Below are 56,900 nucleotides of genomic sequence, written 5' to 3' on the forward strand. Positions count from 1 at the left end.
GGCGAGGGCCAGTCCGCCCGCCGGCTCCCCCTGGGCCGTCGCCCAGGCCGCGTAACAGGCGGCCGACCGGGCCGCCCGTACCGCCACATGCACATCGGCCAGCCGGTGCTTGACGGCCTGGAACGACCCGATCGGCCGCCCGAACTGCTCCCGCTGCTTCACGTACTCCACCGTCCGCTCCAGCGCCCGGTCCGCGGCCCCCACGGCCTCGCCCGCGAGCACCGCGGCCACAGAGTCGCCGAGTGCGGCGAGGGCGGGCCGGATGTCGGTGTCCTCGTCGCCCACCGGTTCCGCGGCCACGTGGCGCAGTTGGACCCTGGCCTGGGGGCGGGTCGGGTCGAGGGTGGTGCGCCGGGTCCGTACGACCCCGTCGGCGTCCCCCGCCACCAGGAAGAGCAGGACGCGCGAGCGGGCGTACCCGCCGGCGTGCGCCGGGACCAGCAGCAGTCCGGCGCTGTGCCCGTCCAGCACCTGGTCGGCCTCTCCGTACAGCTGCCACCGGTCCCCCCTGGGCCGCGCCTGGACGCCGCCGGCCCGTCCGCCGCCGGCCCAGTCGCCGCCGCCAGGACCGGTGAGCGCGAGGGCGGTGCCGAGCCGGGTGCCGGGGACGGCGAGGGCGGCGGTGAGGCTGCCGTCGGCGATCCTCGGGAGCAGCTCGGCGCGTTGGGCGTCGGTGCCGAGGGCGAGCAGCAGCGGGGCGGCGAGGACGGCGGTGGCGAGGAAGGGAGAGGGGGCGAGGGCGCGCCCCAACTCCTCTGCGGCCAGCGCGACTTCCGTGACGGAGCAGCCGGCGCCGCCGTACTCCTCGGGCAGGGCGAGTCCGGGCAGGCCGAGTTGTTCGCCGAGGGCGGTCCACAGGGCGGGGTCGTGCCCCTCCGGCCTGTCGACGGCGGCCCGTACGTCCTGCGTCCCACATCGCTTGTGGAGCAGTTCACGCAGGGCGCGCCGGATCTCGTCCTGCTCGTCGGTGAAGCGGGCGTCCATGACCGGACCTCCTGACGATCTGACGGCCCGTCATGCTAGGGGCAGTGGATGCAGATGCACAGGGGCGGAGTGGAGCGGATCTGATGTACCGTCAGATTCATGACCGGACCCCGCAAGGTCGCCGTGGTCGGCGTGGCCCTGTCCGACTGCGGCCGCGTGGACGACGCCACCGCCTACGCCCTGCACGCCCAGGCGGCCCGCCGCGCACTGGCCGACGCGGGCCTCGGCCGGGAGGTGGTCGACGGCTTCGCCTCCGCGGGCCTGGGCACCCTGGCCCCGGTGGAGGTGGCCGAGTACCTGGGCCTGCGCCCCACCTGGGCGGACTCCACCTCGGTCGGCGGCTCCACCTGGGAGGTCATGGCGGCGCACGCGGCGGACGCGATCGCGGCGGGCCACGCCAACGCGGTCCTGCTGGTGTACGGCTCGACGGCCCGCGCCGACATCAAGGCGGGCCGCAGGACCGGCAATCTGTCCTTCGGCGCCGGGGGGCCGCTCCAGTTCGAGGTCCCCTACGGCCACACGCTCATCGCCAAGTACGCGATGGCGGCCCGCCGGCACATGATCGAACACGGCACGACGATCGAGCAGTTGGCCGAGGTGGCGGTCCAGGCACGGGCGAACGCGGCGCTGAACCCGGAGGCGATGTTCCGCACCCCGGTCACGGTCGACGAGGTCCTGTCCGGCCCCATGATCGCCGACCCCTTCACCAAACTGCACTGCTGCATCCGCTCCGACGGCGGCGCGGCGGTGCTGCTGGCGGCCGAGGAGTACGTACGGGACTGCCGTACCGCGCCGGTGTGGGTCCTCGGCACGGGTGAGTGCGTCTCGCACGCGACCATGTCGGAGTGGGCGGACTTCACGGTGTCCCCGGCGGCGGTGAGCGGCGACCTCGCCTTCCGGCGGGCGGGCGTACGGCCCTCGGAGGTGGACTTCGCCGAGATCTACGACGCCTTCACCTACATGACGCTGGTGACCCTGGAGGACCTCGGCTTCTGCGCGAAGGGCGAGGGCGGGGCGTTCGTGGAGAAGGGGCGGCTGCGGGTCGAGGGCGGTGAGCTTCCGGTGAACACGGACGGGGGCGGGCTGTCGGCCCAACACCCCGGGATGCGGGGGCTGTTCCTACTTGTGGAGGCGGTACGGCAGCTGCGCGGCGAGGCCGGTGACCGGCAGGTGCGCCGGGCGGACGGGGGGCTGCCGAAGCTGGGGGTGGCGTCGGGGACGGGGGGCTGGTTCTGCTCGTCGGGGACGGTGGTGCTGGGGCGGGGGTGACACGGGGGGCGGGTGCTGGGGCGGGGGGACACCGGGGGCGGGTGCAGGGGTGGGGGACGCGGGCCGGGGAAGGACGGCGGCGACCTTTTCGGCCGCGGCGACCTTTCGAGCCGCGCAAGCTTTCGGGCCGCGCCAACCTTTCGGGCCGCGCAACCTTTCAAACCGCGGCAACCTTTCCGGCCGTGGCGGCGACCGCGTACCGGAAGCTTCGACGTTCGGGACGAGACGTTCGAAGGACGTGCACCGCCGAACCGCGTAAGGATCGCCTGTGGCCTCCTCCTCACATCGCCGTCGCCCGCGCCGGGACCAGGACTTCGAGTGGCGCCCGGTCCGCGGCCCCCTCCTCGCGGTGGCCGCCGTGGCCGCCGTCGCCCTGGTCGTGACCCTGGTCGTCGCCTTCCGCCCCGGCGACTCGGCCGGCGCCGGGCAGGGGGCCGCGGACCGGGCGGTGTCCGCGGCCTCGGCCACGGCCTCCTCGGAAGCCGAGGCGAGCGCTACGGCGACGGAGACGGCATCGGCGACGCCCTCGAAGGGATCGTCGGCGTCGTCGAAGCCCACGGCGGGCGCACGGACCACGCCGACGGCGTCCGCGGCTCCTTCCGCCACCCCGGCCCGGCGCGCGGCGGCCGGCACCGCCCGCACCCCGTCCACCACCACGGCCCCCGCGGCCGGCCGGATCCGCCCCGGCGCCTCCTACCAGGGGGTCGCCACCTCCTACGACGTCGGCAACGGCGACGGCGCCTGCTCGTTCGGCCCGACCGACGACGTCATGACCGCGGCGATGAACACCGCGGACTACGAGACGGCGAAGGCGTGCGGGGCGTATGTCTCGGTCCGCGCGGCGAGCGGCACGTCCCTCACCGTCCGCATCACCAACGAGTGCCCGGCGCCCTGTGCGGTCGGCCAACTAGACCTGAGCCAGCAGGCGTTCGCGAAGCTCGCGCCGCTCTCGGCGGGCCGGATCGCGATCACCTGGAGCCTGCTGAGCCCGGCCACCTCGGACACGGTGTCGATCCGCTACAAGACCGGTTCCACCCAGTACTGGTGCGGCATCCAGGCGATCGGCCACCGCAACCCGCTGGCCCGCCTGGAGGTCCGCACCGGCGGCGGCTGGCTCGCGCTGACCCGCACCGAGTACAACTACTTCCTCTCCGAACAGGGCACCGGCTGCGGCGGCGAGCTCCGCCTCACCGACATCTACGGCGAACAACTCACCGTGCCCGCGCTCCCGGTACGCCCGGACACGGTCCAGCGGACCGGGGTCCAGTTCGCCCGGCACTGAGGGGCGTCTCAGCCGCGCACCGGCACGATGCGATGGCCGCGGCGGCGGCCGGGGGCGTGGACGAGGGTGACGCCGACGTGGTTGCGGGCGATCACCCAGGCGACGGGGGCGACGACCAGGGTCACGGCGGCCGCGGCCACGCTGATCGGGAGGAGCAGGGGCGGCGACTGCCCGGCCGGAAGGGTCCGGCCGCCCTCGTGGACGGCGTAGGCCAGCGAGGCGGCGAACAGGGCCAGCCCGAGCAGAAAGACCGTGCCCCAGGTCAGGCGGATGCGCCGGGTGCGGGCGTGGTCGCGGACCTCGGCGACGAGCGCGGCCGAGCAGACCGGGCACTCCAACTCGACGCGGTCCCGGCCTTCGGCGGGCCGGACCAGCCGGAAGTCACGCGCGGCCCAGGTGACGGTCCGCGTCGTGGGCCGCCCGGCGTCGCCGAGTAGGTGGCGTACGGCCACTCGCACGGTCCTGGGTCCCCTCATACCGGACAGTGTGGGGCCGGGGCACAGGTGTTCGCAGGGATTTGCCCGGAGGTGCCCCGAAGTCCGGCACCCGGGCACCTCCGGGCACGCCGGGCCGCCGTACGACGTCCTGATGGCGCGGCCACGCGGGGTCCCCGAGTGATACTCGGCACATGGCAGCAACGGATCTTCACACGCTCCTGAAGTCGCTCCGGGTCTGGTCCCCCGAGACCACGGAGCTACGGCCGTTCGACCCGGCGTCGGCACCCGATGCCCCGCTCCCCCTGTTCACCACGTGGTTCGCGGAGGCGGTGGCGGCCGGGCAGCCGGAGCCGCACACCGTGTCGCTGGCCACGACGGACGAGGCGGGCCGGGCGGACGTACGGATCGTGATGCTGCACGGCGCCGACCCGGACGGCTGGTCCTTCGCGTCACACCTGACCAGCCGCAAGGGGCATCAGCTGAACGCCCGCCCGTACGCGGCGCTGGCCTTCTACTGGCCGGTGCTGGGCCGCCAGGTCCGGCTCCGCGGGCCGGTCACCGCGGCCCCGTGGGAGGAGGGCCAGGCGGACCTGCACGCCCGCTCGACGGGCGCCCTGGCGGCGGCGCTCACCGGCAGGCAGAGCGGGATCCTGTCCTCGCTCGAGGAGCTGCGGGAGGAGTCGGAGGCGGCCTGGGAACGGGCCCGCGCCGACCCGAGGACCCCCTCCCCCACCTGGACCCTCTACCGGCTGCGCCCGGAGGAGGCCGAGTTCTTCCAGGGCGACCCGGAACGACGGCATGTCCGGCTCCGGTACGTCGGGGAGGAGGACGGGACTTGGCGGCAGCAACTGCTGTGGCCGTGAACGGGCGCCACGGCGACACCCACCGGCCGTGAACGGGCGCCACGGCGACGCCCACCGGTCGTGCGCGGCGGTCCCCTCTACTCCCGATCCTCGAAGTCGTACGCCGCCCAGTCGGCCACCTGCCGGTAGCCGATGCGCTGGTAGAGCGCGTTGCTCGTCGGGTTCGCCAGGTCCGTGAAGAGGAGGACCTCGCCGACGCCCCGGGCCAGGGCCGCCCGGCTGACCTCCGTCGTCACCGCGCCGGCGTAGCCGCGGCCGCGCAGCTCGCGCGGGGTGTAGACGGGCGCGACCCGGGCCTGCCCGGCGACCGTCGGGGTCACACCGGCCATGGACACCGGGGTGCCGTCGGGGGTCTCCCAGAGCGTGACGCCGCCGTAGGAGAGCCGGAAGTCGGCCCAGTCCTCGGCGTCCCGACCGCCCGGCAGGCCCGCGTCGGCGACGAATCCGCAGTACCAGCGGATCAGCAGCTCCCGGTCCGCCGGCCCGGCCACCCTCGCCCGGCCCTCCGGCACCGGGGCGGGGACCGTCAACTCGTCCAGCCGGTAGAGCCGTTCGAGGTCCTGGAGCTTCCCGGGCGTCCCGGTCCGCCGTTCCCAGGCCGCCACGAACGCCTCCGCCGTGGCGCGTTCGGCGGCGAACCCGGAGACCGGGTGGCCGAGGTCGAGGAGCCGGGAAGCCAGCGCCTCGGCCTCCCCGGCCGTGAGGCGGGTGGTGCGCAGGGCGTACGGCGGGGTGTGCAGCAGGGCCGCGCCCACGCTGCCGTCGCTCCGGGTCAGGTGGCCGAGGAGCGGGGGCCGGTCGCCATACGCCGACGGGCCGCTGTGCCGCAGCTGCTGGGTCACCGTCAGATGGACGGTGTGCAGGTCCGGACGGGAGCCGAGGAAGTCCTGGGCGTGGCCGAGGAATTCGTCCACGTCGGAGGTGAAGTGCCAGTCGGACGCGTCGAATGCGCTGGGCGCGTCGGATGCATCGGATGCATCGGATTCGCCGGACGCGTCGGATGCGGGGGACGTGGGGGACGTGGGGGAAGCTTCGGATTCGGGTGTCTCAGGGGCCATGCTCGATGGTGGCGGCCGGCCGCCACCCCTCGCACGTGAATTAATCCACTGACGGGTCCGGGTCCGAGGCGAGGCGGGCGTGCAGGTGGGCGTCCCGGAACGCGCTCGGCCGGCCCGCCTCGAACATCGCGCCCCGCAGCGTCCCCTCGTACGGGAAACCGCATGTCTGCGCTATCCGGCAGGACGCCTCGTGGCCGAGGGCGTGCCCGAGCTCCAGGCGGTAGAGGCCCAGCTCGGTGAAGGTCCAGCGGGCGGCCAGGGCCAGGGCGTGGGTGGCGACCCGGCGGCCCCGTGCCTCGGGGAGCACCCAGTAGCCGACCCGGGCGCATCGGGACACCCGGTCGATCATGTTGATGCCGATGTGCCCGAGGGTCGTACCGCTCTTCGCGTCCGCGATCCGGAACGGCGCGCAGCCCCCGGCGGCCGCCTGCTCGCGCTGCCTCAGCAGGGCGGCACGGGCCCCTGCGAGGTCGATGTCCGGCTGGAGCGGGGTGTTCCAGCGGAGGAAGTCCAGGTCGGTACGGCCGCACAGCCAGGCCTCGGCGTGGGCCCGCGAGTCCGGGTTCCAGTGGTCGAGGCGCAGGCCGTGACCGTGCGGGGCGACGTCGGGGCGGCGGGCGGCGGGCTGTTCGTCGATCTGGGCCATGGGGTCATTGAAGCCTCTGTGCCGGGTGATGGCCCAGCCCGTTTCGGCACGCCCCTTGTTCTGACGGCCCCCCGCGCTGGCCCCTCCCTGCCCAGGCCCCTCCCTGCCCAGGCCCCTCCCTGCCCAGGCCGCTCCCAGCCCAGGCCTCCCTTTTCAGCGCGCCGCGGGCCGGAACACCGGCACGCCCTCCCGGAAGGCGACCGCCAGCTCCAGTCCGGCGCACGGCTCGGGCGTGTCCACCAGCTCGGTCATCATGCGCGGTCCCTCCGCCAGGTCGACCACGGCGGCGACGTACGGGACGCGGTCGCCGAAGGGCGGGAGGTCGTTGCGGTGCACGACGGACCAGGTGTAGAGGTTCGCGCGGCCGGACGCGGGCTCCCAGGTGACGTCCTCGCTCCAGCAGTGCGGGCAGAACTCCCGGGGGTAGTGGTGGGCCCGGCCGCAGGAGGCGCAGCGGCGGAGCAGGAGCCTGCCCTCGGCCGCCGCCTCCCAGTAGGGGCGGGTGAAGGCGTCCGGTTCGGGGAGGTCGTACCGCCGCGTGGCCGGGCGGGCCCGGTCGGCGGTCGGCGCGGTCGGTGCACTCGTCGCATCCATGAATCTGACGTTATGTCAGGCCGGTGCGGGAGCCCAGAGGGCGATGGGAAAAAGCTGTGCGCTTCCCGTAGGACTGTGGGTCCGCCATGAATCCCGGCGGATTGTTGACGATTTTGTCGGCGCCAAATTACGTTCGCAGGCGCAAGGTCAAGGAGCCCGCACACGAGAGGCAGCAAGGTGAAGCACAGGGCAGTGAAGCGCAGGACCGTGGTCATGGGCATCGGCGCCACGGCCGGTGTCGCAGCAGTCGGCGGCATCGCCCTCAGCGCACAGGCGTCGAGCGACTCCTCGTCGGGCTCCTCGGGCTCCCTGAAGTTCGACCCGGACGCGTACACGAAGCTGACGACGACCGTCACGGACACGGCCGGCGACGACCACTCGGTGACGTACCACTTCTGGAAGGCGATCACCTACGTCGCCAACCCCGTGGACGAGACCTACCAGTCGCTCGTCGTCAGCGCCCCGGTCGAGATCGACGGCGAGACGGTCGACCCGACGAACGCGCCGATCCTGTTCGCCAACTCGGTCGGCGGGTACCTGCCCTCCTCCGTGGCGGACGCCACCGGTGTCGGCGCCGGCGGCATGAGCGCCGGCGGCGGTGCCCCCGGCGGTGCGCCCACCGGCAGCGCCGCGCCCAGCGCCTCGGCCTCCACCACCTCCAACGCGAACGGCAACACCAACGCCACCGGCGGCGCCACCGCCTCCAACCAGCTGCTGGCCCTGGCCGCCGGCTATGTGGTGGTCGAGCCCGGCGCCCGCGGCCGTACCCTCAAGAACGCCGACGGCGCGTACTACGGCACCGCCCCCGCCGCGATCGTCGACCTCAAGGCGGCCGTGCGGTACGTGAAGGCCAACCGCGGCCTCATCCCCGGCGACGTCGACCGGATCGTGTCGGCCGGCACCAGTGCGGGCGGCGCCCTGTCCTCGCTGCTCGGCGCCTCCGGCGACAGCCCCATCTACGACAGGTACCTCAAGGAGATCGGCGCGGCCGACGCCTCGGACGCGATCTTCGCGACCGGCACCTGGTGCCCGATCACCGACCTGGAGCACGCCGACGGCGGCTACGAGTGGAACTGGGGCTCCAACGTCACCCAGTCCACCGGCAAGGTCGTCGACCAGACCGTGTCGAAGGACCTGCGGGCGCAGTTCGCCGAGTACCAGGCGAGCCTGAAGCTGCGCGGTCTGGACGGCTTCGGCCCGCTGACCGCCCGCAACTACGACGCGTACCTGGTCAAGCAGTACCTGGAACCGTCCGCCACCACCTACCTCGCCGCCCTGTCGGACTCGGACCGCGAGACCTATCTGGCCGCCAACACCTTCATCACCTGGTCCGGCGGCAAGGCCACCTTCGGCTGGGACGACTACCTCACCCACGTCGGCGCCCGCAAGAAGACCACCCCCGCCTTCGACGCCTTCGACCTGTCCGCCGGCGAGAACAATGAGTTCGGAGCGGGTACGACCGAAAGCCGCCACTTCACGGCCTACGGCGCGAAGAATGACTCCACCGGTCTCAGCAGCAAGCGGGTCGCGAGCGACGTCCCCGAGAAGCTGAACCTGATGAACCCGATGTACCACCTGGTGGAGAAGGTCAACGAGAAGCGCTCGAAGCACTGGTGGATCCGCCTCGGCACCAATGACACCGACACCTCGCACGTCATCTCCGCGAACCTGGCGGCCCGCCTGGACAACCTCGGCGACGACGTGAACCACCTCTACTACTGGGACCAGGGCCACGGCGCCAACACCGACCCGGGCGACTTCATCACCTGGATCGCCGAGGTGACGGGCTTCGGCAAGGGCAAGGGAAACAGCGGCGACGACGGCACCAGCAAGAAGGGCGAGCGGGACTGAGAAACCGCCGCGGAAGTAAGAACCTCTCACAATCGAGATAGGCCCCTCACGACCGCGATAGCTTCCCCGAACGCGGTGTTCTTTTCCCGTCTGTCTAAGGACACCGCCCACCCGCGCCGTCGGGCTCCCGCGCACCGGAGCCCGGCGGCGCGGGCCTTTTCGCGCACCTTCTCTTCGGTTTCCGTTCAGATGAAGTGGGCTACGTCACAAGTCCCACCCACTTCTCCTACGGGTGTGATCAATCCGCAACCAATTCCGGTCTTGACCGAGACCCATCAACGTGACGCGTGATTACGCTCCCGCCCATGGCCGTGTTTCCCCCCACCGTCTCGCCCGTCTACGTCATCGGCGCCGGCCCCGGAGGGCTAGCCGCCGCGTACGCGCTGCGAGCCCGGGGCATCCGCGCCGTCGTCCTGGAGAAGTCCGACGACGTCGGCTCCTCCTGGCGCCACCACTACGACCGCCTGCGTCTGCACACCACCCGCCGTCTCTCCGCGCTGCCCGGGCTGCCCATGCCGCGCCGCTTCGGCCGCTGGGTCTCCCGCGACGACGTGGTGCGCTATCTGGAGAAGTACGCCGAGCACCACGAACTGGAGATCGTCACCGGCGTCGAGGTCTCCCGGGTGGAGCGCTCGTCCGACGGCGACGGCTGGCTGCTGCACGCCTCCGGCGGCCGGGAGCTGACCGGCTCCGCGGTGGTGGTCGCCACCGGCTTCAACCACACCCCGCGCATCCCGGGCTGGCCCGGCCTGGCCTCCTACGGCGGCCGGTTCCTGCACGCCGGCGAGTACCGGAACGCCGCGCCCTTCGCCGGGCAGGACGTCCTCGTCGTCGGCGCCGGCAACACCGGCGCCGAGATCGCCGTCGACCTGGTGGCGGGCGGCGCCTCCCGGGTACGGCTCGCCGTCCGCACGGTCCCGCACGTCGTGCGCCGTTCCACCGCCGGCTGGGCCGCCCAGTACAACTCGATCCTGGTACGACGCCTCCCGGTGTCCCTCGTCGACCGGCTGGCCCGCACGATGGCCAAGGTCAGCGTGCCGGACCTGGCCGCCCAGGGCCTGCCCCGCCCCGACACCGGCCTTTACAGCCGGGTCAGGCAGGGTGCCATCCCGATCCTGGACGTCGGCCTCGTCGACGCGGTGCGGGAGGGGAAGGTGGAGATCGTGGCCGCCGTCGACGGTTTCGAGGACGGCAAGGTCACCCTCGCCGACGGCACCCTCGTCTCCCCCGACACGGTGATCGCCGCGACCGGATACGTGCGCGCGCTGGAGGACCTGGTCGGCCACCTCGACGTCCTCGACGACCGCGGCCACCCGGTCACCCACGGCCCCCGCACCCCGAAGAACGCCCCCGGCCTCTACTTCACCGGCTACACCAACCCCATCAGCGGCATGTTCCGGGAGATGGCGATCGACGCGGAGAAGATCGCGAAGGCGGTCGCCAAGCGCCGACGGACGGCGTAGGCCGCCGTCCCGGCAGGCTGCGCCGACCGCCTCGGGGACAAGCCCGGGGACAAGCCCGGGGACAAGCTCGGGGACGAGGCCGAATCTCCCCCCTCCGGCACGCCGCGGCGCTGGGACAATGAGGGTTTCTAGGGTCGCGGATCCGTGGGGCGGGGCGGTGCTGTGCGGCCGGGCGAGCGGGTGCCGCAGGACGTGCCGGGCACCCCCGCCGGCGGTGACGGGAGAGGCCAGGAGCGCTTTCGGTCTCAACTTTGCGTGCAGACCAGTTCCTGACGCAGCGTCAGTTCAGTAATCTGACACAGCGTCAGTTAATTGGGCTGTCACACAGGAGCGGGCGGAACGATGCTTGGATCAACCCACGGCACCCTCACCACCGACTCCCGCCGGGCCCGGGTCATCGCCTGCGGTGAGCAGCGACCCGGGCCCGCCGTCCACGGCCGGACGGCCGACGCGGACGAGCAGGACGTCAGCGGACGGCCGCTGTACGCGGACGTACCGGATCTGGACAGGTTCTTCCGGCCCGAGTCCGTCGCCGTGATCGGCGCCTCGGACGCCGAGGGGCGGCCCAACACCGGTATCACCCGGCAGATCCTCGACTGGGCCGAGCGGGTCGGGGCCCGGGTGCACCCGGTGCATCCGGGCCGGCCGTCGGTCTTCGGCATCGCCTGCGCTCCTTCCGTCGCCGACCTGCCCGAGCAGGTCGACCTCGCCGTACTCCTGGTCGCCGACCCCCTTCCGGTGCTCGAGGAACTGGCCGAGGCCAAGGTGCGGTTCGCCGTCGCCTTCGCCTCCGGGTTCGCCGAGACCGGCGAGGAGGGGGCCGCGGCCCAGGTCCGGCTCGCGGCCGCCGTACGCCGCTCCGGGCTGCGGCTGCTCGGCCCGAACACCAACCTGAACGCCTTCGAGCGCTTCCGGGACGACCTGGACGGACCGGCGATCGCGCTGATCACCCAGTCGGGTCACCAGGGGCGGCCCGTGTTCGCCGCCCAGGAACTCGGCATCCGCCTCTCGCACTGGGCGCCCACCGGCAACGAGGCCGACCTGGAGACCGCCGACTTCATCTCCTACTTCGCCGAGCGCCCTGAGGTCGGCGCCATCGCCTGCTATGTCGAGGGCCTCAAGGACGGCCGCGCCTTCCTGCTGGCCGCCGACCGCGCGGCCCGCCGCCAGGTGCCGGTGGTCGCCGTGAAGGTCGGCCGCACCGAGGCCGGCGCCCGCACCGCCGCCTCCCACACCGGCAAGCTGACCGGCGCGGACGACGTGATCGACGCGGCGCTGCGCCAGTACGGGGTGATCCGTGTCGACGGCCTCGACGAACTCCAGGACACCGCCGCCCTGCTGGCCCGGGCCCGGCCGCCGCGCGCCGACGGGGTGGTCGTCTGTTCGATCTCGGGCGGCACGGGTGCGCACGTCGCCGACCTGGCGTCCGGCCTGGGGCTGAAGCTGCCGGTGCTGTCCGAGGCACGGCAGGCCGAGCTGCACCAGTGGATACCGGAGTATCTGAGCGTGGCCAACCCGGTCGACAACGGCGGTCATCCGGTGGGCGACTGGCGCGGCCGGAAGATCATCGACGCGATCCTCGCCGACCCCGAGGTCGGGGTGCTGATCTGCCCGATCACCGGCCCCTTCCCGCCGCTCAGCGACCGGCTCGTGCGGGATCTGGTCGACGCGGCCGAGGCGACCGACAAGCTGGTGTGCGTGGTGTGGGGTTCGCCGGTGGGCACCGAACCCGCCTACCGCGAGGTCCTGCTGGGCTCCTCCCGGGTGGCCACCTTCCGCACGGTCGGCAACTGCCTCACCGCCGTCCGCGCCTACCTCGACCACCACCGCTTCGTCCGCGCCTACCACTCCCCCTTCGACGAGGCTCCGCGCACGCCCTCGCCCTCCTTCCGCAAGGCGCTCGCGCTGATGCGGCCGGGGCAGCAGCTGAGCGAGCACGCGGCGAAGCAGCTGCTGCGCGCGTACGGCATACGGGTGCCGCGCGAGCAGTTGGTGACCAGCGCGGCCGCCGCCGTGCGTGCGGCGGGCCTGGTCGGGTACCCGGTGGTGATGAAGGCGTCCGGCGCGCAGATCGCCCACAAGACCGAGCTGGGCCTGGTGAAGATCGGGCTGACCTCGGCCAGCCAGGTCCGGGACGCCTACCGGGAGCTGACCGACATCGCCCGCTACGAGGGCGTCACCCTCGACGGTGTGCTGGTCTGCCAGATGGTCGAGCGGGGCGTGGAGATGGTGGTCGGGGTCACGCACGACGCCCTGTTCGGCCCGACGGTGACCGTGGGGCTGGGCGGGGTCCTGGTCGAGGTCCTGCACGACGCCGCCGTACGCGTGCCGCCGTTCGGCGAGGAGCAGGCCCGGGGCATGCTCGCCGAACTGCGCGGGCGGGCCCTGCTGGACGGGGTCCGGGGGCGGCCGCCGGCCGACGTCGAAGCGCTCGTCGAGGTGGTCCTGCGCGTCCAGCGGATGGCCCTGGAACTCGGCGACCAGCTCGCCGAACTCGACATCAACCCCCTGATGGTGCTGCCCGAGGGGCAGGGCGCGGTGGCGCTCGACGCGCTGGCGGTGTGCCGCTGAGATGAACATGTCCCATTCCCCCCGTGAGCCCGCAAAGACCGAAGAGCCGGAAATTCCTGTTGAGTCATTGGTACTGCACGCCACTGACAACCAGGTCGCGCAGATCACCCTCAACCGCCCCGAGGCACTCAACGCCATCACCCCTGACCAGCGAGAACGCATCATCCACCTGCTTTCCGCGGCATCCGCGGACCCCGCGGTACGGGCCGTGGTGGTCACCGGAACCGGCCGGGGTTTCTGCGCGGGCGCCGACCTCCGCGGCGGCACCACGGCCGAACGCCTCCCCGGCGACGTGGCCCGCACCATCCGGCTCGGCGCCCAGCGTCTCGTCGCCGCCGTCCTCGACTGCGAGAAGCCGGTGATCGCGGCGGTCAACGGCACCGCCGCCGGCCTCGGCGCCCATCTCGCGTTCGCCTGCGACCTGGTCCTGGCCGCCGAATCCGCCCGTTTCATCGAGGTGTTCGTCCGCCGCGCCCTGGTCCCCGACGGCGGCGGCGCCTATCTCCTCCCCCGTCTGCTCGGCCCGCACCGCGCCAAGGAGCTGATGTTCTTCGGCGACGCCCTCTCCGCGCCGGAGGCCGAACGACTGGGCCTGGTCAACCGGGTCGTACCGGACGAGGAGTTGGCCAAGACGGCACGGGACTGGGCCGTCCGGCTCGCCACCGGCCCGACGCGCACCCTCGCCCTGACGAAGCAGCTGGTCAACGCGTCCCTGGACGGCGACCGGGCAGCCGCCTTCGCGGCCGAGTCCGCCGCCCAGGAGATCAACATGACGACGCGGGACGCCCAGGAGGGCCTGCGGGCCTTCGTGGAGCGCAGAAGCCCGGAGTTCCGGGGACGGTGAGGCCGGCCGCCGTACCGCCCGAAGAACGTCGGCAGCCCGGCCGCCGGCGCGGCCGCCGCGTTCGGATCACCGGCCGAACGGACCGGCCGCCGGTCACCGAACCGGTCACGAAGCCGTGCGCCGCGCAGGTCACGTGCCTCTCCCATCCATGGGCGCGGCGCAGGAAGCAGTCGTAAGGCATCCGGCACCGACCTTCCCATCTGACGTGCCGTCAGCTTCAATGAAGGGATGATGGGACACGCAGGGGCGGCCGCGGCCGCTGTCCGCTACCTCAGGTCGGCCCCCTCACCGGGGCCCGTGGAGGCGTTGCCGCGCCCGGAGTTGCGGTGTGTACGCGCGGACGAGCGGGCGCCGGTCGACCCGACGGAGTTCCGGCGGGTACTGGGGAACTTCGCGACCGGAGTGACCGTTGTCACCTCACCGGCCGCCGAAGGTGAACCGTCCCCCGCGGGTTTCGCCTGCCAGTCCTTCTCCTCCCTCTCCCTCGACCCGCCGCTGATCTGCTTCATGGTCGGCCGTACGTCGGCCACCTGGCCGCGTATCGCCCGCGCGGGCGTCTTCTGCGTCAACGTCCTCGGCGCGGGCCAGGGCGAGCTGTGCCGCGCCTTCGCGGTGAGCGGCGCGGACAAGTTCGCGGGCGTCGCGTACGACACCGCCCCGGTGTCCGGCGCACCCCGCCTGACCGGCGCCGCCGCCTGGATCGACTGCGCGATCCACGCCGTCCACACAGGGGGCGACCACCTGATCGTGGTGGGCCGGGTGAACGCGCTGGGCACGGCCGGCGATCCGGAGCAGGCGCCGCTGCTGTTCCACCGCGGACGGTTCACCGGGCTCGGAGCGGACGGCCAGAGGCCTCTCTAGACGGCCAGGGCGGGTACCACATCTCGCTAGACGGCCAGGGCGGGTACCTCGGCCGCCGGCCGGCGCCGGATCACCAGGGCCATCAGGGCCGCCGCCGCGCACAGGGCACCGGAGGCGTACCAGACCATGTCGTACGTGCCGAAGACGTCGCGGGCGACACCGCCGAGGTAGGCGACGAGGGCCGCGCCGATCTGGTGGGAGGCGAGGACCCAGCCGAAGACGATGGCGCTGTCCTCGCCGTAGTGCTCCCGGCACAGGGCCAGGGTGGGCGGGACGGTGGCGACCCAGTCGAGGCCGTAGAAGACGATGAAGAAGATCATCGGCGGGTGGATGGCGGGGCCCAGCAGCATCGGCAGGAAGAGGAGGGAGAGGCCGCGCAGGGCGTAGTAGACGGTGAGCAGCCGGCGGGGTTCGAAGCGGTCGGTGAACCAGCCGGAGGCGATCGTGCCGACGACGTCGAAGACGCCGATGACCGCGAGCAGCGAGGCCGCCGTGGTGACCGGCAGGCCGTGGTCGTGGGCGGCGGGCACGAAGTGGGTCTGGACCAGGCCGTTGGTGGAGGCGCCGCAGATCGCGAAGGTGCCGGCGAGCAGCCAGAAGGGCCCGGTGCGGACGGCGGAGAGCAGCACCCCGACCGTCCGGCGCGCGGCTCCGGTGACCGGCGCCGGCTTCGGTACGAAGTCCGCCGCGCCGTACGGCTTCAGGCCCACGTCGGCCGGGTGGTCGCGCAGCAGCAGCCAGACGAAGGGGACGACCGCGAGGGCGGCGAGGGCGACGGTGACGGCGGCCGGGCGCCAGTCGTACCGCTCGACCATCCAGGACAGCAGCGGCAGGAAGATCAGCTGGCCGGAGGCCGAGCCGGCGGTGAGGATGCCGCTGACCAGGCCGCGCCGCGTGCTGAACCAGCGGTTGGTGACCGTGGCGGCGAAGGCGAGGGCCATCGAGCCGGAGCCGAGGCCGACCAGCAGGCCCCAGCACAGCACCAGTTGCCAGGCCGCCGTCATCCACACGGTCAGGCCCGAGCCGACCGCGATCACGGTCAGGGCCACGGCCACCACCCGGCGGATGCCGAAACGATCCATCAGCGCGGCCGCGAACGGCGCGGTGAGCCCGTACAGCGCGAGGTTGACGGAGACGGCCGCGCCGATCGTGCCGCGCGACCAGCCGAACTCCTGGTGCAGGGGGTCGATGAGCAGGCCGGGCAAGGAGCGGAAGGCCGCCGCGCCGACGATCGTGACGAAGGTGACGGCGGCGACGAACCAGGCACGGTGGATGCGCGGGGAGCGGGTCGGCCTCGAGTCCTCGACGACGGGTGCGGCTTCGCTTGTCTGGGTCACGCCATAAAGCTTCGGCCGAGCGGACCGCTCCATCGAGTGGCCCGAAGGACAGTATTCGCTAGGATCGGGCCATGAGCAGTGACCCCGGCTTCCGCCCGCACCGCGTCGTCGTCCTCGCCCTCGACGGTCTGCTCCCCTTCGAACTGGGCATCCCGCACCGCATCTTCGGCCGGCCCAGGGACGCGCGGGGACGGTACCTGTACGAGGTGGTGACCTGCTCGGTCCGGCCGCCGGGAGCGGTCGAGACCGACGCCGACTTCGCGGTCCACGTGCCGCACGGCCCGGAGGCGCTGGCCACCGCCGACACGGTGGTCATCCCGGCGTCGTACGAGCTGGGCCCGGTCTTCGAGCAGGGCGTCCTCACCCCCGAACTGGCCGCCGCCCTCGCCCGCATCCGCCCCGGCACCCGCCTCGCCTCCATCTGCACCGGCGTCTACGTGCTGGCCGCCGCCGGTTACCTGGACGGCCGCCGCGCGACCACGCACTGGGCCGAAGCGGACCATCTCCAGCGGCTGTTCCCGCAGGTCAAGGTGGACGCGGACGTCCTGTTCATCGACGACGGGGACGTGCTGACCTCCGCCGGGGTGGCCGCCGGCATCGACCTGTGCCTGCACATGGTCCGCCGCGACCACGGTACGGCCGTCGCCAACGAGGTGGCCCGCCGTACGGTCGTACCCCCGCACCGGGACGGCGGCCAGGCCCAGTACATCCACCGGCCGGTCCCCGACCCGCAGGTCGCCGGCACCACGACTGCCCGCGCCTGGGCCCTCGCCCGCCTGCACGAGCCCATCCAGCTGCGGGACATGGCCGAGCAGGAGGCCATGTCGGTACGGACCTTCACGCGCCGCTTCCGCGAGGAGACCGGCATCAGCCCCGGCCAGTGGCTCACCCAGCAGCGCGTCGAACGCGCCCGTCACCTCCTGGAGTCCACCGAGCTCTCGATGGACCAGGTGGCCCGGGACGCCGGCTTCGGCACGGCCCAGTCGATGCGGCAGCACCTACAGACAGCGCTCGGCGTCACCCCGACCGCCTACCGCCGGACCTTCCGGACCGGCACCGGCGAAGCCCGTCGCCGCGACATCGCCGACAGCCTCCGCTGACCTCCCGGCCCGCCGTTTCTCGCCCCACCAGCCGATCCCGCTGAGCGCCAGGGTCACGCCCACTCCGGCCAGGACGGCCGTGGACGGCGCCACCACCCGCAGCAGGCCACCGGCGAGGGAGCCGGTCGCCGCGTAACCGGCGCCCGCGGCCGCGTACATGACGGAGTAGCCGGCGGCGTGGGCGCGCGGCGGGAGTGCCTCGCGCAGCGACAGGTTGCGGGTGAGCATCGCGGCCGACTGGAGGATGCCTGCGACGACGAGCGCGGACGCGATCCCCGCCGTGCGCGGTATCAGCGCCGCGAGCGTCACACAGAACGCCATGCCGGTCGTCAGCACCAAGCTGTGGGTACGCAGCCGCCCCGGCCAGCCGCGCAGGCCGTGCAGGAACGCGCCGAGCCCGCCGCCCACCGCCATCCCGGTCAGCAACGGCCCCGACCAGCCGACCCCGATCCCGCGCTGTTCCAGCAGGGCGGGCAGCACGAGTTCGGACAGCCCGAGCAGGGTCAGGCCGGCCGCGCCCGTGACGTACACCGGCCAGGCACCGGCCAGGACCCGCGCCAGGGGTACGTCCGACCGCTCGTCCGCGCCCCAGGCCGCCGGCAGGAGCCACAGTGCGGCCACTGAGGAGGCCATGAGAACGGCCGCGAGCCGCAACGGGGCGCCGGGGGCGACACCGAGGGCCAGGCCGGCCACCGCGGCCGGGGAGACCGCCCACACAGCGGCCGTCACCATCGACTCGACGGACAGTGCCTGCGCCGCCGAGCGCTCCGGGACGAGGTGGGTGAGCAGGGTGCGCAGGCCTCCGGTGGCGGCGGCCGGTGCGGCACCGGCGACGAACGCGAGGACGGCGAGGACGGCCGGATGCGCGTCCGGGAACAGGCCGAGCCCGGCGAATCCGGCGGCGCCGGTGGCGAGGCCGGCGGCCAGGTGCGCGCGGGCCCGCCCGGGGCGCAGCCGCATCCCGAGCACGGGGGCGCCCACGATCTCGCCGATCACATAGGCCGCCGCGAGCAGCGCGCCCAGCGAGTAGCCGCCGGGGCGCTCACGCACCAGGAACACCAGGGCCAGCGGGGCCATGGCGACCGGCGTACGGGCACCCACGGCGGTACCGGCCCAGATCAGGACCTGCTTGGACGCGACGTCACGGTAAGGCATGGGACGACGGTAGAGGGGTGCGCCGACAACGCCGAGGGGGTTTTCCCGCCGCTGTGGACAACCCGCCCCACACGCTCCCTAGAACGTCAGCACTCCCCGTGCCACCCGCCCCGCCTCCGCGTCGGCGCGGGCCTTCTCGAAGTCCTCCGCCGGGTAGGTCTCGGTCACCAGCTCGTCGAGCATCAGGCGCCCTTGGCGGTACAGCTCGGCGTACAGGGCGATGTCCCGCTGGGGGCGGGAGGAGCCGTAGCGGCAGCCGAGGATGGACTTGTCGAGGAACATCGAGGCGACGACGAAGGACGCCTCCGCGGTGGCCGCGGGGGTGCCGAGGAGGACGGCCTGGCCGTGCCGGTCCAGGAGGTCGACGGCCTGCCGGACCAGTTCGACCCGGCCGACGCACTCGAACGCGTGGTCCACGCCGGTCGGCAGCAGGTCCTTGACGCCGTCCGTCGAGGTCAGGAAGTCGGTGGCGCCGAACTGCCGGGCCACCTCCTCCTTGGCCGGGTTGGCGTCCACGGCCACGATCCGCAGCGCTCCCGCGATCCGGGCGCCCTGGATGACGTTGAGCCCGATCCCGCCGGTGCCGATGACCAGCACGGTGTCGCCGCGGTCGACGCGGGCGCGGTTCAGTACGGCGCCCACCCCGGTCAGTACGCCGCAGCCGATGAGGGCGGCCGAGGTCAGCGGGATGTCCTTCGGAATCCGTACCGCCTGCACGGCCTTGACGACCGTCCGTTCCGCGAACGCCGAGTTGGACGCGAACTGGTAGACGGGCCGGCCGCCGCGCGTGAACGGCTTCTGCGGCCGCCCTATGGCCTTGCGGCACATGGTGGGCCGGCCACGGTCACAGTCGGCGCAGGCGCCGCAGTTGGCGAGGGTGGACAGCGCCACATGGTCCCCGGGCGCGACATGGCTGACGCCCACACCGACCGCCTCCACCACTCCGGCACCCTCATGGCCGAGCACCACAGGGACGGGGAAGGGTATGGTCCCGTCCACCACGGACAGATCGCTGTGGCACAGCCCGGCCGCCGCGACGGAGACCAGTACCTCCCCGGCCCCCGGTTCCCGGACATCCAGATCGTCGACGACCTGCACCTGTTTCCCGTCGAACACCACACCACGCATCACGACTCGACCCCCTTCGGTTCCCTCGGCAGACCGAGCACGCGCTCGGCGATGATCGTGCGCTGGACCTGGTCGGAGCCGCCGTAGATGGTGTCGGCCCGGGAGAACAGGAACAGGTGCTGGGCGGTGTCCAGTTCGTACGGGGCGGCGGCCGACCAGTCGGCCGGGCCGACGCTCGCGCCGGCGCCCCGCACCAGCACGGCGAGCTCCCCGAGCCGCTGGTGCCAGCCGGCCCACAGCAGCTTGGCCACGCTGGGCGCGCCCGGCTCGGCGGCCGAACTCCCCAGCGTGCGCAGGGCGTTCCAGCGCATGACCCGCAGCTCGGCCCACTGCCGCACGAGCCGCGCCCGTACGACGGGATCGTCGGCGGCGCCGGTCGCCACGGCGTCCCGCACCACCCGTCCCAGTTCCTCGGCGAACCCGATCTGCTGGGCGAGGGTCGACACCCCGCGCTCGAAGCCGAGCAGGCTCATGGCGACGCGCCAGCCGTTGCCCTCGCCGCCGACGACATGTTCCAGGCGCGCGTGCGCCCCGTCGAAGAAGACCTCGTTGAAGTCGCTGGTACCGGTCAGCTGGCGGATGGGTCGGACCTCTGTGCGGCCCGGCTGGTCCATGGGCACGAGCAGGAAGCTGAGTCCGTGGTGGCGCCGCGAGCCGGGTTCGGTCCGCGCGAGCACGAAACACCAGTCGGCCTCGTGCGCGAGCGAGGTCCAGATCTTCTGTCCGGTGATGCGGTAGCCGTCCGCCTCACGTACGGCCGCGGTCCGCACACCGGCGAGGTCCGAACCGGCGCCGGGCTCACTGTACCCCTGGCACCACAGCTCCTCGCCGGCGGCGACGGGCGGCAGGAAGCGCGCCTTCTGCGCGTCGCTGCCGTGGGCGATGAGCGTCGGGGCGAGCAGGTTCTCCCCGATGTGCCCGGAACGCGGGGGCGCGGCCGACCGGGCGTACTCCTCGGCCCAGACGACCTGCTGGGTGAGCGTGGCGGTCCGGTTCCCGTACCCGCCCTCCGGCCACCCGAGCCCGATCCACCCGGCGGCACCGAGAGCGCGCTCCCAACCACGCCGGTCCGCAGCGCCCTTGGCATGCGCATCGAGCCAGTCCCGGACCTCACGGCGAAACGCCTCGTCCTCCGGCGCGAAGCCGAACTCCACGGTGACCTCCAGAAAAACGTCGGGACTACGGCCGTACGAGATCCGCCGGACACCACCGTCTCGGCCGATCGCCGTCGCGGCGAAGAGAAGCCAGGTGCCGACAGGGTGTGCGGACCGCGGAAACGGGTGAGCTGAACGACGACCCAGCGGGCGGAACCCGTGAACACCGGTATGGACAGCCGACCCAGCAGGCGCGGAAACCGTGAACACCCGTGCGGACAGCCAACCCAGCGGGCGCGGAACCCGTGAACACCCGTGCGACAGCCAACCCAGCGGGCGTGGAACCCGTGAACACCGGTATGGACACCCAGCGGGCGCGGAACCCGTGGACACCCGTGCGGACAGCCGACCCAGCGGGCGGGGACCGTGAACGCCGGTGCGGACAGCCGGCCCAGGGGCGCGGGGAACTGCGCGAACAACCCGAACGACGCCGCACCCGCGCACGCACCGCACCCCCCTGCCCCCTAGGCGTTCGGCCGGCTTCCGGACCGCGCCGCCGTCTCCATCGCCGTCAGCCGTGCCAGCATCGGCATCGGATCCGCCCCCACGCTCCCCGGCAGCACCTCCGCGATGCGCTGAGGGGTCCAGGAGCCACCGTCGGCGTACGCGGCGCGCAGTTCCCTCGGCTGGGCCCAGACCGCGATCTTCGGGCCGGCCACCGTGTACACCTGCCCGGTGATCTCCGCGTCCCGCGCCGCGTCCGACAGCAGGTAGACCACGAACGCCGCGACGTCCTCCGGTTCGCCGATCTCCGTCAGTTCCGTCGGCACCCCGGCCGACATCCGGGTCCGGGCCACCGGCGCCACCGCGTTCGCGGTCACCCCGTACTTGTGCAGGCCCAGCGCGGCACTGCGCATCAGCGAGATGATCCCGCCTTTCGCCGCGCTGTAGTTGGCCTGCGAGACCGAGCCCTGGTGGTTGCCGCTGGTGAAGCCGATCAGCGTGCCGGCGCGCTGGGAACGCATCACCGCCGACGCCGCCCGGAACACCGTGAACGTGCCCTTGAGGTGGGTGGCGACCACCGGGTCCCACTCCTCCTCGGACATGTTGAACAGCATCCGCTCGCGCAGGATCCCGGCCACGCACACGACCCCGTCGAGGCGGCCGTACGACGACAGCGCCGTGTCCACGACCCGCTGCCCGCCCGCCATCGTGGAGATGTCGTCGGCCACCGCGACCGCGTCCCCGCCCGCCGCCTCGATCTCCTTGACGACGGCCTCGGCGACCTCGCTGGTGGGCGATCCGCCGTCGACCGAGACGCCGTAGTCGTTGACGACGACCTTCGCCCCTTCGGCCGCCGCTCCCAGCGCGACCGCCCGTCCGATCCCGCGCCCCGCACCCGTCACGGCGACGACCTTGCCTGCCAAGAAGTTCCCCACGCCCGGCCCCTTCCCGCGGTTTCTGACGGACCGTTAGATTTTATGGCGCGCCGGACGCGCGGACACAAGCCCCGGGGAGGAACCGGATGTCACTGCCTACAGCCCATTCGGCGTTTCACGACATCGCCAAGCGCGTCAACAACTGGGGGCGTTGGGGCGCCGACGACGAGATCGGCACGCTGAACCTGATCACCGACGAGGTGGTGCGGGAGGCGGCGGCGACCGTCCGGACCGGCCACCGCGTCCCGCTCGCCCTCCCGCTCCGGCAGGACGGCGTGCAGACCGGCATGATCCCGGGACGGGTCAACCCCCTGCACTCCATGGTGCAGATCAACCAGGAACTCTTCGGCCCCGGGACGGTGGCGTGCAGCGACGACGCCGTGACCATGGGGCTGCAGGCCGGCACCCACTGGGACGCGCTCACCCATGTCTCGCACTCGGGAAAGCTCTACAACGGCCGCCCGGCGGGGACCGTCACCGCGCACGGCGGTGCCGAGTTCGGCGGGATCGACAAGGCGCGGCACATCGTCTCGCGCGGGGTGCTGCTGGACGTGGCACGCGCGCGTGGCGTGGCGCGACTGGCGGGCGGCCATGCGGTCACGCCCGAGGATCTCGACGCGGCGGAGGAACTGGCCGGGACCACGGTCCGCGCCGGTGACATCGTGCTGGTGCGGACCGGGCAGGTGCAGGTGTATCTCGCCGGGGACAAACACGGGTACGGCTATCCGTCGCCGGGGCTGTCGGTGCGCACCCCGGAGTGGTTCCACGCGCGCGATGTAGCCGCCGTCGCCAACGACACCCTCACGTTCGAGATCTTCCCGCCCGAGATCGAGGACCTGTGGCTGCCCGTGCACGCCCTGGACCTGGTGGAGATGGGGATGCTCCAGGGCCAGAACTGGAATCTCGAAGAGTTGTCCACAGCCTGTGGAGAAACCGGGCGGTACGCGTTCTGGCTGTCGGCGATGCCGGAGCCGTTCGTCGGGGCGACGGGCACCCCGGTCGCCCCTGTGGCGGTGCTCTGAGGTCCGCGCGCGGCCGTTCTCCGAGGTCCGCGCGCCGTCGCCGCTCGAGGTCGGTGTCACGCCGAGACCGGCGTGACACCGCCCCTCCCCCATTCCCCCTGCACCCGGACGGCTGCGCGCACCGGCCCGCCCCGAGCCCGGTCCCGCGCGCCTCCGTCCGGCTCGACCCACGCTCGACGAGGGCGTCCCGCCCCTCGCCGTCCCCTCGCGGCGAATCGCAGACCTCAAGCGTGAGCACACGGTCACAAGGCGTCAACACCCGTTCGGGGTTTTAGGACGTATGCCCCGGTTCATCATGGGCGCGCACGGATGCATTCCCCGGCGCATCACCGCACACCGGGATCACACCGCCTCGAACGCCAGCCCCTCGAACGAGGCCAGGCCGCCTCCGTACGCCACCGCCGCGCCCTGCCGGGGTTCCGAACACCGGTCGAGTTCGCACCAGATGCGCTTGCCGGCGCCTTCGGGGCTCCAGCCCCAGCGGTCGGCGAGCCCGTCGACGAGGGCGAGACCGCGGCCGCCGGTCGCGTCACTGTCGACACACCGCGGCACGGGCGCGCGGTCGCTGCTGTCGGCGACCTCCAGCCGCACGGTGGCCGACTCCTCGGCGCCGCCGCGGTCCGCGCCCGGCAGCGAGAGCCGCAGCACGGCCGGGCAGCCGGTGTGCACCACGGCGTTGGTGACCAGCTCGGAGACGAGCAGGATCAGCGTCTCGGCCAGCGGCTCGTCCGCCGCTATACCGGACCCGGCGAGGCGCGAGCGCGCCCACCTCCTGGCCCGTCCCACCTCCGCGGGGTCGGGCCGGATCTCCAGCTGCACTTGAAGCACCTGCACCGCTCACACCATCCGAACCGGCGGACACATGAACCCGCGCCGAACGAGCGCCACGACAAGGACCGCGACGACAAGGGCGACGAGGGCCACGATCGTAGCCATTTTCTGCATGGCCAGAACAACGGCCAGAGCAAGGGTCACGGAACGTGATTCCCTTACGAGACAGCATGGTTGACGTACAGTCACCCCAACAAGCGCTTCGGGCATATTCCAACGCGAAGGATTACGCGTACGGCATACTGTGCGACGCTCGCTGCGGGGAGTCGAACAGGCGGGGGCGCAAGCCCTTACCGCCCTGCGAGCGGCGGTACGCACCATGAGCCGCGGGGCCGCTTCGACGGCACCGCCGGCATGGCTCGTCCTCGGAACCACTCGCATCCCACAGAAGGTACCCGAGGGGACACCCGACTCCAGGCCGTGACGAGTCACGCGTTGGACACAACCCGATATCAACGCTCCGTGATCCCGATATGCCACGATCCGTGACACCACAGCCGCCCGGACTCTCGAATGCGCAGACCAGAGCAGTTTCGAACACTCACCCGAGCAACTCGGCGGCGAGTGTCTCCTCACTCTCCGTGTTCCCACCACCACGTTGAGCCCGCAGCCAGGCCCTTTTCATGTGCAGATGCACCTCCGCCTCCCAGGTGAAGCCCATCCCGCCGTGCACCTGGAGACAGTCCCGAGTGCCGCGCACGGCGGCCTCGTCGGCGAGCAGCCGGGCCGCCGCGATGTCCACCGGGTCGGCGGTCACGCTGGCCGCGTAGACGGCCGCACGCGCGGTCTCGGCGCGCACCAGCATCTCGGCGCACAGATGCTTGACCGCCTGGAACGCCCCGATGGGCTGCCCGAACTGTTCGCGGGCCCGCGCGTGTTGCACGGCGAGCTCGCACGCGCGCGTGGCGGTGCCGAGCTGCTCGGCGGCGGTCAGGAGTACGGCGACCGGGTCGGGTGCCGTACTCCTGACCGCCGCCGCCGGCACCCGGTGCAGGGGCGTCAACGGGTCCACGGAGCGCAGCGGTACGGCGCCCGACGCGTCCCCTCGTACGACATCGGCCTCGGCCAGCCATTCCACCAGGCCGCCGTCCACGCGGGCCACCACAGCCTCCCCGGTGGCCGCGCCGGGGACGTCGGCCGCCGCGAGATGGGTGGCCGCCAGCGGACCGGTCAGCAGGGCCCGGCCCGCCTCCTCGAAGACCAACACCGCCTCAGGCAGCCCGAGTCCGACCCCGCCGTCCGCCTCCGGCAGCCGCAGCGCGAAGAACCCGGCCGCCCCCAGCTCCCGCCACAGGCCCCGGTCCAGGCCGGGCGCGCCGACCGCCGCCCGCAGCGCCACGCCGTCGAACCGGCGTGCGAGCAGCTCCCGCATCCCGTCCCGCAACGCCTTCTGGTCGCCGCTGAGTTGAAAGCGCACGCCCGCTCACCGCCCCTTCGGCAGTCCGAGGATCCGCTCGGCCACGATGTTCCGCTGGATCTGCGAGGTCCCGGCCGCGATGGTGTACGAGAGGGAGGAGAGCCGGTCGAGGACCCACGGCCGGTCCAGGTCGAGGGCGTCCGGGCCGAGCACGGCGGCGGCCGCGTCGTACAGCTCCTGCCGTGCGTGCGAGTAGCGCAGTTTGAAGACCGAGCCGCCGACGCCGGGCACGCCCCGGCCCTCCGCCTCGCTGACGTTCCACTGGGTGAGCCGCCACAGCGCCCGGAACTCGGCGTTCAGCCGGCCGAGGCGGCGGCGCAGCACCGGGTCGTCCCAGGTGCCGTTCGCATGCGCCACGCGCGCGAGGTCGCCGAGCACCCGGCGGCAGGCGACGACCTCGCCGACGAAGGCGGTGCCGCGTTCGAAGGAGAGGGTCACCATGGTGACGCGCCAGCCGTCGTTCTCGGCGCCCACCCGGTTGGCCACGGGCACCCGCACCTCGTCGAGGAACACCTCGGCGAACTCGGCCGACCCGGCGAGCGTGCGCAGCGGCCGTACGGTGATGCCCGGCGCGGCCATGGGCATGGCCAGCCAGCTGATGCCGCGGTGCCTGGGCGCCTCCGGGTCCGTGCGCACCAGCAGCTCGCACCAGTCGGCGACCTCCGCGTGCGAGGTCCAGATCTTGGATCCGCTCACCACGTAGTCGTCCCCGTCGCGCCACGCGCGCGTGCGCAGCGCCGCCAGGTCGGAGCCGGCGCCCGGTTCGCTGAAGCCCTGGCACCACACCTCGTCGCCACGCAGGATCGGCGCCAGCCAGCGCGCCCGCTGCTCCTCGGTGCCCTCGGCGGCGATGGTGGGGCCCGCGTGCAGCAGGCCCACGAAGTTGGCGCCGACATAGGGCGCGCCGGCCCGCTCGGTCTCCTCGAGGAAGATCAGCCGCATGGTGGGGGACGCGTCCCAGTGGACGTCGGCGTACCCGGCGTCGTACAGCGTCCGCTGCCAGCCGAGGTCGTAGGCGCGGCGGCCCGGCCAGTCCTCGGGTCGCGGCTTCGGCGGCAGGCCGGGGAGCACCTTGGCGAGCCATTCCCGCAGCCGCGCCCGGAAGTCCTCCTCCTCGGGTGTGTACGACAGATCCACCGGCAGACACCCCCAAGGAGCTGATGGTTCGTCAGATCTCGCAGGCTAGCCCCGCACCCCTGGACCGACAAGGTGCCAGCACCTACGATCTGACGACTCGTCAGTTCCGCTGGCAGGGGGACTCCATGAACGCCACCGCACACGAACTGAGCGCCTCCCGCACGCTCTGGGACCTGGTCGTCAGCCGCGCCGAACTCACCCCCGGCCGACCGGTGTTCCTCCAGGGCGACCGCACGCTGTCCTTCGGCGCCCTGCGCGCGCGTGCCGAACGCGCGGCGGCCGGGCTGTACGGCATGGGCGTGCGCCCCGGCACGGTCGTCGCCTGGCAGCTGCCCACCCGCGTCGAGACGGCCGTGCTGTCCTTCGCGCTGGCCCGCCTGGGTGCCGTGCAGAGCCCCGTCATCCCCTTCTACCGGGACCGCGAGGTCGGCTTCGCCCTGCGCGAGTCCCGGGCCGAGTTCTTCGCCGTACCGGGCGTGTGGCGCGGCTTCGACCACACGGAGATGGCCCGGCGGCTGGGCGCGAAGGGGATCTTCGAGGCGTACGACGAACTGCCCGACGGCGATCCGTCCGTGCTGCCCGCCCCGCCCGCCGAGGGCACCTCCGTCCGGTGGATCTACTGGACCTCGGGAACCACCTCGGACCCCAAGGGCGTTCTCCACACGGACCGTTCACTGATCGCGGGCGGTTCGTGCCTGGCGCACGCGCTGCGGCTCACGGCAGCCGACGTGGGCTCGATGGCGTTCCCGTACGCGCACATCGCGGGCCCCGACTACACGGTGATGCTGCTGTTGTACGGCTTCCCGGCGGTCATGTTCGAGCAGTTCGCGCTGCCGGACGCGCTGCCGGAGTACCGCAGGCACGGCGTGACGGTGGCGGGCGGGTCGACGGCGTTCTACTCGATGTTCCTGGCGGAGCAGCGCAGGCAGCCGGGGGTTCCGGTGATTCCCTCACTGCGGCTGCTGGCCGGCGGCGGGGCGCCCAAGCCGCCGGAGGTGTACCACGCGGTGGTGCGCGAGATGGGGGTGCAGCTGACACACGGGTACGGCATGACCGAGGTGCCGATGATCACGATGGGGGCGCCGGACGACACGGCGGAGAACCTGGCGACGACCGAGGGGAAGCCGCCGGAGGGGATGGAGATACGGATCGCCGCGGGCGGCGAGATCCGGTTGCGCGGGGAGGCGGTGTGCCAGGGGTATCTGGATCCGGCACAGACCGCCGAGGCCTTCGACGAGGAGGGGTTCCTGCGCACCGGCGACCTGGGGCAGATGACCGAGAGCGGCCACCTCGTCCTCACCGGCCGCCTCAAGGACGTGATCATCCGCAAGGGCGAGAACATCTCGGCGAAGGAGATCGAGGATCTGCTCGCCGCGCATCCGGCGGTCGGCGACGCGGCGGTGGTGGGGCTGCCGGACGCAGAGCGCGGGGAGCTGGTGTGCGCGGTGCTCGAACAGCCGCCGGGAGCGGCCGCGTTGACGCTCCCGGAGGTGGTGGCGTACCTGCGCGCGGAAGGGCTGTCGGTGCACAAGCTGCCGGAGCGGCTGGAGGTGGTGGACGCCCTCCCACGCAACGAGACCCTGCGCAAGGTACTCAAGTACAAGCTGCGCGACCGCTTCTCGACGACGTCGACACCGGGGGCCGCGAAGGCTCACGCGCCGGAAAGCCCGGGGACCGCCGCGTCGGAAAGCCCGGGAGGGGCCGCGCCGGAAAGCCCGGGAACCCCCGCATCGGGAAGCCCAGGAGGGTCCACATCGGGAAGCCCGGGAGGGGCCGCACCAGGAAGCCCAGGAGGGGCCGCGCCGGGGAGTACTACTCCGGGATCGTGAAGTAGCGGGCGAACGCCGGGACGATCTCCGCCTCCGCGACCTTCCCGTCGCCGTCGATGTCGAGGCCGGCCGCGACCGCCTGTGCGACCCCCGGCGGGACCCCGAGGACGCGCAGCACGCGCACGGTGTCGGTGACGGTCGCCGTGCCGTCGCCCGCGGTGTCCGCGAGGGCGAGGGCCGCGTGCAGGAAGGGGCGGGCGATCTCGCCGAACCGGTCGGGATTGTCGTGCAGCCGCTTGACCGCGCCGCTCACGAACTCCTCGCGGGTGATGCGCTGGTCGCCGTCGCGGTCCGCCATGCCGGCCATGCCCTGCCAGAAGGCCTCCGCGCCGGCGTACAGGGCCTGGCCCTGGTCGGAACGGGCAGGGAGGCCGAACTCGGCGAGCAGTGCCTTGGCCGCCGAGTTGAAGTCCTCGCGGTCGATCCAGCCGTTGCCGTCCTGGTCGAAGGTTGCGAACCGGGCGGCGATCCGTCGCTCGTACTCGGTGCTGACCATGTGTGTTCGGGCCGCCTTACGTGACGTGGGGGTTCCTCTCGCAGGGAGCGTACGACGCGGGCGGCGGCCGGGGAGCGGGAAAACGACCCTTGTGCCAAGACCGGGGGAATTCTGCGACAACAATGTGGCACTGTCGTGATCGTCGGCTATAGGGGGCGCGTCGCGGCCGCCGTCCCACCGGCTTCGGAGGGTGCGAGCCCGCTACGCCGAGAGCGGGCCCTCCTCGTCGCTGACCGCGCTGTCCATGTCGGGGTACACGTCGAACAGCCGTCGTACGCCGAGGGCGCCGAGGACCCGGTTGACGTGAGAACCGTCACTCGCACCCTGGGCGGGCAGTATCAGCCGCAGCCGGCCCCGGCAGGAGCGGATCAGGCGGCGGGCCGCGATGAGGACGCCGACCCCGCTGGAGTCGCAGAAGAAGACGTCGGAGAGGTCGAGCACCAGGCTGTGATGGCCGTCGGCCACCGCGTCGTGCACCCGCTGGCGCAGCACCGGCGAGGTCACCAGGTCCAGTTCGCCCGACACCCCGAGCACAGCCCACTCGCCCTGTTCGACGTCGGTCACCTTGAAAGCCACGGCTCAGCCCTTCGCTTGCCGGATCGCCGGAACCGCCCGGAAACGGAGCCAGTTCCTTCGCTTCTTTTCGCGCGGCTGCCCAGCGGCCGTTCCCCGAAACCCCGGACGACAAACGAGCGACGATCGGCAGGGGTCTTGTTTCGGTCACTGTCGATCCTGTTCGATCAGAAACGGAAGGGTCGCCCGGGCACGACCGTGGCACCGGGGAAGCGCCCCCAAGGGCGCACTGACCAGCGCACGGAGAGGCGACGGAGGAGCATCGAAGGGCCTTTACCACTCGCGGTCCCTCAGGGGGCGCGCATTGCCACAAAGGGGCGTGCGTTGTCGGACGTGCCGACTACATTCGAGGAGACGGTGGAGACACGCTGGATACGGGCACGGGGAGGGGGCCGCATGGCGAAGAAGGACGTTCCGCCCCGCTGGGACCGCAAGATGCAGCAGCGGCTCGCGCGCGGCGAGGCCGCCGCCCTCGGCGAGCTCTACGACCGCTTCGCCTCGCTCGTGCACGGCCTCGCCCACCGCGTCCTCGGGGACGAGCGGGCCGCCGACTCCATAACCCGCGAGGTCTTCGCCCATGTCTGGGAGCATCCGGACGCCTACGACCCCAGGCAGGGCCCGCTGCGCTCCTGGGTCGCCGCGCTGACCCACCGGCTCGCCGTGCAGCGCCTCAGGGCCACCGAGACCGCCGCGCTCACCCCGGGCGACACCGGCGCGGAGGCCACGGAGGAGCTGGAGCGCAAGGTGCGGCGCGCCTCCGTCGCCGCCCGCGCGGACTACATCGTGCACTCCATGCCGACCCCGCTGCGCGCCGCCCTGGACCTCGCCTACTTCCAGCGCCGTGACTACCGCCAGACCGCGGTGGACCTGGGCGTCACCGAGGACGAGGCCCGCCGCCGGCTGCGCCTCGGCCTGCAACTGCTCTCCACCGCCCACGACGCCGGGAGACCGCCCGGGTACGGAGGTGCGGTGTGACCGGCGCCGACCCCTTCGACGCGCACGACGGCACGGGCTCCGGCGGCGGAGCCGGTGACGTGCCGCGCGACGGCAGCGGCGAGCCGGGCGGCCCGCCGCGCATCCCGCTGCCCCGGGCCTCCGTCGAGGACGGCGGGCAGCCGCTGCCCGAACTCGACGACCTGCCGCCGGTACCGCTGGAGTTGCCGCACGACGTCCTGAAGTCGCTGCTCGGCGCGTGGGCGTTGGCCGCCTGCTCGACCGCGGAGGCACTCACCGTCGAGGTCCACCTCGGCGACTGCGGGGCCTGCGCGGACGAGGCACGGCGGCTGCGCGAGGCGGTCGGCCTGCTGCACCAGCCGGAGAGCCTCGACCTCGACCCCGGCCTGCGCACCCGCGTCCTGGAGGCCTGCCTGGACCGTCGGCCGCCGCGCATCCCGATCCCCGAGTGGGCGGCCCCCTACGACGCCGAGACCGCCCGCCTGGACGCCCTGCTCCAGGACATCGGCGACGCGGAGTGGCACGCACCGGTACGGCTGCGCTGGTTCGACGGCGCGGCGCCGACGAGCCGCCGTACGACGGTCGCCGGGGTCATCGCGCACCTGCTGTCCGTCGACGGCCTGGTGGCGAGGGCGCTCGGCCTCGACGACCCCCTGGGGGAGACGCCCGCACAGGGCCCCGCCGCCCGCACCGAGGCCTTCTGGCAGGCCTCGTACTTCCCGCCGACCCGTGCGGTACGGGTTCCCTGGCGGGAGCAGAGCCACCGGCTCGTGCAGACCGTCTCCTTCACCGGCGGCGGCGCCGGGCGCCTCGGGGTCTCGTACGGCGACTTCGCGCTGCCGTTGCACGACGCGATGCTGGACCGCGCCTTCGAGTGCTGGGTGCACGCGGAGGACATCGCGGAGGCCGTGGACTACCCCTACGGGCCGCCGGCCCCGAGGTATCTGCACCGGATGATCGACCTCGCGGCACGGATGCTCCCCGCTGCGCTGGCGGCGCGCCGGCAGGCCGGGCTGGCGGCGCCCGGGCCGACCCCGCACCTGGTCCCCGCGGGACAGCCCGGCCGCAGCCTGCGGCTGGAGATCGAGGGCCACGGGGGCGGCGAGTGGCTGATCCCGCTGGACTCGCCGGGGGCGGTGGGCTCGGAGGAGTTCGAGGTGGCGCACGTGGCGCTGGACGACGTGGAGTTCTGCAGGTTGGCCGCGGGCCATGTACCGCCGGAGGATGCCGCGGCGGGGCAGTTGGGAGACAGGGTGGCGATCAGGGACGTCCTGTTCGCGGCGGCGAGCCTGAGCCGGATGTAGGGGTGGGTGCGGTCGTGTGGCGGCCGCGGGTGGTCCGTGGCTGATCGGGCAGTTCCCCCGCGCCCCTAAAAGCGGGGCGCAGCCCCGTCTTTTCCAGGGGCGCGGGGAACTGCGCGAACGGCCCCCACGCACCCGCACTCGCGCCACGACCGCACCGCCCCGCCCCTCGGGCGAAAGCAACGGTCAGGCGAAGACGACCGTTCGTCGGCCGTTGAGCAGGATGCGGCGCTCCGCGTGCCACTTCACCGCCCGCGCCAGCGCCTGGCACTCCACGTCGCGTCCGATCGCGACCAGCTGGTCCGGGGTGACGCCGTGGCCCACCCGCTCGACCTCCTGCTCGATGATCGGCCCCTCGTCGAGGTCCGCCGTGACGTAGTGCGCCGTCGCCCCGATCAGCTTCACGCCCCGCGCATGCGCCTGGTGGTACGGCTTCGCGCCCTTGAAGCTCGGCAGGAACGAGTGGTGGATGTTGATGATCCGGCCGCTGAGCTGCTTGCACAGGTCGTCCGAGAGGACCTGCATGTACCGGGCCAGGACCACCAGCTCGACGTTCTCCTCACGGACGAGCTCGAGGAGCTGGGCCTCCGCGTCGGCCTTCGTCTCCTTCGTCACCGGAATGTGGCGGAAGGGGACGTGGTACGACTCCACCAGCTCCGCGAAGTCGGTGTGGTTGGAGACCACCGCGGCGATGTCCACCGGCAACGCGCCGATCCGCGCACGGAAGAGCAGGTCGTTCAGGCAGTGCCCGAACTTGCTGACCATGAGGACGACCCGCATCCGCTCGTCGGCCCGGTTGAGCTGCCAGTCCATGTGGAAGGAGTCACCGACCGCCGCGAAGCTGGCCCGCAGCTTGTCGACCGTCACCGGCTCCTCGGCCGAGAAGTGCACGCGCATGAAGAACAGACCCGTGTCGTGGTCCCCGAACTGCTGGCTGTCCTCGATGTTGCAGCCGGTCATGAACAGGTAGCTCGACACGGCGTGCACGATGCCCTGCTTGTCCGGGCAGGAGAGGGTGAGGACGTACTGGTCGGCCAGGGCGGCCTGGGCTCGGGTGGGCTGATCGGTCATGCACCACAGAGTCTCATGCCCGGCCGCCCCCGGCGGTCAGCGTCCGCTTCGCGGACTCACGCCGCCCGCGTCATGATCCGCAGCACCTCGAGGGTGCGCGGCGGGATGTCCGGGTCGTCGCCGTCGCTCACCGCCAGGCGTATGTGCGCGTCCCGCGCCGCCCGGACCGCGTCCGGCCACCCCTCGTGGTCGACGTACGCGGAGACCGGCGAGTCCGGCCCGACCTGGTGCATGATCCGCAGCACCCGCAGCACGGCGGTGTCGACGAGCGCCGCCTCCTGCGAGTCGCGGAATATCGTCCCGACGTATTTCTCCGCGGACCAGTTGTCCAGCCAGGTGTCCTCGACCAGCCGGTAGACCGCGTCGGTCACGTCGCCGTACCCGTCCTGGCCGGCCAGCCAGACGTTCCGCTGGAACTCCGGGTCGGAGAGCATGTGCAGCGCGGAGCGCACATTGCTGCGCCAGCGCCACCACGGCATGTCATTGAGTGGCATGCCGCCCATGGTGGAGGAGCGACGGCCGCGACGGGAAGAGTTCTCCGAACCTTGCACGGTCATCGATCGTACGTTCCTCGTCACACGCCCGTCACCGACCCCCGCAATTCACCTGCGCGTCACCGTTCGTTGACCATGGGTCACTCGTCGGTTAGTGATGTGGGGGAATCGTGCGTGTCCATGACCGGCAGGCGTCCCACCCTCACCACCATCCTCCCCACGACCCACCGGCGCGTCAGAGCCGCCGTGCTGTCCGCGGTGGCCATGACGGCCTGTGCGTCACTCGCCGCCGGCTGCGGGGTCGTCCCGGGATTCTCGGGCTCGGGGGACGACGAGATCAAGGTGATGACCTGGGCGCCGCAGAAGACCAGCGCCACCAACAAGCCCGGCATGCCCGCCATGGCGTCGGCGATCGTGCGCTGGCTCAACTCCCAGGGCGGCATCAGCGGCCACAAGCTCAAGCTGGTGACCTGCAACGACCACAACACCAGCGTGGGCGCCGCGAACTGCGCCCAGAAGGCGGCCGACCAGAACGTCGTCGCCGTCGTCGGCTCCTACAGCCAGTTCGGCGACTCCTACTTCGCCGCCCTGGAAGGCGCCGCCATCCCCTACATAGGCGGCTACGGGGCGTCGAACGAGGAGTTCACCAGCCCCGTCTCCTACCCGGTCAACGGCGGCCAGCTCACCCTGCTCTCCGGACTCGGGGAGGCGCTGGCCGACAAGTGCGGCCCGGTCACCCTGGTCCGCCCGGACACCATCGCCGGCGACCAGCTGCCCCAGCTGCTCGACTCGGGCCTGCAGGCCGGCACCCACGCCAGGTCGATCGACCAGCTCGCGGCCGAGGACCTCACCGAGTACGACAAGCAGTCGCAGAAGGCACTGGCGAGCGCCACCTCGGACTCGCTGAAGACGGGCTGTGTGGTGCCCGAGCTCGGTGACCGCACGGCCACCTTCATGGACAACTTCCAGCGCGCCCGCCAGGACTACCCGAAGGTGAAGACGGCCGCCGAGGTCGGCAGCGTCGACCAGACGGTGATCAACTCCACCGGCGGTGCGTCCGGCCCGTACGAGGGGTCGTACATCACCGGCTGGTATCCGGCGGCCTCGGACGCGCGCTGGGACGAGATGAAGAAGGTCATCAGCAAGGAGGCCTTCGGCGACAACCGGATCGACCCGGCCGACGCCGGGGTGCAGACGACCTGGATCGCCTACAAGGTCCTGGCCGCCGCCCTGGAGAAGATCGGCGGCGGCGCGGTGACCGCCGACAGTGTGCGCCGCACCCTCAACGACGGCCTGAAGGTCTCCACCGGCAACCTCACCCCGTCGCTGTCCTGGCCCTACCAGGGCAAGCTGTCCGCGGCCGGATTCTCCCGGCTGGTCAACACCGACGTGAACGTCCAGACCGTCAAGGGCGGCCTGCTCCAGTCGGCCAACAAGAACGCCCTCGACATGACCAAGGTCCTGGAGAGCGCGAACCTCAGCTGACCGGCCGACCGGCCGACCGGCTCTTACAGCCGGCCCGCTCTCACAGCTGGGTCGGCTGCCGCTGGGTCAGCCCGTACTTGCTCGCGATCGTGTTCCACAGCGCGGCCGCCTTCACCTTCTGGGAGCTGGCGGTGCCGCTCTCCCGGTTGCCGGCCGCGGTCTGGCCGGTGGTGCGGGCCTGGCCCTTGTGGCAGCCGTGTTTGCCCTTGGCCTGGTCGGCCCAGGCCGCGTAGTGGTTGTCGGCGTTCGCGGAGGCCTGCCAGGCCTGGGTGAGGGCGGTGGTCAGCTCGGCGTTGGCCGGCAGCTTGTCGACGGACAGCTTCGCCAGCCGGGTGACCAGCGCGGCACGCTGCGTGGCGGCATTGCGCAGGTCGGAGGCGGATCCGTCCAGGTCCTTGCACTGCTTCACGTTGGCGACGGCGCCGATCACCGTGGCCCGGCTGCTGCCGCTGTCGGCGAGCAGCTTGTCCAGGGCGGCTGCCTGTGCCTTCGCCGGGTCGGCCGCGGCGGACCCGGACCCGCCGGTGGCGGGCACGGACGCGGCGACCGTCGTGTTGGCGTCGTCCGTGTCCCCGCCGCCCCCGCTGAACAGGGCACCGGCCCCGATCCCGAGGACGGCGATCCCGATCCCCACGGCCGCGATCAGCGGCACCTTCGACCGGCCACGACCGCCCCGGCCACCGCCGTCACCGTCGTGATCGTGGTCGTACGACGACGGGGGCGGGGTGTACGCCGGGGGCTGCTGCTGGTAGCTCTGCGGCTGCTGCTGGTAGCGCGGCAGCTGGGCCGTGGACGCGGCCGGGGGCTCGCCGCCCGGCGCACTGCGGAACAGGTTGTCGAACTCGGCGGGCGGCTGCCGGTCCCCGCCCTGCTCGGCACCGGCCTGGTACGGCGGGATGTACTGCGTGGCCTCGGCGTCGGAGTGCGCGGCCGGGGCGGACTGCCGGCCGAGGAAGGTGGTCTGCTCGTGGGATGTCTCCGGCGGCAGCGCACCCGGGCCGATCGGCGGTATCAACTGGGTGGCCCCTTCGGGAGCCGCCGCCACCGGCGGTATGTACTGCGTGGCCCCCTCGTCCACCGGCGCGGCGGGCACCGGCGGGATGTACTGGGTCGCGCCCTCGTCGGCGGACGGCAGGGCACCGGGGTACCCGCCGTGGCTTCCGTGCGGGACGGCGGGCGGCAGCGCGGCACCCGCAGCGCCGTAGGGGTCCTGGCCGCCGGCCGGGGGCAGCGGGGCGCCGTACGACTGCTGGGGCTGGGCGCCGTAGCCGTACTGCTCGTAGCCGCCGCCGTACGACGGGGCGGGCGCCCCCTCCGGCGGGAGCGGGCCGGCACCGGACGCAGGGGACTGGTACTGGTCGCCGTGCGACTGCGCGGCGTGGGACTGCGCGGCCTGCGACTGGGCGGCCTGCGACTGGGCGGCCTGCGACTGGGCGTTCCAGGCGGGCGGCAGCTCCGGCTCCGGGGTGTTCCACTCCTGGCCGGCCGCCTGCGGCCAGCCCTGCTCGGGCTGCGGCGGGCCCTGCTGGTGACCGGGTCCCCACGGCTGCCCCCAGGCCTGGCCCTCGGAGGGCGCGGTGGTCGGTGCCGGGGCCGGCGCGGGCGGCTGCGATATGGGGGCGGGAACGCCCGTCATGCCCGGCAGCAGCGGCTCGCCACCGTCGGAGGGCAGCACGATGCCTTCGCGCGCGGGCTCGCCCTGTCCACTCTGCGTCACCGGGACTCCTACTAATGGGGGACCTTGTGAATCGTCGGCTCACGCTACCGGGTCCCCTCAGCAAGGTGCCACGCAGCCAAGGGCGCGATCTTCTTCCCTGCGACAGCAGTAACAAAACCGCCCCGCGGTGCGCTGTATATGCCGCTTCTCGCCCGGCAAGGTGTGGTTTCCCACACGTTCACGCATCCGCGGGGCATGAATTCACGCGGCCGCCTGCAGATCCAGCCGGGCGCCGAACTCCCTGACGACCGGTTCGTCCCGGAACGGCTCAAGGCGCTGCTGGAAGTCCTCCAGGTACTCGGCGCCCCGGTTGGAACGGACCGTCTCAAGCAGTTCCACCGCCTTCAGCCCGGTGGCACAGGCCTGTTCGATCTCGCGCTGCTGCACCTGCGCCGTGGCGAGGAGCACATAGCCGATCGCGCGGCGCCGTGCCCGCGTCGGCGGGTGCCCGGCCAGCGACTGCTCCGCGGTCCTCGCGGCCGCCTCGGCCTGGCCCAGGTCACGGTGGCAGTGCGCCAACTCGTCGGCCAGATAGGCCTCGTCGAAGTGCGCGATCCACGCCGGGTCGTCCCCGGACGACGGATCGGCCGCCTCCATCGCCGACACCGCGCGCCCCGAAGCCAGCTGCGCCGACCGCGCGTCGCCCAGCAGCGCGTGCCCGCGGGCCTCGGCCGCGTAGAACATGGCCTCCGCGCGCGGAGTCACGCGCCCGCGCGCCCCCTCCTGCGCCGCCCGCGCCAACTGGGCGATCTCGCGCGGGTTTCCGAGCTGTGCGGCGAGGTGGCTCATGGAGGCGGCGAGCACGTAGCCGCCGTAGCCGCGGTCGCCGGCGGCCTGCGCGAGCCGCAGCGACTGGATGTAGTACCGCTGGGCGAGCCCGGGTTGGCCGGTGTCGACGGCCATGTACCCGGCGAGTTCGGTGAGCCGGGCGACGGCGGCGAACAGGTCCCGTCCGACGGACTCCCGGTAGGACCCGGCGAGCAGCCCGGAGACCACGCTGTTGAGGTAGTGCACGACGACCGGGCGCACGTGCCCGCTGCCGTACTGGTGGTCCAGGTCGGTGAGCGCCTGTGTCATGGCCTTCACGGCCGCGACGTCCGACGGCCCGACCCGCGGCCCGGCCTGTCGTGCCACCTGCGCGTCCGGCGCCGAGATCAGCCAGTCCCGGCTGGGCTCGACCAGCGCGGACGCGGCGACCGAGGAGCCGGACAGGAAGTCCCGGCGGCCCACGTCACTGCGCCACAGCTCGCAGACCTGCTCGATGGCCCCCAGGACCGTCGGCGAGAACTGGAGGCCGACGCCCGACGCGAGGTTCTTGCCGTTGGCCATGCCGATCTCGTCGATCGTGACCGTACGGCCGAGCTTGCGGCCCAGCGCCTCGGCGATGATCGCGGGCGCGCGGCCCCGCGGCTGCTGTCCACGCAGCCAGCGGGCCACGGACGTCTTGTCGTACCGGAGATCGAGACCGTGCTCCGCGCCGCACATGTTGACCCGGCGGGCGAGCCCGGCGTTCGAGCACCCCGCCTCCTGGATGAGCGCCTGCAACCGTTCGTTCGGCTGCCGCGCGACAAGCGGCCTTGCGGCCATGGCGTACCCCCTGCGAACTCCCTGTAGGGAAAAGATCCGGCCTTGACGATCACTGCCCAGCGGACATACCGAAAATGCGGGACATGCGAGGATTGCCGGGTAAAGGCAGCGGAATTGTGGGTACGACCGCTGCCAACCCCCCATGTGTGACTACCCGCTCACGCCCCGGTTCCTCCTGCGCGCCCCCACACGTGCATCCATGCGCCCCGGTTGCGGAAGAGATGCTCCTCCCCCGCGCGCGCTACGCCCGTAACTCCAGGTGGGTGCGGGAGTTGTGTTGAGCGTGGAAGAGACGATCGTGGGCACCGAAGCCGCTCAGATTCCGAAGCAGCGTGGGGAATCGCTGCTGGAGACCGCCGTACGCTACGCCGAGGAGCGCCACTGGGACGTCTTCCCGGGCACCTGGCTGGAAGCGGTCGAGGGGGTGCAGCACTGTTCCTGCGGGGAGGTCGCGTGCGGCGCGCCCGGCGCGCACGCGGCGCGCCCGGACTGGGCGACGCAGGCGACCGGTAGTGCGACGGTGGCGCGCCGGATGTGGCAGAAGCAGCCGACGGCGTCGATCCTGCTGCCCACGGGGCGGACCTTCGACGCGTTGTCCGTCCCGGAGACGGCCGGGTTTCTGGCGCTGGCGCGGATGGAGCGGATGCAGCTGACGCTCGGGCCGGTGACGCTCACGCCCGATCGCCGGATGCAGTTCTTCGTGCTGCCGGGCGGGTCGGCGAAGGTGCCGGAGCTGGTACGGAAGCTGGGCTGGGCGCCGGCGTCGCTGGACCTCACGGCGCTGGGTGAGGGCGCGTACGTGCCGGCGCCGCCTACGCGGCTGGGCTCTCGGGGTGCGGTGCAGTGGGCCTGCCGGCCGACACCGGCGAACCGGTGGCTGCCGGACGCGGAGGAGCTGATCTCGGCGCTGGCCTATGCGTGTGGGCGGGACCGGTAGCGCGCCCATTGCGCTGCCGGGTGCTGTGGTCGTGGCGACTGCGGGCGCGATGTGGCTGGTCGCGCAGTTCCCCGCGCCCCTGACGGGGCGCTTCGTCCGCCGCTTGCTCCCGGCTGCGGGCGTCGTGTCAGCTCATCCAGCCGCGGGCAGTCGTGCCTCCCCCAGTGCCTCAAGGGCCCGGCAGGTGCCCCCAGGCGGCACGGGTGGGCGCTGGGGGTACTCCTTCCGGGGGAGGCACCCTGTCGGCGCCGGTAAGCGAAACCTTCCGCCCCGGTCCCCGCCCACCCGCGCCCTCGAAAACGCGACGTCCCCTAGGGTTCTGACATGACCGATGCCGTTCGTGTTCGTGGGCTCTGGAAGCGGTTTGGGCAGCAGGTGGCCGTCGGCGGGATCGATCTGTCGCTGCCGGCCGGGAAGTTCGTCGGGCTGGTCGGGCCCAACGGGGCCGGGAAGACCACCACCCTCTCCATGGTGACCGGGCTGCTCCGGCCGGACCAGGGGAGCGTCGAGGTGGTCGGGCACGACGTCTGGCAGGACCCGGTGGCGGTGAAGGCCCGTATCGGCGTGCTGCCCGAAGGGCTCCGGCTCTTCGAGCGGCTCTCCGGACGCGAACTGCTCGGCTACAGCGGCCGCCTGCGCGGACTGCCCGGCGCCGAGGTCGACAAGCGGGCCACGCAACTCCTCGACGTCCTCGATCTCGCCGGCTCCCAGCACAAGCTCGTCGTCGACTACTCGACCGGCATGCGCAAGAAGATCGGGCTCGCGGCGGCTCTCCTCCACAACCCCGAAGTCCTCTTCCTGGACGAGCCGTTCGAGGGCGTCGACCCGGTGTCCGCGCAGACCATCCGGGGCGTCCTGGAGCGCTACACGGCCTCCGGCGCGACCGTCGTCTTCTCCTCCCACGTCATGGAACTCGTCGAGTCGCTGTGCGACTGGGTGGCGGTGCTGGCCGCCGGGCGGATCCGGGCGACGGGGACGTTGGAGGACGTGCGCGGGGCGCACGGCACCCTCCAGGCCGCGTTCCTCGAACTGGTCGGGGCGAGCGGGCGGAACGCCGGGTCGGAGCTGGACTGGCTGGGCGGTGGGGCGGCCCGATGACGGACGTGACCTCCACCGTCGTACGGCTGAAGCTGTCGCTGTTGCGCAACGGGCTGCGGCAGTCCGGTGGCCGACGGGCCGCGTTCGTCGTGTCGGCCGTGCTCGCGCTGCTGTTCGGGGCGTTGCAGCTGCTGGGGCTGATCGTGCTGCGCGGGCATGCGCACGCGGATGCCGTGGCCGTGCCGGCGGCGGCCGTGCTGGCCCTCGGGTGGGCGTTCATGCCACTGTTCTTCCCGAGCGGCGACGAGACCCTGGACCCGACCCGCCTGGTGATGCTCCCGCTGCGGCCACGACCGCTGGTACGGGCCCTGCTGGCCGCCTCCCTGGTCGGCATCGGCCCGCTGTTCTCGCTGTTGCTGCTGGTGGGCTGTGCGGTGTCCGTGGCGCACGGGGCGGCCGGCTACGGCGTCGCGGTCGTCGCCGTCGCCCTCGCGCTGCTGGTCTGTGTGGCCCTCGCCCGGGCCGTGGCCGCCGCGAACGTACGGCTGCTCAGCAGCCGCAAGGGCCGTGACCTCGCGGTACTGAGCGGCCTGGTCATCGCGATCGGGGCGCAACTGGTGAACTTCGGTGCCCGGAGCCTCGGTGCGGCCGGGCTCGGGGAACTCGCGCCGGTGGCCGACGTGGTGCGCTGGCTGCCGCCGGCGTCGGCGATCGGGGCGGTGCACTCGGCGAGCGAGGGGTCGTACGGCGCCGCCGCCGCACAACTGGGCCTGTCCGTCGCCGCGCTGGCGTTGCTGATCGGCGCGTGGGCGCGGACCCTGGCCCGGCTGATGACCTCGCCGGACGGCTCTACCGTCCAGGCACCCGACCCGGCGGGCCGCAGCCGTGCCTCCGGCGGCGCGGGCCTGGGGCGCCTGCTGCCGGCCGGCCGCACCGGTACGGTCATGGCACGCAGCCTGCGCTATGTCTGGCGCGACCCCAAGACCAAGGCCGCGTGGGTGACGTCCCTGGCCATCGGCCTGATCGTGCCCGTCTTCAACGCCCTCCAGGGCACCGGGTCGATCTACTTCGCGTGCTTCGCCGCCGGGATGCTCGGCATCCAGATGTACAACCAGTTCGGGCAGGACACCTCGGCCTTCTGGATGGTCGCGACGACCATCTCGTCCCCGCGGGACGCCTATGTCGAGCTGCGCGGGCGGGCGCTGGCCCTGCTGGTGATCACCCTGCCGTACGCGACGCTGGTGACCGTCCTGACCACGGCCATGCTGGGCGACTGGCCCCGGCTGCCCGAGGTGCTCGGCCTGTCCTTCGCCCTGCTCGGCGCGATGCTGGCGACCGGCGCCTGGACCTCGGCCCGCTTCCCGTACTCCATTCCCCAGGAGGGCCACAAGAACGTCGCCCCCGGCCAGGCCGGTCTCGCCTGGATCGCGATCTTCGGCGGCATGGTCTCGGCGGCCCTGCTGTGCGCCCCTGTCATCGCCCTGACGATCGCGTTGAACGTGAGCGCGGGCGGGGAGGACTGGACCTGGCTGCTGCTCCCTGTGGGGGCGGCCTACGGGGCGGCGATCACCTGGTCCGGGCTACGCCTGGCGGCACCGCGCACGGCGGCGAACCTGCCGGAGATCCTGATGGCGGTCAGCAGGGGCTAGCTGGAGCGCTCCCTTAGGGGCGCGGGGCTGTGTTGAATCTGCGGCTCCGCCGCGTCGGCGCGAGCGACCGCAACGCACCCGCAGCCGCCGAACCTCCTGCGCCCCCTCCCCTGTGGCCAGCCTTCACTCCCCCACCCGCTCCACAAACGGCTCCACAGCCGCCCGCCAGGCCTCCGGCCGGTCATACGGCAGCAGATGCCCCGCCTCGGCCACCTCGGCGTACTCCCCCTCGGAGAGGACCCGGACCATCTCCTGCGCCTCCGCCCGCCCCAGCTCCCCGTCCACCCCGCGCACGACCAGCGCGGGGCACGGCACCTGGGCCAGTTCCTCCCAGTGCGCGTCGTACACCCAGGTCTCCCGGGACTTCAGCATCTGGTCGGGGTCGAAGACGGGCCGCCACCCGTCGGCGCACTCGTGCATCACCTCGGCGTAGAACTCCCCGCGCGCCGGGTTCGGCCGCTCCACCCACGGGTCGTCCTCGCCGAACCACTTGCGTACGTCGGCGAGCGTGGCGAAGGGGACGGGCCAGGACTTGAACCAGTCGGCCCACTCGCGCTGCGAGGCCGCGCCCAGCGCGGAGGCCCGCATGTCGCAGATGATCAGGCCCCGGACCAGTTCGGGGCGTTTCGCGGCCAGCTGCCAGGCGGTCAGCGCGCCCATGGCGTGGCCGATGAGCACGGCCGGGGCGAGGTCCAGCTGCTCGATGGCGGCCGCGGCGTCCTCGACGTACGCCTCACGGGTGTACGCGGCCTGCGGGGGCTTGTCGCTCTGGCCGTGGCCGCGCTGGTCGAGCGCGACGGCGCGGTGCCGGTCGGAGAGCCAGCGGGCGGTGGAGGCCCAGTGCGAGGCACGGCCCATCAGGCCGTGCAGTAACAGCACGCCGGGGAACGAGCGGTCCGGGTCGGCACGATCGCCGTGCGGCCGCGCCGGGTCCCCCTTCTTCGGCGGGTCCGCGAACTCCCAGGCGGCAAGGTGCACGCCGCCGGCTCCTGTCACGTCGATGCGTCGTGCCATGAGCCTGGCACCCCCCTAGCTCCGCGTGCCTAGTGTCGCCTCGTAGCGCTTCGTGATGCTCCGGTACCGCTGCAGACTATCGAATATCTATTCGAAAATCGGGTCCCTGCGGGCAACACCCCTCGTTCGAGTGACCCCTCCCCAGGCATGATCGGCGCCACCAGGGGGATTTGTTCTGCGGGGGGCGGACCGCTCGGGGAAGACGGTCCGAGGGGATGACCCTGAGAGCTCGGGGCTCCGGGTCAGCACTGGGGAGGACAGGCCCCGGCACCGAAGGGTGCCGGGGCCAACCCCATGTCCATGTCCATGCCTTCGGCACATCCTCCCCGCCCCCTCAGGTCATATGCCTCTCGCGACAGCCTCGCACGCGAAACGTTCCAGCGCTGCGATTCGGCGCACTGAATCTTCGATTCGACAGGTTCGACCGACTCGGGGGAAACGACGACGAGAGGCGTCAACTCCCCTACGGGCGAAGGGAGTTGAACGGCCCTCTGGTCTCAGCGCTTGGCGACGAACACGTGGGAGGCGACGTCCGCCTCCAGCTCGGCCGCCTCGCCGCCGCTGCCCACCAGCACCCCGCCGGCGGCCTCCGTCACGCTCACCACCGAACCCGGCTGCACACCCGCCCGCCGCAGCGTGTACATCAGCTGCGCATCGGTCTGGATGGGCTCACCGATCCGGCGTACGACCACGGTCTTGCCGTCCGCGCCCGGGTCCAGGTCGGCCAGCGACACCATGCCCTCGTCGAGGAACGGATCCGCGCCGTCCTTCTCGCCCAGCTCCTCCAGGCCCGGGATGGGGTTGCCGTACGGCGACTCGGTCGGGTGGCGCAGCAGCTCCAGCACCCGCCGCTCCACGGCCTCGCTCATCACGTGCTCCCAGCGACACGCCTCGGCGTGCACCTGCTCCCACTCCAGGCCGATCACATCGACCAGCAGGCACTCGGCGAGCCGGTGCTTGCGCATCACGCGCGTCGCCAGCCGGCGGCCCTCGTCGGTCAGCTCCAGATGGCGGTCGCTGGCGACGGACACCAGACCGTCCCGCTCCATCCGCGCCACCGTCTGGCTCACCGTCGGCCCGCTCTGGTCGAGCCGCTCCGCGATGCGGGCGCGCATGGGGACCACGCCTTCCTCTTCAAGCTCGAGGATGGTGCGGAGATACATCTCCGTGGTGTCGATCAGTCCGGACATACGTGCCCCTCGATTACCTCTGCCGGAAGCCCGGCCGCGTGCGTGCGCTGGCCCTGCCACCAATTCTGCCGGATCCCACTGACAAGCGGGGGACGCCGGGAGAACAGAGGTCGGACATCCCGGCCCCCGCCGCCGCCCCCGGCCGTATTGACACCGAGATGGTCCAGACCGGAGGGTGATCGGCGACACAGACTTCCGTGCCACGGATCTCCGCGACACGGATCACGGCGTCGACCGCGCAAAGGGGCACCGCATGAGCGACGGCACACCCGCCGACCTGTTCTTCGACGCCGCGATCGGCCTTCTGCAACGCGTCCGCGACGAGGAGGCCGAGGCCATCACCGCCGCCGGCACCCTGCTCGCCGACACCGTCGCCTCCGGCGGCCGGCTCTTCGCCTTCGGCGCCGGGCACTCCTCCCTCGCGGCCCAGGACGTCGTCTACCGCGCGGGCGGCCTCGCCCTCATGAACCTCCTCGCCGCGCCCGGTCTGGTCGGCGTCGACGTCATGCCCGCCACCCTCGGCTCCCGGCTGGAACGCGTCGACGGTCTCGCCACCGCCGTCCTCGACACCTCGCCCCTGCGCGCCGGCGACGCCCTCGTGATCATCTCCCTCTCCGGCCGCAACGCCCTGCCCGTCGAAATGGCCGTCAGCGCCCGTACGCGCGGCGCCAAGGTCATCGGCGTGACCTCCGTCGCCTACGCCACCCAGACCGCGTCCCGGCACTCCTCCGGCACGTATCTCAAGGACCACTGCGACGTCGTACTCGACTCCAAGATCGCCATCGGGGACGCCGAGCTCACCCTCGACACCATCCCGGCGCCCTTCGCCCCCGCGTCCACGGTCGTCACCAGCGCCCTGCTCCAGGCCGTCCTGGCCACCACCGCGGCCACTCTCGCCGACCGCGGCATCGAGCCCCCGCTGCTGCGCTCCGGCAACGTCGACGGCGGCCACGAGTGGAACGCCCGCGTGTTCGAGGAGTACCGCGACCGGATCTTCTACCAGCACTGAGACGCCGGCCGCCGCTTCTCTCCCTACTGCTGCCGCTCCTTCGCCAGCTGGGCCAGATCCAGCGCCGTGGCGATCCGCACCGCCACGTCCTCCGCGTACGTCGCGTCCACCCGCTCGAAACGGCTGCGCGCCGACCCGCGCAGGAACGTCAGCACGCCCAGCGTCCGCCCCCGGCTGCGCAGCACCGCACACAACGCGTGCACCGCGTCCCCCGGCCACTGCCGCTCCAGCGCCCACGCCCGCGCGCGGTCCGCCGGCACGCTCCCGGCATCCGCCCGCACGCTCCCGGCGCGCGCCACGCACTGCAGCGCCGGATGCCCCTCCTCGTAGCGCACCGGCAACCCCGCCGCACCCGTCAGCAGACTCGGCCCCGGCGCCCCGGAGGGCGTGCCCGCGATCCGCACCAGCCGTACCGGACCGACGTCGCCGTCCGCCCGGGCACCGCCCACCACCCGGTCGACCACCGCATGGTCGGCGAACCCGGCCAGCGCGAAGTCCAGATGGACGGTGGCCGCCTCCACCGGATCCTCGCACTCGCAGGCCGCCCGGCCCGCACGATGCAGCTGGTTCGCGCGGAAGCGCAGCATGGCCGCCTCCTGCTCGGCCTGCTTGCCCTCCGTGACGTCCTGGAACAGCCAGCCGACCCCCAGCGGCACCGGCTCCTCCGCGAGCGGCGACGCCAGCCGCACGAACCCGGACCGCCAGCAGCGCCGCTGCTCGCCCTCGGCCGTCCGCACACTCACCCACATATCGGCCGGCGCCGGCGGCGCACCCTCGGCCAGCACATGGGTGAGCGCGCCCTCAAGATCCTCCACGCCCTGCGCCAGCAGCTCCCCGAGCGGGCGCCCCAGCGCCGACGTACGCCCCGTCCCGAGCGCCCGCGCGGCATGCGCGTTGACGACGGCTGGCCGCAGATCCGCGTCCACCAGGACGACACCCCAGGCCGCGTCCTCGAACAGCGCCTCACTCAGTGCGATCGACCGCTCCAGGTCGATCTGCGTGTGCACCTCGCTGAACGCGCAGTACACACCTGCGGGCTTCCCGTCCGGGCCGCGCACGGCCGCCGACTGCGTCCGTACGAGCACCCGCCCGCCGTCCTTGGTGACCAGCGCGAACTCATGCACCTGGCGCCCCGGGGCGTGCATGGCCGACAGCAACCGCCCCTCGACCTCGTCGGCGTCCGCCTCGCGCACCGCCCACCCGGCGAACCCGTGCCGGCCCACCGCCTCGGCCGCCGTCCACCCCAGGATCCGCTCGGCCTCACGGTTCCAATGGGTGACGAAACCGTCCGCGTCGAACGCGCACAGGGCCGCGTCCATGCCGTCGAGGAGCGCGGCGAGCAGATCCGACCCGCCCGAGTCCTCCGGACCATCCCGCTCCGGTTCCGGCTCGGGCTCGTCGGGCCCCAGCTCGTCGGTGGTCCCACTACGCCGGGAAGCACTCACCTGGACCCCCATCAGGCTGCGTCCGCACGCACGGCGCGCCGGTTCCTCGCTGCCCTTCATTCAACTCGAACGTGATGCAGCCCACACTGTGTTCCCGCAAGATTGAAGGAATCGTTGCAAGCCGACGCTCACAACCCGAGCCGAAGATCCACCCACTCATCGTCCCCTCCGTCGAGCACATACCGCTCCACCTCGACGAACCCGCACCGCCCGGCGAACCGCAGCCCGTCCTCGTTGACCGCCAGCACACACGTCTCGACGGCCTCGGCACCCTGCACGCGCGCGTGGGCGAGCCCACGCTCGTACAACGCCTTGCCGAACCCCCGCCCCCGAAACCCCGGCAGCACCCGGGCGATCACCGTCACCACCCCGTCGACCGCGGGCCGCACGGTGGAACACCCCACGAGCACGTCTTCGAGATACGCGTTCTCCAGCCGGTACCCCCGCGCCAGCCGCTCCCGCGCCTCCGTCGCCGACATCGCGGCCGGCGGTACGACGACGTTGTGCACGTACCGCCACCGCTCCAGCGCCCCGTCCCCGTCCCCATCCCCGTCCCCATCCACGGGAACCACCCTCAGACCACTCACGCGCCGTCTCCCGTCGCCCGCCCTGCGCACCCCTTGATCCCGATCTTCATCCGGGGATCCGCCGGCCCGCACAGCATCATCGTCGCGGCCGGCCGCACCACGACACGCGCATACCCGATCTGCTCCTCGGACACAGGCCCACCGAGAATCACCTGCCGGTTTGTCATGTACGAAACGCTAGACGACCCGCCGTTGGAGGCCACGGCCGCAGAGATCTCAAAAAAAGCGGTTGAACCGGCCCCTGAGGCTTCTTAGTGTGTGGGGTACACGAGAAGGGAGGTGGTTCGGCAGATGTATGAGAACCGGACGCGTGAGGTGACTGCGGGCTAGCGCCCGTCACCACACCGAGTGCGGTGCCGGACCAGCACGTGACAGACGCGTGCAGCCGGCCCAATCCCAGGCAGTCACCCGACCCGCGAACTCGCCGGTACGTCCGGCCGGCTTCTCCGTCATCAGGCGGAGGGACCTCGAGTTCGCGGGTCGTCTGCGTCTGCGTGGGAATGCGCGGGGCCTCAGGGGCTGAGGCGTTCCACGTGCCAGGTGCCGTCGGCGGCGGTGACGTAGCGGAGGCGGTCGTGGAGGCGGTTGTGGCGGCCCTGCCAGAACTCGACCGTGCGGGGTTCGACGCGGAAGCCGCCCCAGTGCGGGGGGACCGGGACCTGCTCGCCCTCGGGGTAGCGGGCGCTCAGGTCGGCGTACGCGGCGTCGAGTTCGGTGCGGGAGTGGATGACCGAGGACTGGGCGCTGGCCCAGGCGCCGAGCTGGGAACCGTGCGGGCGGGTGCGGAAGTAGGCGGAGGTCTCGGCGCGGCCGGTGCGGCGGGCGGTGCCGGTGACGATGACCTGGCGGGCCATGGCATGCCAGGGGAAGAGCACCGAGACGTGCGGGTTCGCGGCGAGGTCCTGGGCCTTGCGGGAGTCGTAGTTGGTGTAGAAGACGAAGCCCTGGATGTCGTACTGCTTCATCAGGACCGTGCGTGAGCTGGGGTGGCCCTCGGCGTCGGCGGTGGAGACGATCATCGCGTTGGGTTCGTAGATCATGCCGTCGACGGCCGCCCGCACGGCGTGTTCGAACCAGCGGGTGAACTGGTCCATGGGGTGTGTGGCGAGGTCGTTCTCGTCGAGGCCCTCGGCCTGGTAGTGCTTGCGCATCAGCGCGGGGTTGAGGATGGGGTCGGCGGCGGCGGCGTCGGGGTCGGTCACGCGGTCATCCTGCCGTATGCACATATGGGTCCGGGCCACATGTGGGCGCCTACCTGATGTGGCACTGAGTGCCGTTGGTCTCCCCATCTTTGGCACTCGAGGTTATGGTGCAGGTGCCTCCGCCGTACACCTCATTGAGGAGCCGCCCCATGTCCGACTTCGTGCCTGGGCTCGAAGGAGTCGTCGCGTTCGAGACGGAGATCGCCGAACCGGACAAGGAGGGGGGCGCCCTGCGGTACCGGGGCGTCGACATCGAGGATCTGGTCGGCCACGTCTCGTTCGGGAACGTGTGGGGGTTGCTCGTCGACGGGGCCTTCAATCCGGGACTGCCGGCGGCCGAGCCGTTTCCGATCCCCGTCCATTCGGGTGACATCCGGGTGGACGTACAGTCCGCGCTCGCCATGCTCGCGCCGGTGTGGGGGCTGAAGCCGCTCCTCGACATCGACGCGGAGCAGGCCCGGGAGGACCTGGCGCGGGCCGCGGTCATGGCGCTGTCGTACGTCGCCCAGTCCGCGCGCGGGCAGGGGCTGGCGATGGTGCCGCAGCGGGAGATCGACAAGGCGCACTCGGTCGTCGAGCGGTTCATGATCCGGTGGCGGGGGGAGCCGGATCCCAAGCATGTGGCGGCCGTGGACGCGTACTGGACGTCCGCCGCCGAGCACGGCATGAACGCCTCCACGTTCACAGCCCGCGTGATCGCCTCGACCGGCGCGGATGTCGCCGCCGCCCTGTCGGGTGCGGTGGGGGCCATGTCGGGGCCGCTGCACGGGGGTGCGCCCTCGCGGGTGCTCGGGATGATCGAGGAGATCGAGCGGACCGGGGACGCGGAGGCCTACGTCAAGCAGGCGCTGGACCGCGGTGAGCGGCTGATGGGGTTCGGGCACCGTGTGTACCGGGCCGAGGACCCGCGGGCGCGGGTGCTGCGGCGGACGGCGCGGGAGCTGGGGGCGCCGCGGTTCGAGATCGCGGAGGCGCTGGAGAAGGCAGCGCTGGAGGAACTCCACAACCGTCGGCCGGATCGGGTGCTCGCCACCAATGTGGAGTTCTGGGCCGCGATCATGCTGGACTTCGCGGAGGTGCCGGCGCACATGTTCACGTCGATGTTCACGTGTGCGCGGACGGCGGGGTGGTCGGCGCACATTCTTGAGCAGAAGCGGACGGGGCGGTTGGTGCGGCCGTCGGCGGAGTATGTGGGGCCGGGAGTACGGAAGCCTCAGGACATCGAGGGGTACGGGGATATCGCCCGCTAGTCCGGGGCGGTGGCCCGGAGTCCTTGGCCCAGGTCGTCGGCCTGGGTCGTCGACCCGGGTCATCGGCCTGGGTCATCGGCCCCGGGGCGGGTAGTGAGGCACTTCCGGCCGGTGACCGCGTCTCACCCCCAGGACCCGCACGGCCCGGTTCGCGCCGGCGGGCCGGCAGGCGTGCTCGGCGGGTGATGCGCGGCCGGTAGCGCCGGGCATCACCCGCCAGGTGAGCGGGTCAGTGCTTGTTGACGGCCGAGGCCCAGTCGAAGTCCACGCCCATGTCGGAGTACATCTTCGAGTACCCGACGAAGCAGTTGAACGTCTTGACCTTGCCGTTCTTCAGATACCAGAAGTCGGCCGTCGGCGCGGCGACCTTGTGGCCGTCCCCCTTGACGTAGCCGCCCGTCGGCGCCTGGAGCTGCCCGTCGAACGTGCCCTGGATCGACAGCTCGATGCTGACCGTGTCGCCGTTCACGGTGATGCGCTTGAGGTCACGGTGCACGTCGGAGAACAGGCTCTTCATGTACGGCAGCACGTTGCCGAGCGCCTCGCCCCGGTATGCCACGCCGGGGACCATGTCGTTGAAGACGCCGTCCTTGGTGAAGCTGTTGACGAACGTCGGGACGTCGATGTGGCTGCCTTCCGCCACGTAGTAGTCGCGCAGGACGACCGCGAGGTTGGCCTTCTCGTGCTTGGTCAGGTGGCGGTCGGTGAGCGGCAGCTTCGCCAGCTGGCGTGCGGTCAGGGTCGGGGCGGCCGTGGTGCTGTGGACCGCTGCCCCGTGGTGGGCGGGGATTGCGGCCTGTGACGGCACGGCGGCGATGGAAAGACCACCCAGGACAGCTACCGCGGTCGCGGCGGTGATCGACTTCCGGCTGAGCAGCTTCATGTCGTGTTCCTCCAGGTCAGTACTCAGGATTCGAGATCCGTCGCAACGGTCTCTGTCGCGTCCTTAGTAATTCAAACGCTCGCTTAACCTTATGAACGGCGGTACAGGCTGTCAAGCCACTGTTTGAATTCTGCTGACGCGCCACCTCCAGGCGGCGCTCACGCCCGCATCACGCCCGGTCAGACCTGTTCCGCGAGGGAAGTGTTGACAATGTACTCAAACGCATGCTTGAGTACATTCCATGACACGGGTGGCGAAGACGGACCTACGCCGGGAGGCCGGGCAGCGCACGCGGGACGGCCTGCAGACGGCCGCCCTGGAACTGCTCTCGCAACGAGGCCAGGAGGGCGTGACACTCCGCGAGATCACAGAGCGCGCCGGAGCCAACGTCGCCGCGGTGAGCTACCACTACGGGTCGCTGAAGGCGCTGTGCGACTCCGCGATAGAGCACGCGCTGGAACGGTATCTGGACGAAAAGATCCTGGAACTGGATTCCCTCGCCTCGACTGCGACGCTCCATGAGGTGGCGACAGCGTTCGCCCGTCCGATGGTGCGCGCGCTGGCGGCCGGTGGACAGGACCTGGCCGTGATGCGGACCGTGGCGCGGGTCGGCATCGATCCGCCCCAGGGGTGGGAGCGGCTGAACGGCAAGTTCGACCAGAGCCGCCGGGGGGCCGTCCGGGTACTGGCACCGAACCTTCCCGGAGTGGACGAGCAGGAACTGAACTTCCGTACGCGCTGCGCGGCCGGCCTGCTGAACTGGCTCGCGCTGGCCCCCATCGGTGCCGAGCTGGCCGCCCTGCCCGCCGAGGAGATCGAGCGGCGGCTGGTCCCCGTGGTGGCCGGGGCGTTCCGCGGGGACGCCGCCGTCGACAGCTGACCGGGTCACAGGCCGGTGGAGGCGCCGCCGCCCGGAGGGGCGCTCAGCCCAGGGTCTCGTCCAGCAGGGCCGCCCACTGGGCCACCACCCGGTCCCGTCTCACCTTGTCGTCCGTGAGGAGGTTGGCCAGGCCCAGGCCTCTGGCCATGTCGAGGAGGCCCTGGACGGTTTCGCGGGCGCCGGCGCGGGATTCGTCGACGGACAGGAGGTCCACGGCGATGCGGTGCGTCTCGCGGCCGACGCGGGCTTCCAGTTCGGTGACCTGGGGGCGGAGCTGCTCCTCGTTGGAGGCGGCGACCCACAGGTGGAGGGCGGCGCGGAAGAGGGGGCCGGTGTAGAGGTCGACCAGGGCCGAGACGACGGCCCTGCGGTCGCCCTCCGCGCCCTGCGGGAACAGGGCACGGAGGGCCGTGGAGCGCTCTTCGGCGACGTACTCGACCGCCGCGGTGAAGAGGTCCTCGCGGGTCGGGAAGTGGTGCTGGGCGGCGCCCCGGGAGACGCCGGCGCGTTCGGCGACGACGGCGACGGTGGAGCCCGCCCAGCCGTGTTCGGCGAGGCAGGCCACGGCGGCTTCCAGGAGCCGTTGCCGGGTGGCCCGGCTGCGGTCCTGTTTGGGGGCTCGGTCCTGCTGAGGTCCGCGCGCGTGTTCCGCCGTACTCACACCACCCACGCCGCATCCCGTCGTTCGAGGAAGGCCGTCATCCCCTCGCGGGCCTGGTCGGAGGAGAACAGCCGGGCCGAGAGGGCGGTCAGGTCGGCCGCGTCCCGGTCGAATGTTTCCAGCACCCTAGCTGTGAGCAGCTGTTTCGTCTCGGTCAGGGCCTGGGGGGCGGAGCGGCGGAGGCCGTCGAGGATGGGTTCGAGGGCGGTGTCGACGTCGTCGGCGGTGGTGGTGAGGAGGCCGAGGCGTACGGCTTCGGGGGCTTCGAAGCGTTCGCCGGTGAGGTAGTAGCGGGCCAGGGCGCGGGGGTCGGTGCGCGGGAGGAGGGTCAGGGAGATGACGGCGGGGGCGACGCCGATGCGTACCTCGGTGAAGGCGAAGGTGGCCTCGGTGGCGGCGGCCGCGATGTCGCAGGCGGCGAGGAGGCCGAGGCCGCCGGCGCGGACGTGGCCGGTGACGCGGGCGACGACCGGTTTGGGCAGTTCGACGATCTGCCGCAGGAGGCCGACGAGGGCGTCGGGGTGGGGCGGGTCGCGCAGGTCCGCGCCGGCGCAGAAGGTCGTACCGGTGTGGGTGAGGACGACCGCGCGGACGTCGGGGTCCTTGGCGCAGTCGGTGAGTGCCTCGGCGAGTTCGGTGACGAGGGCGGCGGACAGGGCGTTGCGGGTGGGGGCGGAGTCGAGGCTGAGGGTGGCGACGGCACGCGCGCGTGTCTGTCCGATCAACGTCATGGCCGCTCCCCGGGTTCCGCGTCTGCTGTGGTCCGGCCGAGTGCGCGCAGTTCGCGGCGGAGTATCTTCCCGGAGGCCGCGCGGGGCACGCCGGCGATGAAGGTGACCTTGCGGACGCGTTTGTAGGGTGCGACGCGTTCGGCGACGTAGAGCATGGTCTCGTTCTCGGTGAGGTCGGCGGCGGTGGGCTGGCGGACGACGAAGGCGTGCGGGATCTCGTTGCCGTCCTCGTTGTAGGCGCCGACGACGGCGGCGTCGGCGATGCCGGGGTGGGTGAGCAGGAGTGCCTCCAGTTCGGCCGGGGCGACCTGGAAGCCCTTGTACTTGATGAGTTCCTTGACCCGGTCGACGACGAACAGCCAGCCGTCGGCGTCGACGTGGCCGACGTCCCCGGTGTGCAGCCAGCCGTCGGTGTCGATCATCGCGGCGGTGGCGTCGGGTTGGCCTAGGTACCCCTTCATGACCTGGGGGCCGCGGATGAGGATCTCGCCGGGTTCGCCGGCGTCGAGGTCCTTGTGCGGGTCGTCGAGGGAGACGATCCTCATCTCGGTGCCGGCGATGAGTTTGCCGACGGTGCCGGGCGGCGCCTGGTGCATGGCGGCGAGCGGGACGATGTGGGTGCCGGGCGACAGTTCGGTCATGCCGTAGGCCTGTGCGACGGGCGGCAGGCCGAGGCGCTCGGAACAGGCGGCGGCGAGGCGGGCGTCCAGGGGTGCGGCGGCGCTCATGACGTACTTCAGGGAGGACAGGTCGTACTGGTCGACCAGTGGGTGCTTGGCGAGGGCGAGGACGATGGGCGGGGCGACGTACAGGCCGGTGATGCGGTGGTTCTGGATCGCCGAGAGGAAGGTCTGCAGGTCGAAGCGGGGCAGTACGACCACGGTGGCGCCCATCCGCAGGGGCGCGTTCATGAGCGCGGTGAGGCCGTAGATGTGGAAGAGGGGGAGTACGGCGAGGATGCGGTCGCCCGGGCCGGTGGGGACGGCGGGTTCCAGCTGGGCGAGGTTGGTGGCGATCTGCCGGTGGGTGAGCATCACGCCCTTGGGAGTGCCGGTGGTGCCGGAGGAGTACGGCAGTGCGGCGACGTCCTCGGCGGGGTCGATGTCGACCTGTGGTTCGGGGGCGTCGCCGGCCAGCATGTCGATCAGCGAGCGGTGTCCGGGAGCGCTGTCGCAGACGAATATCTCCGCTATGCCGCCGGCGAGTTCGGCGGCCCGGCGGGCGGCCTCCAGCAGCGGTGAGACGGTGACGATCCAGCGGGCCGCGGAGTCCTTGAGCTGTTTGGCGAACTCCTCGGGTGTGGCGAGGGGGTGCACGGTGGTGACGGAGGCACCCGCGCGCGTGGCCGCGTAGAACGCCGTCGGGAAGGCGACCGTGTTCGGGCTGTGCAGGGCGAGTACGTCGCCTTTGCGGACGCCCGCGTCGGCGAGTGCGGCCGCGATCCTGCGGTGGAACCGGTCCAGTTGTTCGTAGGTGAGGGTGGTGCCGTCGGCGCCGTCGATCAGGGCGGGCGTGTCACCGAACGCGGCGGCCCGGCCCAGCACCGCCTCGTGGATGGGAAGTTCTACGGGTGGAACGTCTGCGTACTCGCTGCGGAACACGGTTCCTCCAAGCGGCTGCCAGTGCCAGCGCGTGGCCTAGTACGACTTGGGAAGGCCAAGCGTCTGGTGGGAGACGTAGTTGAGAATCATCTCCCTGCTCACCGGAGCAATACGAGCCACACGCGCGGCCGTTATCAATGAGGCGAGCCCGAATTCCCGGGTGAGGCCGTTGCCGCCGAGGGTGTGCACGGCCTGGTCGACGGCGCGCACGCATGCCTCGCCCGCCGCGTACTTGGCCATGTTGGCGGCCTCGCCTGCGCCGATGTCGTCCCCGGCGTCGTAGAGATGTGCCGCCTTCTGCATCATCAGGCGCGCCAGTTCGAGTTCGATGTGCGCCTGGGCCAGGGGGTGGGCGATGGCCTGGTGGGCGCCGATGGGGGTCTTCCAGACGGTGCGGTCGCGCGCGTACTCGATGGCTTTGGACAGCGCGTAGCGTCCCATGCCGATCGCGAAGGCGGCCGTCATGATCCGCTCCGGGTTGAGTCCGGCGAAGAGTTGCAGCAGGCCGGCGTCCTCGTCGCCGACGAGTGCGTCGGCGGGCAGCCGTACGTCGTCGAGGACCAGCTCGAACTGCTTCTCGGCGGCGTTGAGTTCCATGTCGATGGGGCGCTTGTGGAAGCCCTCGGCGTCGGTCGGGACGATGAACAGGCAGGGCTTGAGGCGTCCGGTGCGGGCGTCTTCGGTGCGGCCGACGATCAGGACCGCGTCGGCCATGTCGACGCCGGAGATGAAGACCTTGCGGCCGGTGAGCAGCCAGTCGCCGGTGTCGGGGTCGCGGCGGGCGGTGGTGGTGATGCGGTGGGAGTTGGAGCCGGCGTCGGGTTCGGTGATGCCGAAGGCCATCAGGCGTGAGCCGTCGGAGAGCGCGGGCAGCCAGGACCGCTTCTGTTCCTCGGTGCCGAAGCGGGCGATCACTGTGCCGCAGATCGCGGGTGAGACCACGAGCATGAGGAGCGGCGAGCCCGCGGCGCCCAGTTCCTCCAGGATGATGGAGAGTTCGGCGATGCCGCCGCCTCCGCCGCCGTACTCCTCCGGGAGGTTGACGCCGAGGTAGCCGAGTTTTCCGGCCTCCTGCCAGAGTTCGGTGGGGGCGCGCCCCTCTGCGATGGTTCGGGTGATGTAGTCGCGGCCGTACTTCTTGCCGAGGGTGGCCACCGCCTCGCGGAGCGCCTTGTGCTCGTCGGATTCGATTTGGGGGGTCACAGGTGGCTCCTTCGCGTGCGGGTTGTCTGTGGTTGCTCGCGCTCACGCGGCGGTAGCCGCATATCGAATGCAGCCCCGCGCCCCTAGAGGGGCGCTTGCACCACCGCCAGGAGAGAGCCGGGCTCCACCTGTTGGCCGACCACGACCCGCAGTTCGCTCAGCGTGCCGGTGACCGGGGCTGTGATCCGGTGCTGCATCTTCATCGCTTCCAGCCAGAGCAGTGGCTGCCCGGCCTGCACGGTGGTGCCCTCCGTCAGCCCCTCCGCCACCCGGACGACCGTCCCCGGCATCGGCGTCAGAAGCGAACCGGGCGCCAGCTGGGCCTTGGGGTCGGGGAAACGGGGTAGCGCGGTGAGCCTCGTGTTGTTGACGTGGACCTGGTCGCCGTACGTCGACACCTCGAACCGTCGGCGTACGCCGTCGATGTCGAGTACGACCAGGCGCGCGCCCGCGTGCACGACTCGTACGCCCGCTGCCGTGAGGCCCTCGCGGGCGTGCTGGTAGTGGACCTCGTGCTCCTCGTCCGCCATCAGGTAGCGCTTGGTCTGCGGCTGGGAGGAGACGTTGCGCCAGCCGCCGAAGCGGGAGCGGCCGTGGGCGTCGGCCAGGGCGGCCGCGAGGGGGGCGTGCGGGTCGGCGGCGGGCGCCGTGAGGACGGTGAGGTGGCGGTCGTAGAAGCCGGTGTCCATGCGGGCCGCGGTGAACTCCTCGTGGCGCAGGGAGCGGACGAGGAGGTCACGGTTGGTGGTGGGGCCGTGCAGGGTGGTGTTGTCGAGCGCGTGCGCCAGCTTGCGCAGCGCTTCCGCGCGCGTGGGGGCGTGCGCGACCGCTTTCGCGAGCATCGCGTCGTAGTGGACGCCGATCTCGTCGCCGTCGGTGTAGCCGGTGTCCAGGCGGACGCTGCCGGGGACGGTGAGGCGGTGCAGGGTGCCGGTCTGCGGGGCCCAGTCGCGGGCGGGGTCCTCGGCATAGAGGCGGGCCTCGATCGCGTGGCCGTGCGCGCGCGGGGCTTCGAGCGGCAGGGGGTGGCCCTCGGCGACGCGGATCTGTTCGGCGACCAGGTCGATGCCGAAGACGGCCTCGGTGACGGGGTGTTCCACCTGGAGGCGGGTGTTCATCTCCAGGAAGTGCGCTTTTCCGTCGGCGACGAGGAACTCGACGGTGCCCGCGCCGACGTAGGAGACGGCGCGCGCGGCGCGCACGGCAAGCGCGTACAGCTCCTTCGTGAGCCCCTCGGGGAGCCCGGGTGCCGGCGCTTCCTCGATCACCTTCTGATGCCGGCGCTGGAGTGAGCAGTCACGGGTGCCCAGCGGCCACACCGTGCCGTGCGCGTCGGCGAGGACCTGCACCTCCACATGGCGGCCGCGTTCGATGTAGGGCTCGACGAAGACCTCGCCGTCACCGAAGGCGCTCGCGGCCTCGGCGCGCGCGCCGTCCAGCGCGGCGGTCAGCTCCTCGAGGCGGCGCACGATGCGCATCCCGCGCCCTCCGCCGCCCGCGGCCGCCTTCACCAGCACCGGCAGGTCGGACTCGGTGACCTCGCCGAGCGGCGCGATCCCCATCAGCTCCTTGGCGCGCGTCTTGGACGCCATCGCCTCGATCGCCTCCGGAGGCGGCCCGATCCAGACCAGGCCGGCGTCGAGGACGGCGCGGGCGAAGTCGGCGTTCTCGGAGAGGAAGCCGTACCCGGGGTGCACGGCGTCCGCGCCGGCGCTCACGGCGGCCTTCAC

Annotated in this window: 51 protein-coding genes (2 of these 51 running past the window's edge); 20 read left to right on the forward strand and 31 right to left on the reverse strand. The window is 72.3% G+C overall.

The features are described 5' to 3' along the window. Positions 1-984, reverse strand: the 5' portion of a protein-coding gene (locus AB0D59_RS05470) for an acyl-CoA dehydrogenase family protein (RefSeq protein WP_362561104.1). Its footprint begins 201 nt before the window's first position; 984 of the gene's 1,185 nt are visible here — the first part of the coding sequence; it begins with the start codon at positions 982-984; its stop codon lies off the left edge, out of view. Positions 985-1,083: 99 nt separating this feature from the next. Between AB0D59_RS05470 and AB0D59_RS05475 the strand changes: the two genes are divergently transcribed. Both AB0D59_RS05475 and AB0D59_RS05480 read left to right on the forward strand, forming a co-directional pair. Then, positions 1,084-2,253 carry an acetyl-CoA acetyltransferase gene (locus AB0D59_RS05475; protein WP_362561106.1) on the forward strand — a complete coding sequence of 390 codons (1,170 nt, stop codon included), beginning with the start codon at positions 1,084-1,086 and terminating at the stop codon, positions 2,251-2,253. A 268-nt stretch (positions 2,254-2,521) separates the two neighbouring features. Continuing rightward, positions 2,522-3,535 (forward strand): expansin EXLX1 family cellulose-binding protein, encoded by a 1,014-nt coding sequence (locus AB0D59_RS05480; RefSeq protein WP_362561109.1) that lies wholly within the window; start codon positions 2,522-2,524, stop codon positions 3,533-3,535. 8 nt (positions 3,536-3,543) lie between these two features. On the opposite strand, the gene AB0D59_RS05485 is transcribed toward AB0D59_RS05480, so the two are convergent. Continuing rightward, a complete protein-coding gene (locus tag AB0D59_RS05485; protein ID WP_362561112.1) occupies positions 3,544-4,011 on the reverse strand; it encodes a hypothetical protein in 468 nt (155 codons plus the stop codon). A 152-nt stretch (positions 4,012-4,163) separates the two neighbouring features. On the opposite strand from AB0D59_RS05485, the gene AB0D59_RS05490 reads away from it, so the two are divergent. Continuing rightward, the gene (locus tag AB0D59_RS05490) at positions 4,164-4,835 is read left to right on the forward strand and encodes a pyridoxal 5'-phosphate synthase (RefSeq protein WP_362561114.1); all 672 of its coding nucleotides are present in this window, start codon (positions 4,164-4,166) and stop codon (positions 4,833-4,835) included. A 77-nt stretch (positions 4,836-4,912) separates the two neighbouring features. Here AB0D59_RS05490 and AB0D59_RS05495 read toward each other — a convergent pair whose 3' ends face one another. From AB0D59_RS05495 to AB0D59_RS05505, 3 genes are all read right to left on the reverse strand, one after another. Further along, positions 4,913-5,749 carry a GNAT family N-acetyltransferase gene (locus tag AB0D59_RS05495; RefSeq protein WP_362561116.1) on the reverse strand — a complete coding sequence of 279 codons (837 nt, stop codon included), beginning with the start codon at positions 5,747-5,749 and terminating at the stop codon, positions 4,913-4,915. A 184-nt stretch (positions 5,750-5,933) separates the two neighbouring features. After that, entirely contained in the window at positions 5,934-6,539 is a 606-nt protein-coding gene (locus AB0D59_RS05500; RefSeq protein ID WP_362561118.1) for a GNAT family protein, read from the reverse strand. Positions 6,540-6,692: 153 nt separating this feature from the next. After that, positions 6,693-7,133, reverse strand: a complete 441-nt coding sequence (locus tag AB0D59_RS05505; protein ID WP_362561120.1) for an OB-fold domain-containing protein — start codon at positions 7,131-7,133, stop codon at positions 6,693-6,695. A 213-nt stretch (positions 7,134-7,346) separates the two neighbouring features. Between AB0D59_RS05505 and AB0D59_RS05510 the strand changes: the two genes are divergently transcribed. The 5 genes from AB0D59_RS05510 to AB0D59_RS05530 all read left to right on the forward strand — a co-directional run bounded on the left by AB0D59_RS05510 (position 7,347) and on the right by AB0D59_RS05530 (position 14,723). After that, complete coding sequence (locus tag AB0D59_RS05510) at positions 7,347-8,984, forward strand: subtype B tannase (RefSeq protein WP_362561697.1); 1,638 nt, start codon at positions 7,347-7,349, stop codon at positions 8,982-8,984. A 305-nt stretch (positions 8,985-9,289) separates the two neighbouring features. Further along, the gene (locus AB0D59_RS05515) at positions 9,290-10,447 is read left to right on the forward strand and encodes an NAD(P)/FAD-dependent oxidoreductase (RefSeq protein WP_362561123.1); all 1,158 of its coding nucleotides are present in this window, start codon (positions 9,290-9,292) and stop codon (positions 10,445-10,447) included. Between the two features lie 342 nt (positions 10,448-10,789). Beyond that, entirely contained in the window at positions 10,790-13,018 is a 2,229-nt protein-coding gene (locus AB0D59_RS05520) for an acetate--CoA ligase family protein (protein ID WP_362561124.1), read from the forward strand. Positions 13,019-13,025: 7 nt separating this feature from the next. Then, complete coding sequence (locus AB0D59_RS05525; protein ID WP_362561127.1) at positions 13,026-13,862, forward strand: enoyl-CoA hydratase-related protein; 837 nt, start codon at positions 13,026-13,028, stop codon at positions 13,860-13,862. Between the two features lie 231 nt (positions 13,863-14,093). Further along, complete coding sequence (locus AB0D59_RS05530) at positions 14,094-14,723, forward strand: flavin reductase family protein (protein WP_362561699.1); 630 nt, start codon at positions 14,094-14,096, stop codon at positions 14,721-14,723. A 26-nt stretch (positions 14,724-14,749) separates the two neighbouring features. On the opposite strand, the gene AB0D59_RS05535 is transcribed toward AB0D59_RS05530, so the two are convergent. Next, positions 14,750-16,060 (reverse strand): MFS transporter, encoded by a 1,311-nt coding sequence (locus AB0D59_RS05535; protein ID WP_362561129.1) that lies wholly within the window; start codon positions 16,058-16,060, stop codon positions 14,750-14,752. Between the two features lie 71 nt (positions 16,061-16,131). Between AB0D59_RS05535 and AB0D59_RS05540 the strand changes: the two genes are divergently transcribed. After that, a complete protein-coding gene (locus AB0D59_RS05540; RefSeq protein WP_362561132.1) occupies positions 16,132-17,160 on the forward strand; it encodes a helix-turn-helix domain-containing protein in 1,029 nt (342 codons plus the stop codon). On the opposite strand, the gene AB0D59_RS05545 is transcribed toward AB0D59_RS05540, so the two are convergent. The 4 genes from AB0D59_RS05545 to AB0D59_RS05560 all read right to left on the reverse strand — a co-directional run bounded on the left by AB0D59_RS05545 (position 17,059) and on the right by AB0D59_RS05560 (position 21,976). Then, complete coding sequence (locus tag AB0D59_RS05545; RefSeq protein ID WP_362561134.1) at positions 17,059-18,315, reverse strand: MFS transporter; 1,257 nt, start codon at positions 18,313-18,315, stop codon at positions 17,059-17,061. The two genes, AB0D59_RS05540 and AB0D59_RS05545, sit on opposite strands and share 102 nt — an antisense overlap. Before the next feature lie 78 nt (positions 18,316-18,393). After that, positions 18,394-19,443, reverse strand: a complete 1,050-nt coding sequence (locus AB0D59_RS05550; protein WP_362561701.1) for a Zn-dependent alcohol dehydrogenase — start codon at positions 19,441-19,443, stop codon at positions 18,394-18,396. Then, complete coding sequence (locus AB0D59_RS05555; RefSeq protein WP_362561136.1) at positions 19,443-20,597, reverse strand: acyl-CoA dehydrogenase family protein; 1,155 nt, start codon at positions 20,595-20,597, stop codon at positions 19,443-19,445. The genes AB0D59_RS05550 and AB0D59_RS05555 overlap by 1 nt, the downstream gene beginning before the upstream one ends. Before the next feature lie 464 nt (positions 20,598-21,061). Beyond that, positions 21,062-21,976: an SDR family NAD(P)-dependent oxidoreductase gene (locus tag AB0D59_RS05560; RefSeq protein ID WP_362561139.1), complete on the reverse strand. Its 915-nt coding sequence runs from the start codon at positions 21,974-21,976 to the stop codon at positions 21,062-21,064. An 86-nt stretch (positions 21,977-22,062) separates the two neighbouring features. Here AB0D59_RS05560 and AB0D59_RS05565 point away from each other — a divergent pair, with 86 nt between their 5' ends. Next, complete coding sequence (locus AB0D59_RS05565) at positions 22,063-22,998, forward strand: cyclase family protein (RefSeq protein WP_362561141.1); 936 nt, start codon at positions 22,063-22,065, stop codon at positions 22,996-22,998. 342 nt (positions 22,999-23,340) lie between these two features. On the opposite strand, the gene AB0D59_RS05570 is transcribed toward AB0D59_RS05565, so the two are convergent. The 3 genes from AB0D59_RS05570 to AB0D59_RS05580 all read right to left on the reverse strand — a co-directional run bounded on the left by AB0D59_RS05570 (position 23,341) and on the right by AB0D59_RS05580 (position 26,383). Then, positions 23,341-23,817 (reverse strand): ATP-binding protein, encoded by a 477-nt coding sequence (locus AB0D59_RS05570; protein WP_362561704.1) that lies wholly within the window; start codon positions 23,815-23,817, stop codon positions 23,341-23,343. A 553-nt stretch (positions 23,818-24,370) separates the two neighbouring features. Continuing rightward, a complete protein-coding gene (locus AB0D59_RS05575) occupies positions 24,371-25,246 on the reverse strand; it encodes an acyl-CoA dehydrogenase (protein WP_362561143.1) in 876 nt (291 codons plus the stop codon). Positions 25,247-25,252: 6 nt separating this feature from the next. After that, positions 25,253-26,383 (reverse strand): acyl-CoA dehydrogenase family protein, encoded by a 1,131-nt coding sequence (locus AB0D59_RS05580; protein ID WP_362561145.1) that lies wholly within the window; start codon positions 26,381-26,383, stop codon positions 25,253-25,255. Positions 26,384-26,508: 125 nt separating this feature from the next. Here AB0D59_RS05580 and AB0D59_RS05585 point away from each other — a divergent pair, with 125 nt between their 5' ends. Then, positions 26,509-28,212, forward strand: coding sequence for an AMP-binding protein (locus AB0D59_RS05585; protein WP_362561147.1), 1,704 nt, complete (start codon positions 26,509-26,511; stop codon positions 28,210-28,212). Here AB0D59_RS05585 and AB0D59_RS05590 read toward each other — a convergent pair. Together AB0D59_RS05590 and AB0D59_RS05595 are read right to left on the reverse strand one after the other, a co-directional pair. Beyond that, a complete protein-coding gene (locus AB0D59_RS05590; RefSeq protein WP_362561149.1) occupies positions 28,196-28,708 on the reverse strand; it encodes an EF-hand domain-containing protein in 513 nt (170 codons plus the stop codon). The two genes, AB0D59_RS05585 and AB0D59_RS05590, sit on opposite strands and share 17 nt — an antisense overlap. Positions 28,709-28,909: 201 nt before the next feature. Continuing rightward, on the reverse strand, positions 28,910-29,284 hold the full coding sequence (locus tag AB0D59_RS05595) for an STAS domain-containing protein (protein WP_362561152.1): 375 nt from the start codon (positions 29,282-29,284) through the stop codon (positions 28,910-28,912). Positions 29,285-29,677: 393 nt separating this feature from the next. Here AB0D59_RS05595 and AB0D59_RS05600 point away from each other — a divergent pair, with 393 nt between their 5' ends. Together AB0D59_RS05600 and AB0D59_RS05605 are read left to right on the forward strand one after the other, a co-directional pair. Next, positions 29,678-30,256 carry a sigma-70 family RNA polymerase sigma factor gene (locus AB0D59_RS05600; protein ID WP_351737242.1) on the forward strand — a complete coding sequence of 193 codons (579 nt, stop codon included), beginning with the start codon at positions 29,678-29,680 and terminating at the stop codon, positions 30,254-30,256. A 59-nt stretch (positions 30,257-30,315) separates the two neighbouring features. Beyond that, positions 30,316-31,539, forward strand: coding sequence for a maleylpyruvate isomerase N-terminal domain-containing protein (locus AB0D59_RS05605; protein WP_362561707.1), 1,224 nt, complete (start codon positions 30,316-30,318; stop codon positions 31,537-31,539). A gap of 183 nt (positions 31,540-31,722) precedes the next feature. Here AB0D59_RS05605 and purU read toward each other — a convergent pair whose 3' ends face one another. Next, positions 31,723-32,607: a formyltetrahydrofolate deformylase gene (gene purU, locus AB0D59_RS05610; protein ID WP_362561154.1), complete on the reverse strand. Its 885-nt coding sequence runs from the start codon at positions 32,605-32,607 to the stop codon at positions 31,723-31,725. A gap of 56 nt (positions 32,608-32,663) precedes the next feature. Beyond that, complete coding sequence (locus tag AB0D59_RS05615) at positions 32,664-33,164, reverse strand: hypothetical protein (RefSeq protein WP_362561156.1); 501 nt, start codon at positions 33,162-33,164, stop codon at positions 32,664-32,666. 117 nt (positions 33,165-33,281) lie between these two features. Here AB0D59_RS05615 and AB0D59_RS05620 point away from each other — a divergent pair, with 117 nt between their 5' ends. Further along, complete coding sequence (locus tag AB0D59_RS05620) at positions 33,282-34,586, forward strand: ABC transporter substrate-binding protein (protein WP_362561159.1); 1,305 nt, start codon at positions 33,282-33,284, stop codon at positions 34,584-34,586. Positions 34,587-34,626: 40 nt separating this feature from the next. On the opposite strand, the gene AB0D59_RS05625 is transcribed toward AB0D59_RS05620, so the two are convergent. Both AB0D59_RS05625 and AB0D59_RS05630 read right to left on the reverse strand, forming a co-directional pair. After that, positions 34,627-36,303, reverse strand: a complete 1,677-nt coding sequence (locus AB0D59_RS05625) for a hypothetical protein (RefSeq protein ID WP_362561161.1) — start codon at positions 36,301-36,303, stop codon at positions 34,627-34,629. Positions 36,304-36,504: 201 nt separating this feature from the next. Then, on the reverse strand, positions 36,505-37,890 hold the full coding sequence (locus AB0D59_RS05630) for a transcriptional regulator (RefSeq protein WP_351711835.1): 1,386 nt from the start codon (positions 37,888-37,890) through the stop codon (positions 36,505-36,507). Positions 37,891-38,164: 274 nt separating this feature from the next. On the opposite strand from AB0D59_RS05630, the gene AB0D59_RS05635 reads away from it, so the two are divergent. The 3 genes from AB0D59_RS05635 (at position 38,165) to AB0D59_RS05645 (ending at position 41,514) form a co-directional block, all read left to right on the forward strand. After that, the gene (locus AB0D59_RS05635) at positions 38,165-38,827 is read left to right on the forward strand and encodes a bifunctional DNA primase/polymerase (RefSeq protein ID WP_362561164.1); all 663 of its coding nucleotides are present in this window, start codon (positions 38,165-38,167) and stop codon (positions 38,825-38,827) included. Positions 38,828-39,151: 324 nt separating this feature from the next. After that, positions 39,152-39,925, forward strand: coding sequence for an ABC transporter ATP-binding protein (locus AB0D59_RS05640; protein WP_362561166.1), 774 nt, complete (start codon positions 39,152-39,154; stop codon positions 39,923-39,925). Further along, on the forward strand, positions 39,922-41,514 hold the full coding sequence (locus tag AB0D59_RS05645; protein WP_362561169.1) for a transporter: 1,593 nt from the start codon (positions 39,922-39,924) through the stop codon (positions 41,512-41,514). Before AB0D59_RS05640 ends, AB0D59_RS05645 begins: the two co-directional genes overlap by 4 nt. Positions 41,515-41,637: 123 nt before the next feature. Here AB0D59_RS05645 and AB0D59_RS05650 read toward each other — a convergent pair whose 3' ends face one another. Next, a complete protein-coding gene (locus AB0D59_RS05650) occupies positions 41,638-42,528 on the reverse strand; it encodes an alpha/beta hydrolase (RefSeq protein ID WP_362561171.1) in 891 nt (296 codons plus the stop codon). 497 nt (positions 42,529-43,025) lie between these two features. Then, the gene (locus AB0D59_RS05655; RefSeq protein ID WP_351321325.1) at positions 43,026-43,718 is read right to left on the reverse strand and encodes a metal-dependent transcriptional regulator; all 693 of its coding nucleotides are present in this window, start codon (positions 43,716-43,718) and stop codon (positions 43,026-43,028) included. Between the two features lie 253 nt (positions 43,719-43,971). Between AB0D59_RS05655 and AB0D59_RS05660 the strand changes: the two genes are divergently transcribed. Further along, positions 43,972-44,727, forward strand: coding sequence for an SIS domain-containing protein (locus tag AB0D59_RS05660; protein ID WP_362561174.1), 756 nt, complete (start codon positions 43,972-43,974; stop codon positions 44,725-44,727). A 23-nt stretch (positions 44,728-44,750) separates the two neighbouring features. Here the strand turns inward: AB0D59_RS05660 and AB0D59_RS05665 are convergent, their stop codons facing one another. From AB0D59_RS05665 to pdxH, 4 genes are all read right to left on the reverse strand, one after another. Then, a complete protein-coding gene (locus AB0D59_RS05665; RefSeq protein WP_362561177.1) occupies positions 44,751-46,172 on the reverse strand; it encodes a PAS domain-containing protein in 1,422 nt (473 codons plus the stop codon). Between the two features lie 128 nt (positions 46,173-46,300). Next, positions 46,301-46,735 (reverse strand): GNAT family N-acetyltransferase, encoded by a 435-nt coding sequence (locus tag AB0D59_RS05670; RefSeq protein WP_362561180.1) that lies wholly within the window; start codon positions 46,733-46,735, stop codon positions 46,301-46,303. Positions 46,736-46,755: 20 nt separating this feature from the next. Beyond that, positions 46,756-46,926, reverse strand: coding sequence for a hypothetical protein (locus AB0D59_RS05675; protein ID WP_362561183.1), 171 nt, complete (start codon positions 46,924-46,926; stop codon positions 46,756-46,758). Between the two features lie 345 nt (positions 46,927-47,271). After that, positions 47,272-47,985, reverse strand: coding sequence for a pyridoxamine 5'-phosphate oxidase (gene pdxH, locus AB0D59_RS05680; protein ID WP_362561709.1), 714 nt, complete (start codon positions 47,983-47,985; stop codon positions 47,272-47,274). Positions 47,986-48,110: 125 nt separating this feature from the next. Between pdxH and AB0D59_RS05685 the strand changes: the two genes are divergently transcribed. Next, entirely contained in the window at positions 48,111-49,211 is a 1,101-nt protein-coding gene (locus AB0D59_RS05685; protein WP_362561184.1) for a citrate synthase 2, read from the forward strand. 229 nt (positions 49,212-49,440) lie between these two features. On the opposite strand, the gene AB0D59_RS05690 is transcribed toward AB0D59_RS05685, so the two are convergent. Further along, positions 49,441-50,094, reverse strand: a complete 654-nt coding sequence (locus AB0D59_RS05690; protein WP_362561187.1) for a nuclear transport factor 2 family protein — start codon at positions 50,092-50,094, stop codon at positions 49,441-49,443. Positions 50,095-50,335: 241 nt separating this feature from the next. On the opposite strand from AB0D59_RS05690, the gene AB0D59_RS05695 reads away from it, so the two are divergent. Continuing rightward, positions 50,336-50,974, forward strand: coding sequence for a TetR family transcriptional regulator (locus tag AB0D59_RS05695; protein WP_362561189.1), 639 nt, complete (start codon positions 50,336-50,338; stop codon positions 50,972-50,974). 43 nt (positions 50,975-51,017) lie between these two features. On the opposite strand, the gene AB0D59_RS05700 is transcribed toward AB0D59_RS05695, so the two are convergent. The 5 genes from AB0D59_RS05700 to AB0D59_RS05720 form a co-directional block, all read right to left on the reverse strand. Beyond that, complete coding sequence (locus AB0D59_RS05700; protein WP_362561191.1) at positions 51,018-51,644, reverse strand: TetR/AcrR family transcriptional regulator; 627 nt, start codon at positions 51,642-51,644, stop codon at positions 51,018-51,020. Then, positions 51,632-52,366, reverse strand: coding sequence for an enoyl-CoA hydratase family protein (locus AB0D59_RS05705; protein WP_362561194.1), 735 nt, complete (start codon positions 52,364-52,366; stop codon positions 51,632-51,634). The genes AB0D59_RS05700 and AB0D59_RS05705 overlap by 13 nt, the downstream gene beginning before the upstream one ends. After that, positions 52,363-53,967: a 4-coumarate--CoA ligase family protein gene (locus AB0D59_RS05710; RefSeq protein ID WP_362561197.1), complete on the reverse strand. Its 1,605-nt coding sequence runs from the start codon at positions 53,965-53,967 to the stop codon at positions 52,363-52,365. The genes AB0D59_RS05705 and AB0D59_RS05710 overlap by 4 nt, the downstream gene beginning before the upstream one ends. A gap of 36 nt (positions 53,968-54,003) precedes the next feature. Continuing rightward, entirely contained in the window at positions 54,004-55,170 is a 1,167-nt protein-coding gene (locus tag AB0D59_RS05715; RefSeq protein ID WP_362561200.1) for an acyl-CoA dehydrogenase family protein, read from the reverse strand. 83 nt (positions 55,171-55,253) lie between these two features. Continuing rightward, positions 55,254-56,900, reverse strand: partial view of a biotin carboxylase N-terminal domain-containing protein gene (locus AB0D59_RS05720; protein ID WP_362561203.1) — the 3' portion only. The gene runs 198 nt beyond the window's last position; only the last 1,647 of its 1,845 coding nucleotides appear in the window; its start codon lies beyond the right edge, outside the window — the gene reads right to left on this strand; its stop codon occupies positions 55,254-55,256.

Source organism: Streptomyces sp. NPDC048417 (assembly GCF_040651615.1).
Classification (GTDB): domain Bacteria; phylum Actinomycetota; class Actinomycetes; order Streptomycetales; family Streptomycetaceae; genus Streptomyces.

Bases quoted from the DNA above. Each gene is read 5' to 3' on its own strand.
- AB0D59_RS05475 (WP_362561106.1), top strand. From the start codon at position 1,084: ATGACCGGACCCCGCAAGGTCGCCGTGGTCGGCGTGGCCCTGTCCGAC.
- AB0D59_RS05485 (WP_362561112.1), bottom strand. From the start codon at position 4,011: ATGAGGGGACCCAGGACCGTGCGAGTGGCCGTACGCCACCTACTCGGC.
- AB0D59_RS05490 (WP_362561114.1), top strand. From the start codon at position 4,164: ATGGCAGCAACGGATCTTCACACGCTCCTGAAGTCGCTCCGGGTCTGG.
- AB0D59_RS05500 (WP_362561118.1), bottom strand. From the start codon at position 6,539: ATGGCCCAGATCGACGAACAGCCCGCCGCCCGCCGCCCCGACGTCGCC.
- AB0D59_RS05505 (WP_362561120.1), bottom strand. From the start codon at position 7,133: ATGGATGCGACGAGTGCACCGACCGCGCCGACCGCCGACCGGGCCCGC.
- AB0D59_RS05510 (WP_362561697.1), top strand. From the start codon at position 7,347: ATGGGCATCGGCGCCACGGCCGGTGTCGCAGCAGTCGGCGGCATCGCC.
- AB0D59_RS05515 (WP_362561123.1), top strand. From the start codon at position 9,290: ATGGCCGTGTTTCCCCCCACCGTCTCGCCCGTCTACGTCATCGGCGCC.
- AB0D59_RS05520 (WP_362561124.1), top strand. From the start codon at position 10,790: ATGCTTGGATCAACCCACGGCACCCTCACCACCGACTCCCGCCGGGCC.
- AB0D59_RS05525 (WP_362561127.1), top strand. From the start codon at position 13,026: ATGTCCCATTCCCCCCGTGAGCCCGCAAAGACCGAAGAGCCGGAAATT.
- AB0D59_RS05530 (WP_362561699.1), top strand. From the start codon at position 14,094: ATGGGACACGCAGGGGCGGCCGCGGCCGCTGTCCGCTACCTCAGGTCG.
- AB0D59_RS05540 (WP_362561132.1), top strand. From the start codon at position 16,132: ATGAGCAGTGACCCCGGCTTCCGCCCGCACCGCGTCGTCGTCCTCGCC.
- AB0D59_RS05545 (WP_362561134.1), bottom strand. From the start codon at position 18,315: ATGCCTTACCGTGACGTCGCGTCCAAGCAGGTCCTGATCTGGGCCGGT.
- AB0D59_RS05550 (WP_362561701.1), bottom strand. From the start codon at position 19,443: ATGCGTGGTGTGGTGTTCGACGGGAAACAGGTGCAGGTCGTCGACGAT.
- AB0D59_RS05565 (WP_362561141.1), top strand. From the start codon at position 22,063: ATGTCACTGCCTACAGCCCATTCGGCGTTTCACGACATCGCCAAGCGC.
- AB0D59_RS05585 (WP_362561147.1), top strand. From the start codon at position 26,509: ATGAACGCCACCGCACACGAACTGAGCGCCTCCCGCACGCTCTGGGAC.
- AB0D59_RS05590 (WP_362561149.1), bottom strand. From the start codon at position 28,708: ATGGTCAGCACCGAGTACGAGCGACGGATCGCCGCCCGGTTCGCAACC.
- AB0D59_RS05600 (WP_351737242.1), top strand. From the start codon at position 29,678: ATGGCGAAGAAGGACGTTCCGCCCCGCTGGGACCGCAAGATGCAGCAG.
- purU (WP_362561154.1), bottom strand. From the start codon at position 32,607: ATGACCGATCAGCCCACCCGAGCCCAGGCCGCCCTGGCCGACCAGTAC.
- AB0D59_RS05615 (WP_362561156.1), bottom strand. From the start codon at position 33,164: ATGACCGTGCAAGGTTCGGAGAACTCTTCCCGTCGCGGCCGTCGCTCC.
- AB0D59_RS05620 (WP_362561159.1), top strand. From the start codon at position 33,282: ATGACCGGCAGGCGTCCCACCCTCACCACCATCCTCCCCACGACCCAC.
- AB0D59_RS05630 (WP_351711835.1), bottom strand. From the start codon at position 37,890: ATGGCCGCAAGGCCGCTTGTCGCGCGGCAGCCGAACGAACGGTTGCAG.
- AB0D59_RS05640 (WP_362561166.1), top strand. From the start codon at position 39,152: ATGACCGATGCCGTTCGTGTTCGTGGGCTCTGGAAGCGGTTTGGGCAG.
- AB0D59_RS05645 (WP_362561169.1), top strand. From the start codon at position 39,922: ATGACGGACGTGACCTCCACCGTCGTACGGCTGAAGCTGTCGCTGTTG.
- AB0D59_RS05650 (WP_362561171.1), bottom strand. From the start codon at position 42,528: ATGGCACGACGCATCGACGTGACAGGAGCCGGCGGCGTGCACCTTGCC.
- AB0D59_RS05655 (WP_351321325.1), bottom strand. From the start codon at position 43,718: ATGTCCGGACTGATCGACACCACGGAGATGTATCTCCGCACCATCCTC.
- AB0D59_RS05660 (WP_362561174.1), top strand. From the start codon at position 43,972: ATGAGCGACGGCACACCCGCCGACCTGTTCTTCGACGCCGCGATCGGC.
- AB0D59_RS05675 (WP_362561183.1), bottom strand. From the start codon at position 46,926: ATGACAAACCGGCAGGTGATTCTCGGTGGGCCTGTGTCCGAGGAGCAG.
- pdxH (WP_362561709.1), bottom strand. From the start codon at position 47,985: ATGTGCATACGGCAGGATGACCGCGTGACCGACCCCGACGCCGCCGCC.
- AB0D59_RS05685 (WP_362561184.1), top strand. From the start codon at position 48,111: ATGTCCGACTTCGTGCCTGGGCTCGAAGGAGTCGTCGCGTTCGAGACG.
- AB0D59_RS05690 (WP_362561187.1), bottom strand. From the start codon at position 50,094: ATGAAGCTGCTCAGCCGGAAGTCGATCACCGCCGCGACCGCGGTAGCT.
- AB0D59_RS05695 (WP_362561189.1), top strand. From the start codon at position 50,336: ATGACACGGGTGGCGAAGACGGACCTACGCCGGGAGGCCGGGCAGCGC.
- AB0D59_RS05705 (WP_362561194.1), bottom strand. From the start codon at position 52,366: ATGACGTTGATCGGACAGACACGCGCGCGTGCCGTCGCCACCCTCAGC.